General features: G+C 55.1%; 46 protein-coding genes (2 of these 46 cut by a window edge). 26 read left to right on the top strand and 20 right to left on the bottom strand.

Annotated features, from left to right (window positions below; genetic code table 11):
• Together VQ830_RS12995 and VQ830_RS12990 are read right to left on the bottom strand one after the other, a co-directional pair.
• Positions 1–1,362 carry the 5' portion of a methyl-accepting chemotaxis protein gene (locus tag VQ830_RS12995; protein ID WP_337268540.1) on the bottom strand. The gene continues 366 nt to the left of window position 1, outside the view, so only the first 1,362 of its 1,728 coding nucleotides appear in the window; the start codon lies at positions 1,360–1,362; the stop codon falls past the left edge of the window.
• Positions 1,363–1,860: 498 nt separating this feature from the next.
• On the bottom strand, positions 1,861–2,172 hold the full coding sequence (locus tag VQ830_RS12990) for a hypothetical protein (RefSeq protein WP_337268539.1): 312 nt from the start codon (positions 2,170–2,172) through the stop codon (positions 1,861–1,863).
• A 417-nt stretch (positions 2,173–2,589) separates the two neighbouring features.
• Between VQ830_RS12990 and VQ830_RS12985 the strand changes: the two genes are divergently transcribed.
• From VQ830_RS12985 to VQ830_RS12935, 11 genes are all read left to right on the top strand, one after another.
• Positions 2,590–3,909, top strand: a complete 1,320-nt coding sequence (locus tag VQ830_RS12985; protein ID WP_337268538.1) for an LLM class flavin-dependent oxidoreductase — start codon at positions 2,590–2,592, stop codon at positions 3,907–3,909.
• Positions 3,910–4,064: 155 nt separating this feature from the next.
• Entirely contained in the window at positions 4,065–5,075 is a 1,011-nt protein-coding gene (gene curA / locus VQ830_RS12980) for an NADPH-dependent curcumin/dihydrocurcumin reductase (RefSeq protein ID WP_337268537.1), read from the top strand.
• Between the two features lie 485 nt (positions 5,076–5,560).
• Positions 5,561–6,118 (top strand): TetR/AcrR family transcriptional regulator, encoded by a 558-nt coding sequence (locus VQ830_RS12975; protein WP_337268536.1) that lies wholly within the window; start codon positions 5,561–5,563, stop codon positions 6,116–6,118.
• A gap of 35 nt (positions 6,119–6,153) precedes the next feature.
• Positions 6,154–7,356 (top strand): efflux RND transporter periplasmic adaptor subunit, encoded by a 1,203-nt coding sequence (locus tag VQ830_RS12970; protein ID WP_337268535.1) that lies wholly within the window; start codon positions 6,154–6,156, stop codon positions 7,354–7,356.
• A 4-nt stretch (positions 7,357–7,360) separates the two neighbouring features.
• Positions 7,361–10,498, top strand: coding sequence for a multidrug efflux RND transporter permease subunit (locus VQ830_RS12965; protein ID WP_337268534.1), 3,138 nt, complete (start codon positions 7,361–7,363; stop codon positions 10,496–10,498).
• 247 nt (positions 10,499–10,745) lie between these two features.
• On the top strand, positions 10,746–11,771 hold the full coding sequence (locus VQ830_RS12960) for a LacI family DNA-binding transcriptional regulator (protein ID WP_337268533.1): 1,026 nt from the start codon (positions 10,746–10,748) through the stop codon (positions 11,769–11,771).
• A gap of 36 nt (positions 11,772–11,807) precedes the next feature.
• Entirely contained in the window at positions 11,808–12,755 is a 948-nt protein-coding gene (locus tag VQ830_RS12955; protein ID WP_337268532.1) for an ABC transporter substrate-binding protein, read from the top strand.
• A complete protein-coding gene (locus tag VQ830_RS12950) occupies positions 12,752–13,564 on the top strand; it encodes an ATP-binding cassette domain-containing protein (RefSeq protein ID WP_337268531.1) in 813 nt (270 codons plus the stop codon). Before VQ830_RS12955 ends, VQ830_RS12950 begins: the two co-directional genes overlap by 4 nt.
• Positions 13,561–14,565: an ABC transporter permease gene (locus tag VQ830_RS12945; RefSeq protein ID WP_337268530.1), complete on the top strand. Its 1,005-nt coding sequence runs from the start codon at positions 13,561–13,563 to the stop codon at positions 14,563–14,565. The genes VQ830_RS12950 and VQ830_RS12945 overlap by 4 nt, the downstream gene beginning before the upstream one ends.
• A 4-nt stretch (positions 14,566–14,569) precedes the next feature.
• Positions 14,570–15,637 carry a phosphotriesterase family protein gene (locus VQ830_RS12940; protein WP_337268529.1) on the top strand — a complete coding sequence of 356 codons (1,068 nt, stop codon included), beginning with the start codon at positions 14,570–14,572 and terminating at the stop codon, positions 15,635–15,637.
• A 26-nt stretch (positions 15,638–15,663) separates the two neighbouring features.
• Positions 15,664–16,437 (top strand): glutamine amidotransferase, encoded by a 774-nt coding sequence (locus VQ830_RS12935; protein ID WP_337268528.1) that lies wholly within the window; start codon positions 15,664–15,666, stop codon positions 16,435–16,437.
• Positions 16,438–16,445: 8 nt separating this feature from the next.
• Here the strand turns inward: VQ830_RS12935 and VQ830_RS12930 are convergent, their stop codons facing one another.
• Entirely contained in the window at positions 16,446–17,342 is an 897-nt protein-coding gene (locus VQ830_RS12930) for a ribokinase (protein WP_337268527.1), read from the bottom strand.
• 25 nt (positions 17,343–17,367) lie between these two features.
• Here VQ830_RS12930 and VQ830_RS12925 point away from each other — a divergent pair, with 25 nt between their 5' ends.
• From VQ830_RS12925 to VQ830_RS12900, 6 genes are all read left to right on the top strand, one after another.
• Positions 17,368–18,204 carry a BtpA/SgcQ family protein gene (locus tag VQ830_RS12925; RefSeq protein WP_337268526.1) on the top strand — a complete coding sequence of 279 codons (837 nt, stop codon included), beginning with the start codon at positions 17,368–17,370 and terminating at the stop codon, positions 18,202–18,204.
• A 99-nt stretch (positions 18,205–18,303) separates the two neighbouring features.
• Positions 18,304–19,545, top strand: a complete 1,242-nt coding sequence (locus VQ830_RS12920; protein WP_337268525.1) for a Zn-dependent hydrolase — start codon at positions 18,304–18,306, stop codon at positions 19,543–19,545.
• A 373-nt stretch (positions 19,546–19,918) separates the two neighbouring features.
• Entirely contained in the window at positions 19,919–20,557 is a 639-nt protein-coding gene (paoA, locus tag VQ830_RS12915) for an aldehyde dehydrogenase iron-sulfur subunit PaoA (protein WP_337268524.1), read from the top strand.
• Entirely contained in the window at positions 20,554–21,504 is a 951-nt protein-coding gene (locus VQ830_RS12910; RefSeq protein WP_337268523.1) for an FAD binding domain-containing protein, read from the top strand. Before paoA ends, VQ830_RS12910 begins: the two co-directional genes overlap by 4 nt.
• A gap of 2 nt (positions 21,505–21,506) precedes the next feature.
• Complete coding sequence (gene paoC / locus VQ830_RS12905; protein ID WP_337268522.1) at positions 21,507–23,705, top strand: aldehyde oxidoreductase molybdenum-binding subunit PaoC; 2,199 nt, start codon at positions 21,507–21,509, stop codon at positions 23,703–23,705.
• A gap of 127 nt (positions 23,706–23,832) precedes the next feature.
• A complete protein-coding gene (locus VQ830_RS12900; RefSeq protein WP_337268521.1) occupies positions 23,833–24,561 on the top strand; it encodes an SDR family oxidoreductase in 729 nt (242 codons plus the stop codon).
• A gap of 93 nt (positions 24,562–24,654) precedes the next feature.
• Here the strand turns inward: VQ830_RS12900 and VQ830_RS12895 are convergent, their stop codons facing one another.
• The 6 genes from VQ830_RS12895 to VQ830_RS12870 form a co-directional block, all read right to left on the bottom strand.
• Positions 24,655–26,172, bottom strand: a complete 1,518-nt coding sequence (locus tag VQ830_RS12895; protein WP_337268520.1) for a carboxypeptidase M32 — start codon at positions 26,170–26,172, stop codon at positions 24,655–24,657.
• Positions 26,172–27,200 (bottom strand): ABC transporter ATP-binding protein, encoded by a 1,029-nt coding sequence (locus tag VQ830_RS12890; RefSeq protein ID WP_337268519.1) that lies wholly within the window; start codon positions 27,198–27,200, stop codon positions 26,172–26,174. The genes VQ830_RS12895 and VQ830_RS12890 overlap by 1 nt, the downstream gene beginning before the upstream one ends.
• The gene (locus tag VQ830_RS12885; RefSeq protein ID WP_337268518.1) at positions 27,197–28,201 is read right to left on the bottom strand and encodes an ABC transporter ATP-binding protein; all 1,005 of its coding nucleotides are present in this window, start codon (positions 28,199–28,201) and stop codon (positions 27,197–27,199) included. The genes VQ830_RS12890 and VQ830_RS12885 overlap by 4 nt, the downstream gene beginning before the upstream one ends.
• Positions 28,198–29,046, bottom strand: a complete 849-nt coding sequence (locus VQ830_RS12880; RefSeq protein ID WP_337268517.1) for an ABC transporter permease — start codon at positions 29,044–29,046, stop codon at positions 28,198–28,200. Before VQ830_RS12880 ends, VQ830_RS12885 begins: the two co-directional genes overlap by 4 nt.
• Positions 29,043–29,981, bottom strand: coding sequence for an ABC transporter permease (locus VQ830_RS12875; protein ID WP_337268516.1), 939 nt, complete (start codon positions 29,979–29,981; stop codon positions 29,043–29,045). Before VQ830_RS12875 ends, VQ830_RS12880 begins: the two co-directional genes overlap by 4 nt.
• A gap of 72 nt (positions 29,982–30,053) precedes the next feature.
• Positions 30,054–31,631 carry an ABC transporter substrate-binding protein gene (locus VQ830_RS12870; protein WP_337268515.1) on the bottom strand — a complete coding sequence of 526 codons (1,578 nt, stop codon included), beginning with the start codon at positions 31,629–31,631 and terminating at the stop codon, positions 30,054–30,056.
• A 194-nt stretch (positions 31,632–31,825) separates the two neighbouring features.
• Between VQ830_RS12870 and VQ830_RS12865 the strand changes: the two genes are divergently transcribed.
• The 8 genes from VQ830_RS12865 (at position 31,826) to VQ830_RS12830 (ending at position 40,476) form a co-directional block, all read left to right on the top strand.
• A complete protein-coding gene (locus VQ830_RS12865; protein WP_337268514.1) occupies positions 31,826–32,800 on the top strand; it encodes a GntR family transcriptional regulator in 975 nt (324 codons plus the stop codon).
• On the top strand, positions 32,797–33,498 hold the full coding sequence (locus VQ830_RS12860) for a creatininase family protein (protein WP_337268513.1): 702 nt from the start codon (positions 32,797–32,799) through the stop codon (positions 33,496–33,498). The genes VQ830_RS12865 and VQ830_RS12860 overlap by 4 nt, the downstream gene beginning before the upstream one ends.
• Positions 33,495–34,514 (top strand): ketopantoate reductase family protein, encoded by a 1,020-nt coding sequence (locus tag VQ830_RS12855; protein ID WP_337268512.1) that lies wholly within the window; start codon positions 33,495–33,497, stop codon positions 34,512–34,514. The genes VQ830_RS12860 and VQ830_RS12855 overlap by 4 nt, the downstream gene beginning before the upstream one ends.
• The gene (locus tag VQ830_RS12850) at positions 34,511–35,269 is read left to right on the top strand and encodes an SDR family NAD(P)-dependent oxidoreductase (RefSeq protein WP_337268511.1); all 759 of its coding nucleotides are present in this window, start codon (positions 34,511–34,513) and stop codon (positions 35,267–35,269) included. Before VQ830_RS12855 ends, VQ830_RS12850 begins: the two co-directional genes overlap by 4 nt.
• The gene (locus VQ830_RS12845) at positions 35,266–36,642 is read left to right on the top strand and encodes a dipeptidase (protein WP_337268510.1); all 1,377 of its coding nucleotides are present in this window, start codon (positions 35,266–35,268) and stop codon (positions 36,640–36,642) included. Before VQ830_RS12850 ends, VQ830_RS12845 begins: the two co-directional genes overlap by 4 nt.
• 554 nt (positions 36,643–37,196) lie before the next feature.
• Entirely contained in the window at positions 37,197–38,732 is a 1,536-nt protein-coding gene (locus tag VQ830_RS12840; RefSeq protein ID WP_337268509.1) for a DUF4153 domain-containing protein, read from the top strand.
• An 11-nt stretch (positions 38,733–38,743) separates the two neighbouring features.
• A complete protein-coding gene (locus tag VQ830_RS12835) occupies positions 38,744–39,457 on the top strand; it encodes a response regulator transcription factor (RefSeq protein ID WP_337268508.1) in 714 nt (237 codons plus the stop codon).
• Complete coding sequence (locus tag VQ830_RS12830) at positions 39,454–40,476, top strand: sensor histidine kinase (protein ID WP_337268507.1); 1,023 nt, start codon at positions 39,454–39,456, stop codon at positions 40,474–40,476. Before VQ830_RS12835 ends, VQ830_RS12830 begins: the two co-directional genes overlap by 4 nt.
• A 46-nt stretch (positions 40,477–40,522) precedes the next feature.
• On the opposite strand, the gene VQ830_RS12825 is transcribed toward VQ830_RS12830, so the two are convergent.
• The 3 genes from VQ830_RS12825 to VQ830_RS12815 form a co-directional block, all read right to left on the bottom strand.
• Entirely contained in the window at positions 40,523–40,726 is a 204-nt protein-coding gene (locus tag VQ830_RS12825; protein WP_337268506.1) for a hypothetical protein, read from the bottom strand.
• A gap of 225 nt (positions 40,727–40,951) precedes the next feature.
• The gene (locus tag VQ830_RS12820; RefSeq protein WP_337268505.1) at positions 40,952–41,917 is read right to left on the bottom strand and encodes an HD-GYP domain-containing protein; all 966 of its coding nucleotides are present in this window, start codon (positions 41,915–41,917) and stop codon (positions 40,952–40,954) included.
• A gap of 413 nt (positions 41,918–42,330) precedes the next feature.
• On the bottom strand, positions 42,331–44,385 hold the full coding sequence (locus VQ830_RS12815; protein WP_337268504.1) for a HAMP domain-containing methyl-accepting chemotaxis protein: 2,055 nt from the start codon (positions 44,383–44,385) through the stop codon (positions 42,331–42,333).
• 477 nt (positions 44,386–44,862) lie between these two features.
• On the opposite strand from VQ830_RS12815, the gene VQ830_RS12810 reads away from it, so the two are divergent.
• Positions 44,863–45,732, top strand: a complete 870-nt coding sequence (locus VQ830_RS12810; protein ID WP_337268503.1) for a hypothetical protein — start codon at positions 44,863–44,865, stop codon at positions 45,730–45,732.
• A gap of 119 nt (positions 45,733–45,851) precedes the next feature.
• On the opposite strand, the gene ssuD is transcribed toward VQ830_RS12810, so the two are convergent.
• The 8 genes from ssuD to VQ830_RS12770 form a co-directional block, all read right to left on the bottom strand.
• Positions 45,852–47,021 (bottom strand): FMNH2-dependent alkanesulfonate monooxygenase, encoded by a 1,170-nt coding sequence (ssuD, locus tag VQ830_RS12805; protein WP_337268502.1) that lies wholly within the window; start codon positions 47,019–47,021, stop codon positions 45,852–45,854.
• Positions 47,022–47,031: 10 nt separating this feature from the next.
• The gene (locus tag VQ830_RS12800; RefSeq protein WP_337268501.1) at positions 47,032–48,510 is read right to left on the bottom strand and encodes an FAD/NAD(P)-binding protein; all 1,479 of its coding nucleotides are present in this window, start codon (positions 48,508–48,510) and stop codon (positions 47,032–47,034) included.
• Positions 48,511–49,233: 723 nt separating this feature from the next.
• Positions 49,234–51,645, bottom strand: coding sequence for a putative bifunctional diguanylate cyclase/phosphodiesterase (locus tag VQ830_RS12795; RefSeq protein WP_337268500.1), 2,412 nt, complete (start codon positions 51,643–51,645; stop codon positions 49,234–49,236).
• Positions 51,646–52,085: 440 nt separating this feature from the next.
• Positions 52,086–53,063, bottom strand: coding sequence for an ABC transporter permease (locus tag VQ830_RS12790; RefSeq protein WP_337268499.1), 978 nt, complete (start codon positions 53,061–53,063; stop codon positions 52,086–52,088).
• 2 nt (positions 53,064–53,065) lie between these two features.
• Entirely contained in the window at positions 53,066–54,091 is a 1,026-nt protein-coding gene (locus tag VQ830_RS12785; protein WP_337268498.1) for an ABC transporter permease, read from the bottom strand.
• The gene (locus VQ830_RS12780; RefSeq protein ID WP_337268497.1) at positions 54,081–55,619 is read right to left on the bottom strand and encodes a sugar ABC transporter ATP-binding protein; all 1,539 of its coding nucleotides are present in this window, start codon (positions 55,617–55,619) and stop codon (positions 54,081–54,083) included. Before VQ830_RS12780 ends, VQ830_RS12785 begins: the two co-directional genes overlap by 11 nt.
• A gap of 53 nt (positions 55,620–55,672) precedes the next feature.
• Positions 55,673–56,680 (bottom strand): sugar ABC transporter substrate-binding protein, encoded by a 1,008-nt coding sequence (locus VQ830_RS12775; protein WP_337268496.1) that lies wholly within the window; start codon positions 56,678–56,680, stop codon positions 55,673–55,675.
• A 32-nt stretch (positions 56,681–56,712) separates the two neighbouring features.
• Positions 56,713–57,671, bottom strand: partial view of an SfnB family sulfur acquisition oxidoreductase gene (locus VQ830_RS12770; RefSeq protein WP_337268495.1) — the 3' portion only. 256 nt of this gene lie beyond the right edge of the window; 959 of the gene's 1,215 nt are visible here — the last part of the coding sequence; the start codon falls outside the window, past its right edge; the stop codon is at positions 56,713–56,715.

Genomic DNA, 57,671 nt, shown 5'->3' with positions numbered 1-57,671 from the left:
GCTGGAGTTGTTGATCAAGGACTTGATCTCTTTTGCTGCCTTTGCGGATCGCTGAGCAAGTTCGCGAACCTCCTGAGCCACAACAGCAAAGCCTTTACCTGCCTCGCCAGCACGTGCCGCCTCTACACCGGCATTCAGCGCCAGCAAATTGGTCTGGAAGGCGATTTCGTCGATCACGCCGATAATCTGGTTGATCTCGGCCGATGCCGCTTCGATCTGCCGCATCGCATCGACCGTTTCTGCAACGACCTCGGTCGAGGTGGTCGTGGAGGCACGAGCGGTCTGCACAAGTTTGCGCGTCTGTTGCGTGTTTTCAGTCGACGATCGCACAGTGGCGGTAATTTGATCGAGTGCCGCAGAGGTTTCCTCCAACGCGGCCGCCTGCTGTTGCGATCGATTGGAGAGCTGAAGCGAAGCTTCACGCATGTCTTCGCTGCTGCGCGTCAAATCGCTCGTTTGGCCGAGAACGCTCACGAGTGTTTTCTGAAACTCTGCAATCGCCAGGTTATAATCACTACGAAGACGCTCGAATTCACCAACGAAAGGATGATCAAGAGTAATGCGGATGTTGCACTGTGAGAGCCTGTTCAACGCGGCGCCTAGTTCCTCGACCGCAAACATTCGGTCCGTCACATCAAGCGCGAATTTCACGACTTTAAAGACCCGGCCCTTATCATCAAAGATAGGGTTGTATGAGGCTTGTATATAAATGCGCTTATTGTTTTTGCCGATGCGTAGAAACTGATCGGTAAAAAACTGACCAGCCTTCAGCTTTTGCCAGAAGCCAGCATATTCTGCTGATTTCGCGTAGGCCGGTTCACAAAACATGGAATGATGCTTGCCGATGATCTCTTCTGCGGAATACCCAAGCACAGACAGGAAATTCTCGTTCGCGTTGAGGATCTGCCCCTCGGGCGTAAACTCAATGACAGCCTGGGCGCGCGAGAGAGCTAGCAATTTACCGTCATCTTCAGCGCTCTTTTGCTTGGCGGCTGTGATGTTGGTTGCGATCTTGATGACCTTGTAAGGCTTTCCGCGCCGCAGGACGGGATTGTAAGAGGCTTCGATCCAAATCTCCTGACCGCTTTTCGTCAGTCGTCTGAACTGACCCTGGTTGGGATGGCCCTCTCCAAGCTTTGCCCAGAACGTTTTGTACTCGCTGGATGACACATAATCCGCTTCGCAGAAAATTCGGTGATGTTTGCCGATGATTTCTTTTTCTTCATAGCCAACTGCTTGGCAGAAATTTTTATTTGCGCTCAGGATATTGCCGTGCAGATCGAACTCAATGATGGCTTGCGAACGGCCAATTGCCTCAAGGACTGCCTTGGAATCTGATCCGAATGCGGAAAAACGTGACATTTGATAATCCACTTTGTCAGGAAGTCGTCATGCAGTGGACTAAGCCCTGAGCGAAAACGCGCCCACGTCACTTTGGATCGAAAGAAAGTTGATTGGATCGGGTTCGGTCAAACGCTAAAAACGTGAAACTTGTCTAGGCTTTATCAAAAAATCTTAAAGCCTGCTTCTTCTGATGCGAGTTTAAAAGCAGCGACCATCCATTCCCTGGATGTCAATGATGAAACCAGCTCAGTATGCGCCGAACAATGCCCTATCTTGAAAACTTACTCCGAGTAAAGCCCACATTTTATTTATGGAATGGAGCAATTAAATTCCGATTAATAGGCCGTTTATCATGAGAGATTTCAACGTGACGGGTACATATTTTGTGGATCCACATGAAGCTTAACATGATCATCGCATCTTGCTGTGGAGCGGGCACCTAAGAAACACCAAATGTGGGAATTGCGCGTCAGCTCTGGAGAAACGTCTGCCGACCTTCAGCCTGGTCCTATGGATTTACCGAGGAGAGATGCACTTGAAGGACTTGCCGCGTTCGTTCGTGTAAACATCCAGGACAGGGTCATAAGAGAACGTGTAGCGGGCTGCACACCATTGAATGTGTTTGACTTCATTTGCCGACAGCATAGAGCCGTCTTGCGAGCCACCCTGTTGCTGGTCTCCTGAAAAGGCAGAGACAGCGCGCTGTTGCAGCCCATCCTGGCTCTCTTCAACAGGAGGCATCCGGAACGCGTAAACTGGCGCAAAAGAGCTTCCGAAAAAAATCCCGCTAAGGGCTATGAGGAGCACGTATTTGAAGCTTTCAGCCATTGTCTCACCTGACGGTCATTCGCTAAAACAACGACCGTTTCAGGCTTTAAGTTCCGTCCTGCGCTTTTTTCCCAGACGAGCGTCATGCGTCAAACAAGTCAGTTTGCGTTGAGAACAACCAAAAGAACTGCCGATGAGATCTGAGAACCCCGGCTACGAGCACATGTGATCACTGCGATCTTCAGAAAAGACAAACGTGCCGCGCTTGAAGCTTTCTTGAGGACAAACCTCTGCCGTCGGTTCTTTGTCTAGAACGAGATTGCTTACCTTCACTCAAACCGAAGTCTACGTTTGCCTACATTCGTCCATGGGACATAACCGTAGCGTTCACCGCTTGGACCGAACCATCAGGCTTTCCGAACATTGATCGGCGCGGATCCGACGGTTGGGACTGTCCGCTCTTCAGGAGACAAATCAATGCCACAGACCATGCATCTAACAGCATTTATGCGCCCTGTAAGTCTCCACACCGGCGCTTGGCGCTATCCCAGCGCCTATGCGGATGCCAACTTCAACTTCAATCACATCAAGTCTTTTATCCGCAAACTTGAGGCAGCAAAATTTGATGCCTTCTTCATGGCTGATCATCTTGCCGTCTTGAACATGCCGCTCGATGCTCTTGCGCGCAGCCACACGGTTACGTCCTTTGAACCCTTCACACTTCTGTCTGCACTTGCGTCTGTCACGGAAAAGATTGGGCTCGTGGCAACGGCCTCGACCACCTTCGAGGAACCCTATCATGTGGCGCGCCGCTTTGCCTCTCTCGACCACATTAGCGCCGGACGTGCGGGCTGGAACATCGTGACGACCTCCAATCCGGACTCGGCTCGCAATTTTGGTCTGGATGAGCATGTGGAGCACGGCGAACGCTATGCGAGGGCGCGCGAGTTCTATGATGCCGTTACGGGCCTCTGGGATAGTTTTGCCGATGATGCGTTCATCCGTAATCAGGAGAGCGGCATCTATTTCGATGTCAGCAAGATGCACGTTCTTGACCATAAGGGAAACGAGTTGAGCGTCCGCGGTCCCCTCAATATTGCGCGCCCCGTTCAGGGCTGGCCCGTCATTGTGCAAGCCGGTCAGTCTGAAGCCGGGCGGCAACTTGCGGCTGAGACTGCAGAACTGGTCTTTTGTTCACCGAGAGATATTGCGCTCGCTCGCGAACTTTATGCCGACATCAAAAGACGCATGGCGGATTTTGGCCGCGACCGCAATGATTTGAAGATCTTACCGGCCGCAATGGTTGTCATTGGTGAAAGTGTCGAGCAGGCTAGAGCCAAGCGTGCGAAACTTGACAGTCTCGTTCATTACGACAGCGCCATTGCCTCCCTTTCCATTGCGCTCGGTCACGACGCATCGACATTCGATCCTGATGGGCCTTTACCCGATATTCCGGATACCAACGCCAGCAAAACAGGAAGAGCCCAGGCCATCCGGCTGGCGCAGAGCGAAAACTTAACCGTTCGTCAGCTTGCGCAACGCTACGGAGGATATGCGGGACTTGCCTTTGTGGGAACGGCGCAAACAATCGCCGATGAGATGGAGGCCTGGATTGCAGAAAGCGCTTCTGATGGCTTCACGGTCGTGTTTCCCTATTTGCCGCAAGGTCTTGATGACGTTACGCAACAGCTCATCCCCGAACTGCAGAGGCGCGGTCTATTCCGTCTGGATTATGAGGGGACAACGCTCCGCGAACATCTTAGTCTGAAGCGGCCAAAGAACCGGTTTTTTCCATGAACTGGCTGTATTAAGTGCTTTTGAGCATGCACACGCAGGTGATTGTATCGCAGCAATCATGGCTTTTGGCGCAAAGTGTTTGGCGCGGGTTGTCGGTAAGCCGTGAAAGCCCATTCATCATCTTGGATGAGACCTCAACCAAAGGGAGACGATAGATGACCAAGGCAAGACGCATCTTACTCGCAAGCCGTCCGTTAGGGGAGCCTTCGGCGGCCAATTTCTCAATGGACGAGATCGATTTGCCAGAAGCAGCGGAAGGCGAGGTGACGGTTCGCGTTCGCTACCTGTCGCTCGATCCTTACATGCGCGGACGAATGAGCGATGCCAAATCCTATGCAGCGCCGGTACCTGTGGGAGGTATCATGGAAGGCGAGACGGTGTGCGAGGTGATGAAGTCCCGGCACAATGATTTCTCTCCCGGCGACATTGTAAAGGGACGTACCGGCTGGGTCTCCCATGCTGTCATAAAGGGAGATCTACTGCGCCTTGTTGATACCCATGGTGCGCCCGTATCCACGGCACTCGGCGTTCTTGGGATGCCAGGCTTCACCGCTTGGAGCGGCCTGAAATTCATAGGACATCCGAAATCGGGCGAAACCGTCGCCGTTGCGGCGGCGTCGGGGCCGGTTGGATCCATGGTCGGGCAGCTAGCGCGATTGCAGGGAGCAAGAGCCGTTGGGATTGCAGGCGGACCGGATAAATGCGCCTTCGTGAAGGACGAGCTCGGGTTCGACGCCGTCATCGATCATCGCTCCAAAGAACTTGCGCATGACCTTCAAAATGCCTGTCTAGATGGGATCGACGTCTATTTCGAGAATGTCGGCGGTCATGTCTGGGATGCCGTCTTGCCGCTCTTAAACCAATTCGGACGTGTCCCGGTTTGTGGACTAGTCGCGCACTACAACGGCGGCGGGCTTGGCGAGACAGACCGGCTTCCGGCAACCATGTCAGCGATCTTGCGACGCAGCCTTACTGTCCGCGGCTTCATTCAGACCGAATTTGCGCAGCACTTCGATGAATTTCTGCAAGACGTTGGTCCCCTGGTTGCTGATGGAAAGATCAAATATAAAGAGGATATCGTCGACGGTCTCGAACAGGCACCGGAAGCACTCATCGGCATGTTGGCCGGTAAGAACTTCGGCAAGCTTGTCGTTAAGGTCTCCTAAGGGCTAGGCTATGCTGGCATCGGCCTGCATCCTGGACCCCGCCTATGGTGATAGGTCTGCCGGTTAAAGCCACATCGTGATCCCGGCCGCCTTAGGTTCACCATCCAACGGAAGTGGCTCACGTTCGTTCGTTTGCAAGGGTCCTGTGCAGGGGGTGGGATTCCGTTCAGACCCTTTCAAAACGATGGCCACGTCTCCCAATAAGCATTTTTAATTTAAGCCGAGTCGAGTCATCGATTGCCTGTGTTCACGCCATCATAGCCGCTCAGGCAACATTAAGATCAGTCGGAGCATGCGGCTGTGGCCTCGCAACATTTCTTCGCAATTTCAGCATACTGGCACTTTTCCGGCGGGCCGATGCTACAACTCGCCGCGCTCACGCCAATATTGCTGGAACCAAACTAGTAATTTTTAAATCCGAACGTTCGGTTTTCTATTGTATTAATTTCCGAACGATCGTATTTTAATGGCGAATGGAGATAGGCATGGGCAGAACGCGGACGATTGATAGGGACGAGATACTGGATGCAGCAGTACGGATCGTAATGCGCGAAGGCGCAAGCGGCCTGTCGATCGACGCTGTTGCCAAGGAGGCCGGCGTCAGCAAGTCAACAGTCTTGTATGACCACAAGACCAAAAGCGCTCTTCTTGAGGCTTTGGTCGACCGTCAGGTGAAAAGCGACATGAAGCACATCGAAGGGTGTATTTCGGCCAGCCAAGACACGCCTCATCCAGAACTCTTTGGCCGTATTGCAGCTTGCGAGGCGCAAATCGAGGATGCCGACAGAGCCGTCGCAACAGCTATCACTGCTTCTGTTTCGAACGACGAAAACCTGCAAAAACTCATGCGGGACTGGACCAATAGGGATCTCGATGCCATGGCAGCCGGGCCTCGATACGAGGCTGCGAGAATGGCCTATTTTGCGCTCATGGGCTTTTATGCCACCGAGCTGTTCGGCTTCCAATCCTGGCCGCAGGGGGAGCGCAAGCAACTCTTAGACGACATTCGCTCGATCTATTTTTCATTCGAGAGAAGCTCGTAACAAGACCTTCTTTTTTCAATATCAGGGATATCATAATGCCGAGCAGCAAGCTTTTGCCGCGTTTGACAATATGTGCTGTGAGTGCAGCTTTATTGATGGCCGCTCACTCTCCTTCTTTCGGCCTGGAAGATCAGGGAGCGCTTCCTGCGCCTCCCGTTGGTGTGCTGGTGATGAAGGCGCATAACGTGCCCGTCGTAAACGAACTTCCTGGCCGTATCGCCGCGACACGCGTATCCGAGGTCAGAGCGCGCGTCTCCGGAATTCTTCAGGAGCGGGTTTTTGAGCAAGGCGCAGTCGTAAAGGCAGGCGATGTTCTTTACAGGATCGATCCGCAATTGTTTCGTGTCCGCGTCGCGAGTGCGGAGGCCACCCTCGAGCGCGCCAAGGCCGTGCAGGCAAACGCCCGCCAGCAACTGGAGCGGCAGCGCGCGCTGAGAGACCGAAACGTCGGAACGGGCGTTGAGCTCGATACAGCCGCCGTCAACGTCGCCCTGGCCGACGCGGACGTCGCCGCGGCACAAGCCGGGCTTGATGAGGCGAAGATCAATCTGAACTATACAGACGTCCGCGCGCCCATTTCCGGTATCATCGGTGGTGCACTCGTTACCGAAGGGGCCTTGGTAACAGCGGAAGGATCATCCAGCCTTGCGCTCATTCAGCAAGTGGATCCCGTCTATGCCGACTTTACCCAGTCCGCCCAAGCGTTGCTGGATTTGAAGAGAGCCGTGGCGGAGGGCAAGCTCGCAAGCTCATCCCCAGGACAAGCGAGCGTCAAGCTCGTTCTAGATAACGGATCCACCTACGCCCAGCCGGGAAAGCTTCTTTTTGCGAATGCGAGTGTCGATTCCAATACCGGGCAGGTGACGCTGCGTGCCGAATTTCCAAACCCAGGGGGAGATCTGCTCCCGGGGATGTATGTGCGGGTGCGCATAGAGCAGGCGGTAAGGCAAAACGCCTTTACCGTCCCCCAGCGCGCCATCACACGCGATGAGACCGGCAACGCCCTGGTTTATGTGCTTGATGCAGAAAACAAAGCTCAACCACGGCCGTTGAAACTTGGTCAATCTCTAGGCGCCGAATGGGTTGTCGAAGATGGATTGAAGGAGGGCGAAAGCGTTGTTGTTGATGGCGTACAGAAGGTTGAGCCGGGCAAAGCCGTCGCGCCGCAGCCTTGGCAACCTGCGAGCAACTTGAACGAAGCGGCTCACACGCAACCACCAGCGCAGGCAAAGGAGTAAAGCGATGGCTCTTTTGTTCATCAAGAGGCCCATTCTCGCATGGGTCTTCGCTCTCTTCATCTGCATTGCGGGCGTGCTGGCCATCCCCTTCCTGCCGATCGCTCAGTATCCCCAGGTTGCGCCGCCACAGCTTAGTATCTCGACCTCTTATCCCGGCGCATCTCCTCAGGAAATCTATCAGGGCGTGACCCGTCAGATCGAAGAGGAACTGAACGGGGTCGAAGGTTTGATGTACTTCGAATCGACCTCGGATAATTCAGGGTCTGTGAGCATCAACGCGACTTTTGCGGCCGGGACCAACATTAAACAGGCTTCGGTCGACGTGCAAAATGCCATTCGCCGCGTAGAGGCGCGCCTTCCTGCAGCAGTGCGCACACAGGGTGTCACGGTGGAAGAAGCAAGTTCCGGCTTCTTGATGATCGTTTCCCTGACGTCAAGCGATGGAAGCCGCGACGATGTTGCTCTTGGCGACTATATCAATCGCAATATCATCGGTGAGTTGCGGCGTCTCGACGGCGTCGGACGGGTGCAGCTATTTGCAGCGCAGCGCGCCTTGCGTGTGTGGATCGACCCCGAGAAGATGGTCGGTCTGAATATCACCGCCGACGATATCAATGCGGCCATCACTGCACAAAATGCACAGGTGGCTGCCGGGCAGATCGGTGCTCAGCCAAACCCTGTGACGCAAGACCTGACGGCAACCGTGCTTGTCCAAGGGCAACTTGCAACGCCTGAACAATTCGGGGACATCATCTTGAGGGCAAATCCGGATGGCTCAACCGTCCGGCTCAGGGACGTTGCGCGCATAGAACTTGGCGCTGAATCATACAATTTCACCAGTCGCTTGAATGGCAAACCTTCTGCGGCGCTTGCAGTACAGCTCTCTTCTAGCGGCAATGCCGTTGCCGTGTCTGGCGAAGTCAAAAACAAGATGGAAGAACTCAGCAAACTCTTCCCGAAGGGCATCGAATATTCCGTGCCCTACGACACGAGTCCGTTCGTGTCCGCCTCAATCGAAAAGGTCATTCACACGCTCATTGAGGCTGTCGTTCTCGTGTTTATCGTGATGTTCGTCTTCCTTCAGAACATCCGGTACACCCTTATCCCGACGATTGTTGTCCCAGTCGCGCTTCTCGGTACCTGCGCCGTCATGTACGCCACTGGCTTTTCCATCAACGTTCTGACCATGTTCGCGATGGTTCTGGCCATTGGCATTCTCGTGGACGACGCTATTGTCGTTGTCGAAAACGTCGAGCGGATCATGGCCGAAGAAGGCCTTTCGCCCAAGGCAGCAACTCGTAAGGCGATGGGGCAGATTACCGGCGCTATTCTTGGGATCACATTGGTTCTCGCCTGTGTCTTTATCCCGATGGCCTTCTTCCCGGGTTCAACTGGTATCATCTACCGTCAGTTTTCTCTGACAATGGTCGTCTCGATTTTGTTTTCGGCTTTCCTGGCGCTGTCGCTGACGCCGGCGTTGTGCGCCACATTCTTGAAGCCTATCAAACAGGGACATCATGAAAAGAAGGGTATCGGCGGCTGGTTCAACCGCAAATTTGATGGCTTGACATCAGTTTATTCGAGAACCGCTGGTATCGTTGCGCGACGCGCTGGTCGTATGATGGTCGTCTATCTCTCGTTGGTGATCGGTCTCGGCTATCTCTTCATGAGCTTGCCGACCTCTTTTGTTCCCGATGAAGATCAGGGCTATCTCATTGTCGATATTCAGGGTCCGCCGGAAGCAAGTGCGAACAGAACGGTTGCATCGATCAAGCAAATCGAGGCCATCTTCACAAAAGAGCCAGCCGTCGCCAACGTCGTTGCTCTTCAAGGCTTCAGCTTTTCCGGCAACGGGGCAAATGCGGGCCTTGCATTCGTCACGCTCAAAGACTGGTCAGAGCGCGGCAAGGGAAATTCGGTCCAGGAGATCGCCCAGCGTGTCAACATGCAGCTCTTCGGGTTGAAGGATGCCACGTCTTTTGCACTTTCTCCCCCGCCAATCGACGGGTTTGGAACGACAGGCGGCTTCTCTTTCCGTCTGCAGGACAGAGGTGGCAATGGTCAGGCAGCTCTCAGTCAGGCCGCGAGCGAACTGATGGCCAAGGCCACCAAGAGTAAAATCGTGACCGGCGTTCGTATCGAGGGCCTGCCAGATGCCGCTCAGGTTGTTTTCGTGATTGATCGTGAAAAGGCGAATACCTTCGGCGTAAATTTCGCCGACATCAACAATGCAATCACTGCCAATCTCGGATCGTCCTATATCAACGATTATCCCAACATGGGACGGATGCAACGGGTGATCGTTCAAGCGGAAGGTCGATCGCGCATGCAGATAGAGGACGTCCTCAAGATCAACGTGCGCAACGCAAGTGGCGGCATGGTTCCGTTCTCGGCTTTTGCCATCGCGCAGTGGCAGAAGGGGCCGCCCCAGATCGTCGGTTATAACGGCTATCCGACCGTGCGCATCTCGGGCGCGCCTCTTCCTGGCGTATCCTCTGGAGAGGCCATCGCCGAGATGGAGCGTTTTGCGTCCGAGCTACCGAATGGCTTCGGCTTTGAATGGTCAGGCCAATCGCTCGAAGAAATCGCGTCCGGCAGTACAGCTCCAGTTCTGTTCGGTCTTAGCATTCTCTTCGTCTTCTTGCTTCTGGCCGGTCTTTATGAAAGCTGGTCGATCCCGCTGTCGGTGATGCTCGTCGTCCCTCTCGGCGTCATCGGTTCGGTGGCCGCGGTCCTGTTTGCCGGTATGTCGAACGACCTTTACTTCAAGGTGGGCCTGATCGCCATCATCGGCTTGTCGGCGAAAAATGCAATTTTGATTATCGAGTTTGCTAAGGATGGCTATGCAGAAGGCAAGTCGCTGTTCGAGGCGGCGCTCGATGCAGCACGGCTTAGGTTCCGTCCCATTATCATGACCTCGCTTGCCTTCACGCTTGGCGTTGTGCCGTTGGCAATTGCGACGGGCCCGAGCGCTGCCAGCCAGAACGCAATTGGCACTGGCGTTCTCGGCGGCATGATTTCGGCGACCATCCTTTCTGTGTTTTTCGTGCCTGCCTTCTTTGTCTTCGTTCTTGGGGTCTTGCGAACCAAACGACCGGCTGAGGACGATGAGCAGGCAATTTTCGTCCCGCACTCAGCCTGATGTCAGAGGAAACCGGCCGCAAAACCGGCCGGCTTCTTCCTCCCAACCTTGAAGATGGACAGGACGCGCTGCCAGCGCCAATTGATCGAAATATGGCCAGCTTACGAGGATGATCAAAAATTAAACAAATTCCCACTTGACTTCGCCTCTGATCTGAGGATTCTGTAAAGCGCTTTACTAAAGCGTTTTACTAATTGCGGACAGAGGCCTTAAGGCCCGCCGAAAGGGAACTTGGAACGGGGTTTCGATGGCGCACAATCGTGCTACCAGCCTTAAAGATGTTGCTCAGGCCGCAGGTGTGTCGATCGCTACCGTATCGCGCCTTCTGAATGGTTCGCTTGAGCTTCCTGTTGACACAAAGGCGCGGATTTATGCGGCAATACGCGATCTCAATTATATCCCTAACCCGCATGCAAGGCGCCTCAGCCGCGGCCGTTCCGATACGATCGGTCTCGTTGTCCCGGACATCGCCAATCCGTTCTTTGGAACTTTGGTCGCCGCTGTTGAGGAAGAGGCTGACCGGCGTGGGCTTGCTCTATCGCTCTTCGCCACGCTGAACCGTCCCGGCCGCGAGCTTTCATACCTGCGCCTTCTTGCGCGCAATCATGTTGACGGTCTGGTGTTCGTGACGAACCATCCCGATACGGATCAATTGGCGGAGTTGATCAACACTACGGGAAAAGTGGTCGTGGTTGACGAAGACGTGCCAGGCGCTTCTGTGCCCAAGCTTTTTTGCGATAACGAGCAGGGTGGACGACTGGCGGGCGAGCATCTGGCAGATTTTGGTCATCGCAAAGCCCTTTATATCGGTGGTCCTGATGACATGATCAGTACGCAACGACGCTTCACCGGTTTTCAGAAAGCCCTCCATCAACGGTTTGGCAGCGAGTTTTCGCTTCTCCGCTATTGCGGCGATTACACTGTCGAGTTTGGCCGCACTGCAGCTCGCCGCTTCCTGGCCGAAGGACGGCCTGCAACCGCAATTTTTGCAAGTTCAGACGAGATTGCGATCGGTCTCGTGGAAGTGTTGCAGGCCGAAGGTATCCGCATGCCTGAGGATGTATCGATCATCGGCTTCGACGATGTCGGTCCGCTGCATTTGTTCGCGCCGCCTTTGACGGCCATCCACCAGCCGGTTCGCACGATTGGCCGGCGCGCACTGTCACTGCTTCTTGAAACAGATTGGGCATCAGAGCCGCCATATCCCTCTGAGGAGCTGGTGCCCGTAGAAATCGTAGTGCGGAGCTCCGTTGCGCCGCCTTCGACGACATAAAAGCAACGGACCCAACCAACAGAGGAACAAAGAACAATGATGAAACGCAGATATTTTTCAGCAGCTCTCGCTGCAACCGTCTTCAGCAGCGCGGCGCTTTGTGCCGGCATCGCTAGCGCAGCGGAAAAGACGATCGCTCTCGTGCAGATCAACCAGCAGGCGCTCTTTTTCAATCAGATGAATTCCGGGGCTGAGAAGGCTGCCAAGGAAGCCGGCGTAAAGCTTGTTATCTTCAATGCAAATAACGACCCGGCCGCCCAGAACAGCGCCATCGAAACTTACATTCAGCAAAAGGTCGATGGGATTGCGGTTGTTGCTATCGACGTCAACGGGATCATGCCGGCCGTCAAGCAGGCTGCCGCTGCCAATATTCCCGTCGTTGCAATTGACGCCATCCTGCCAGACGGCCCACAGAAGGCGCAGATTGGCGTGGACAATGCCAAGGCTGGTGCAGACATGGGCAAGTTCTTCTTGGATTACGTCAAATCCGATATGAAAGGCTCTGCCAAATACGGGGTTGTCGGCGCACTGAACTCCTTTATCCAGAACGTTCGCCAGAAGGGATTTGAAGACACCGTCAAGGATAAGTCCGGCATCACGACTGCTGGTGTCGTTGATGGTCAAAATGTGCAAGACACGGCTCTTTCTGCGGCTGAAAACCTCATTACCGGCAATCCCGACATGACAGCAATCTACGCAACCGGCGAGCCGGCTTTGCTTGGCGCTGTGGCTGCTGTTGAGAGCCAAGGCAAGCAAAAAGATATCAAGGTTTTTGGTTGGGATCTGACGAAACAGGCTATCGCCGGCATCGATGCCGGGTACGTTGCAGGCGTCATTCAGCAAGATCCGGCTGCCATGGGCGCAGCTGCCGTCAAGGCGCTCAAGACTGTGTCGGATGGTGGGACCGTCGAAAAGAAGATCGCTGTGCCGGTCACAATCGTGACCAAAGCCAATGTTGAACCTTATCGGGCGATTTTCAAATGATGTCAGGCGGACAGCATTCATCTGCTGGTGCCGGCGCCGGGGGAGAGACACTCTCCCGGCCAACATCCGGCGCAGCGCGTCAACCGCGCATTTCGCTGCGCGATATTCGCAAGACGTTCGGCTCCCATCAGGCCTTGCGGGGCGTGGATCTCGATATTTTTCCGGGCGAATGTCTCGGTCTCGTGGGCGATAATGCCGCCGGCAAGTCAACGTTGACGAAGGTAATCTCGGGCACCTATCTTCCCGATGATGGTACCATCACCATGGATGGCGAGACCGTTCGCTTTTCGGGACCGGCCGATGCGCGGCAACGCAATATCGAGATGGTATTCCAGGATCTCAGCCTCTGCGATCATATTGATGTGGTCGGAAACCTCTTCCTGGGGCGCGAGATCACAAAGGGGCCATTTCTCGATCGGCAAACCATGCTGCAGGAAGCGCGAAAGATGCTGGATTCGCTTGAGATCCGCATTCCTAGGCTAACTGCGAAGGTCGAAAAGCTTTCCGGTGGTCAGCGTCAAGCGATCGCGATTGCGCGAGCAGCGTCGTTCAATCCCAAGGTGCTGATCATGGATGAGCCGACATCCGCGCTCGCTGTTGCTGAAGTCGAAGCCGTTCTTTCGCTGATCAATCGGGTTAAAGCCAAAGGCGTTTCCGTGATCCTCATCACGCACCGCTTGCAGGATCTGTTCAGGGTCTGCGACCGGATCGCTGTCATGTACGAGGGCACCAAAGTGGCCGAAAGGCAAATCAACGATACAAGCCTTGAAGATCTTGTGAAACTTATCGTTGGAGGGCAACGTCATTGACCGTTTACACTGAACGCGCCAAAGGATCGCCCTTGGCCGATTTCATTGCCGAAAACGCCCAGGTTCTGTCGATTGCCGTCTTCTTTATCCTTTGCATGGTGTTCTTCTCAGTCACCACGACCACCTTTCTGACGGCGGGCAATCTGCTGAATGTCGTGCGGCAAGCAGCACCCATTCTCATTGTCTCGATCGCCATGACGCTGGTGATCATTACGGGCGGCATCGATCTTTCTGTTGGATCAATGGTGGCATTGATCAATGCTGTTGGAGCAATTGCCCTGGCGGCTGGCTATCCATGGCCGCTTGTTACTGTTGCCATGCTCGCGCTTGGAGGCGTCCTCGGTTTGTTGCAAGGCTGGTTCATCGCCTATCAGGGGATCCCCGCCTTCATCGTCACGCTGGCAGGCTTGTCGATCCTGCGCGGCGTAGCGCTATACATCACGCAGGGTTACTCTGTTCCGATCCCGGACGCGCCGGGCTTCTTCTTCCTCGGGCGCGGCGATTGGTTGGGCATGCCGGTGCCGGCGCTGATCGGCATTCTGATCACGCTCCTGGGCTACTTCGTGATTTCCTCGACACGATATGGAAGAAGGATTGTTGCTGTAGGATCCAATCTCGAGGCGGCTCGCCGCGTTGGTATGCCGGCAAAGTGGATACTTGCCTCTGTCTACCTTGTTGCGGGCGTGGCATCCGCCATTGCTGGCCTATTGATCGCGGCGCGCCTTGGTTCGGGTTCATCAAATGCTGCCGTTGGGTTCGAACTGCAGGTCGTCGCAGCGGTGGTTCTCGGAGGCACGTCGCTGATGGGCGGTCGTGGTACGATCTTGGGGACGGTCCTTGGCACGATGACGATCGCCGTGATCGGCAACGGCCTCATCCTCATGCATATTTCGCCCTTCTTCACGCAAATCGTCACCGGTGCCATCATCCTCGCCGCCATCTGGCTCAACACAAGGATCTTCACCGCCAATTTCCGATTTGGCGCGCGAAGGAAGGGGTGAGATCATGGCAGACGAACTTTCCGAAGGTCACGTCCGCTCCGGTAAGGTCATGACCGTTCGCGGTCCGGTGCCGGTGGACCGGCTGGGCACGACACTGATGCACGAACACATCCTCAACGATTGTCGTTGCTGGTGGCACGCGCCGAAGACGCCAGAGCGGCAGTATCTTGCGGATGGCTTTGTATGCATGGAAATTCTTGGCGAGCTCCGTCAGGACCCATTCGTCAACAAGCACAATATCGCACTCGACGATGAGCCGCTGGCAATCACTGAGTTAAGCGATTTTGCCAAAGCTGGTGGCCAGAGCGTCGTTGAACCGACCTGCCAGGGGATCGGCCGCGACCCGCTGGCCTTGCGCCGGATCTCAGAAGCCACCGGTCTCAACATCGTGATGGGGGCCGGGTACTACCTTGCTTCCTCCCATCCGGACAAGGTTGCTGCAATGAGCGTCGATCAGATCGCTGATGAGATCGTGCGAGAGGCGAAAGACGGGGTCGATGGCACCGGGGTCAGGATCGGCTTGATCGGCGAAATCGGCGTCTCTTCCGACTTCACGTCCGAAGAGGAAAAGTCTCTTCGCGGCGCGGCGCGTGCGCAAGTCAGGACGGGCTTGCCCTTGATGGTGCATCTGCCAGGATGGTTCCGCTTGGGCCACAAGGTTTTGGAAATTGTCGCAGAAGAGGGCGCTGAATTGCGTCACACGATCCTTTGCCACATGAACCCCTCGCATGAGGATCTCGGCTATCAGGGAGAGCTTGCAAGTCGCGGTGCCTTTATCGAGTATGACATGATTGGCATGGACTTCTTTTACGCCGATCAGCAGGTACAATGCCCAAGTGACGAAGAGGCTGCGCGGGCCATAGTCCGTCTGATCGAGATGGGGCATCTCGACAGAATTCTCCTTTCGCATGACGTCTTTCTCAAAATGATGCTCACCCGCTACGGGGGCAATGGCTATGCCTATATTCTGCGGCATTTCTTGCCGCGGTTGAAGCGCCATGGCCTTGATGACGTCTCCCTTTCAACCTTGATGCGGAACAATCCGCGATCTGTCTTCGAAGCGAAGACCTGAATAACGTTTGGAACTGGATTATTGATATGACTAAAAAGGTACTTCTCGTCGGCGAAAGCTGGGTAAGCTCGGCAACGCATTATAAGGGCTTTGATCAGTTCGGCAGCGTCACCTTCCATCTGGGCGCCGAACCTTTGGTCAATGCGCTGAAGGGCAGCGAATACGAGCTGACCTACATGCCGGCGCACGAAGCGGTCGAAAAACTGCCATTCGATATGGCCGGGCTCGATGCCTACGACGCGATCATCCTCTCCGACATCGGCGCAAATTCCTTGCTTTTGCCGCCGGCGGTCTGGCTGCACTCTAAGACCGTCCCGAACCGCCTGAAGCTTTTGAAGGCATGGGTCGAAAAAGGCGGAGGCCTTTTGATGGTAGGTGGCTATTTCTCGTTCCAGGGGATCGACGGAAAGGCACGTTGGCGGCGCACGGCGGTTGAAGATACGCTTCCGGTAACCTGCCTTCCCTGGGACGACCGTGTCGAAATACCAGAAGGATCGACGGCCGAAATTCTGATGCCGGACCATGCGACCGTTTCAGGTCTCTCGGGCACATGGCCGCTTCTGCTCGGTGTCAATGAAGTTGAGGTCCGTGATCGAGACGATGTTGAGGTAGTGGCTCGCTTGCCGGAGGAGCATGGTGGTCATCCACTTCTTGTGACGGGAGAGTTCGGAAAGGGCAGAACCGCGGCTTGGACGTCGGATATCGGCCCGCACTGGCTGTCGCCGGCCTTCTGCGAATGGGATGGCTATGGCAAGCTTTGGAAAAACATCCTGGGCTGGCTGACTGAAAAGCAGGGATAATCCCCGCTTTACTCCGAAAGGATGGCGGCGAGTTGCTGTTCACTCGGAAAGGCTGCCTGCGTACCTTTCCGGCTGACGGTCATCGCCGCAGCCTGAGCGGCGTGGCAAAGGGCCCTGGCATCCAGCGAAACTTCCCTTCGAGCCGCCGAGGCGAGGGCAACGGCCATGAAGCAGTCTCCGGCGCCGGTCGTATCAATGGCCTCCGCGGGGGCGGCAGGGACAAGGATCGCGTCTTGCAGCGTGACGAGCTGCGATCCTTCTTTGCCGAGGGTTAGAACAATATGGCGCGGGCCCTTGGACAAGAGTTGGTGCGCCCCCGCCTCATTGCCTGATCCAGCGATGGACAGCAGTTCGCCGCGATTGAGAAACACGATATTCACGAGTGGCCAGAGTTCCGAGAACCAGGGCCGTAAAGGAGAGGGATTGAAGGCTGTCAGAAGGCCCTTGTCGCGGGCGGTCTGAAGCGCTGCAAGGCTTGCTTCGCGCGAAAGGTTGCCTTGCAGCACAAGAAGGTCGCCTGCTTGCGCTGCGTGAAGGGCTTGTTCGGCGTCTGCCGGCCGAAGCGCCTCTGCGCAGCTCGTTGTCGTGATGATGGCGTTTTCGCCATCCGGGGTCGTCAGGATGATGGACAGATCGCTTGATTTTTCCTGGATCTCGACGAGGTCCTTTCTGAGAGGCTCACGAGAAAGACGATCACGGATAGATGACGCACGATTGTCGGTTCCGATCGCTGCCGTCAGCGTAGTAAAGAGGCCTGTACGAGCCATGACCATCGCTTGATTGCATCCTTTTCCGCCAAGATCGCGTGAGCTCTCATGGCCGAAAATGGAGGCGCCGGGCGCTGGCAAATTCGATACTGAATATGTCTCGTCGAGTGCGATATTGCCAATGACGTAGGCGCGCATGAATAACTTTCGAAAGGATACTGACGTGCAGACCATATCCGACAACGGGGCGAATGCCATCCGCGAAATCTTCGGCCGCGACAAAGCCTTGATCGGCATGATCCACTGCCCGCCTTTTCCAGGTGCACCGCGTTATCGCGGCGAAAGCCTCGATTCGATCTACGATCGTTGCATGCGCGATGCGCAGGCGCTTCTGTCAAACGGCATTCATGGTCTCATTATCGAAAACCATGGGGACATTCCTTTTTCCAAGCCTGAGGACATCGGCCCAGAAACCTCTGCATTCATGAGCGTGGTAACCGACCGAATTCGCCGTAACATCGATGCACCTCTCGGCATCAATGTTCTTGCGAATGCCCCGATCCCCGCCTTCGCCATCGCCATGGCAGGTGGAGCGAGCTTTATCCGAGTGAACCAATGGGCAAACGCCTATGTCGCAAACGAGGGTTTTATGGAAGGGCGCGCCGCCGAGGCCATGCGTTATCGCTCGCTGCTGCGTGCAGAGCACATCAAGGTCTTTGCCGATAGCCACGTCAAACATGGCGCGCATGCGATCACGGCTGATCGAACGATCGAGGAATTGACGCGCGATCTTGCCTTCTTCGACGCGGACGGCGTTATTGCGACGGGTCAGCGAACCGGCAACAGTGCGACGATCGAGGAAATCGAGGAGATCGGCAAGGCAACCCATTTGCCGTTGCTCGTCGGTTCTGGCGTTAACGAAGCGAATATCTTCGAGATCTTAAAACGGACGAACGGCGTGATCGTCGCATCCTCTCTTAAAGAGGGCGGTGTCTGGTGGAACCCTGTCGATCCGAACCGGGTCCGTTCCTTTGTCGCCGCAGCACAGCCGGGTTTGTAATTGAAGGGGTTTGCCGCGCTCGGATCTGCCGAGCGGAGCGCTTTGTTTGGGTAGAGTGCCCCCAATTGCTTAAACCCATACCGGGGACAGGAGAACGTCGTGCCAAGCCAGGTATCTATTAATGGATCTCGTCTTCTCGGTCGGCTCGACGCCTTTGCTGCCATCGGCGCGACCGAGAAAGGTGGGGTTAACCGGCAAGCGCTCACGCTTCTTGACCGACAGGCAAGACAGACGCTGACGCAACTCGCCATGCAACGTGGATTTAAGGTTTTTCAGGATCCTGCGGCCAATCTTTTTATTCGCAGGGAGGGCCGCAAAGCCGATTTGCCCCCGGTTTTGGTCGGCAGTCACCTCGATAGCCAGCCTTCGGGTGGCCGCTTCGATGGCGCGCTCGGTACGCTCTGCGCCTTCGAAGTGCTGGAGACCCTGGAAGATCACGCCATCAAGACAGAACGCGCGGTCGAGGTCGTCGCCTTCATGAATGAGGAAGGCTGCCGTTTCGCGCCCGGCTGCATGGGCTCGATGGCATTTGCCGCAGGCGAAATACCGGCTGATTGGGCGAGTCTGACCGCTACCGATGGCGCGGCATTTCAAGAAGAGCTTCATGCGACCCTTGCAAGTTTGCCTGAAGCGGAGATGCGCTCGCTCGGTTTTCCGATGCATGCCTATCTCGAACTCCACATCGAGCAGGGGCCGTCTTTAGAGAAAGAAAACATCCCCATCGGCGTGGTGACCGGAATTCAGGGAACGCGCTGGCTGGATGTCTCCGTGAAAGGGCAGACGGCTCATGCCGGCACGACTGCACTTGAATATCGACGCGATCCGATGCGCGTCGTCGCGCAGATACTTGCTGAACTCTATGGCACCGTCATGCCGTCCGATCCAAGCGTGCGTTTCACAGTCGGCCGCATGTCGCTTGTACCCGGCGCGATCAATGCCATACCCGAAACTGTGCATCTTACGATCGATCTGCGTCATCCCGCTAGAGATGCCATCGACCGCTACGACGCGACAATCCGGGATGCTTTTTCACAAGGTGCGGCTCGGTACGGATGCATCTCAGAGATCAAGCAGATCTTCGATATGCCTGCTGCCAATTTCCGCTCCGACATCGTCAAGACGGTAGAAGCAGCGGCGATAAAAGCAGGTCTTGCCTCGAAGAGAATGCTTTCGGGTGCCTTTCACGACGCATTGTTTGTTAATCGTATCGCGCCAGCCGGAATGATTTTTGTCCCCTGTCGCGACGGGCTCAGCCACAACGAGGCTGAACATGTTGAGCCAAAGGACAGCGTTCAAGGATGCTATGCGTTGCTCCTGGCGACCATCGAACTGGCCAGCTAGAACAGTTACTTGGCGTTGTTTGATCCATGACTGCTTGGTTGCCGCCACGGTGAGCTTGGACAGGGCCCACTGCGGCTGATACGCCCATCGGTGATGATTATTCCGATGCATGTCACAAGAAGGTGATGTCGTTTCGATTTTCCCGCGGAACCAAACAACCTGGTTTTCATTTCTGCGCTTAAGGTTTGAAGTCGAATGCGGCAGTCTTCTCGGCCAAAATGTTCGTAGCGCGTGAACTGCCTGCTGTGCGGGCACGGTGCCTGTTGAGATCGTAGCTTCATTCGTACGAGGACCGCTTGCCGTCCTTGGCGAGGCCTATCTTCGAATTCCCATGAAAACTGGACATGCTATCGCCGTCATAACAGGAGCAGACATGCCGGATCAAAATTACCTCGAACTCTCCCGTCGGAGTCTTCTCATCTCGTCAGCGGCGACTGTAGCGGTCACGGGAGCTGCGGCACGCGGTGCGCTGGCTCAGTCTGCGGTCGGTATGAACGAGCTCTCAACCAGCATTACGCTTTCAGTGAACGGCGTGCAGCGGGAAATCGAGATCGACAATAGAACGACCCTCCTCGACACACTGCGGGAACATCTTCATCTGACTGGAACGAAGAAAGGCTGCGACCACGGGCAGTGCGGCGCTTGCACGGTGATGGTGAATGGCGAAAGGATCAATTCATGCCTGACACTCGCGGTCATGCATCAGGGTGACAAGATCACTACAATCGAGGGATTGGGCCAGCCCGGCAAGCTTCATCCGATGCAGGCAGCCTTCATCAAGCATGATGGCTTTCAATGTGGCTACTGTACGCCGGGACAGATCTGTTCCTCCGTTGCCGTCCTGGAGGAAATCAAGGCAAACATCCCAAGCCATGTCACAGAAGACCTGACGCAACCTGCAAAACTGACCCCTGCAGAAGTCCGCGAACGCATGAGCGGAAATATCTGTCGATGCGGCGCCTATTCCAACATTGTGGATGCAATTTCTGAGGTCGGAGGGATAAAGGCATGAAACCCTTCTCCTATGAGAAAGCATCGTCGGTTGAAGGCGCGGTCAAGGCGGCAGCCGCCACGTCGAATTCGAAATTCATCGCAGGCGGCACCAATCTTCTCGATTTGATGAAGCTCGAGATCGAGAGGCCGGGGCATCTCATAGATGTGAATGGCCTCGGTCTCGACACGATCGATCAAACCAAGGAGGGCGGCTTAAGGATCGGTGCTCTCGTGCGCAACACGGCACTTGCTTCCAATGACACGGTGCGGCGCAATTACGTGCTCTTGTCGCGGGCTCTCCTTGCAGGCGCATCAGGACAGCTTCGCAACAAGGCAACCACAGCCGGTAACCTCCTGCAGCGGACACGCTGTCCTTACTTTTATGATCCGAACCAACCCTGCAATAAGCGCGAACCTGGAAGCGGATGTTCGGCAATTGGCGGTTATACCCGCCAGCTCGCGGTCGTGGGAGCAAGCGAAGCTTGTATTGCGACGCATCCCAGTGACATGGCGATTGCCATGCGGGCGCTCGATGCGACTATAGAGACGGTCAAGCCAGACGGGACCAAACGAGCAATTCCGATCGCCGAGTTTTATAAGCTACCAGGCGACACACCGCACATCGAGACTGTCCTGCAACCGGGAGAGCTTATCACCTCGGTCGTGCTTCCTCCTCCCCTCGGTGGAAAACAGATCTACAAAAAAGTCAGGGATCGCGCCTCTTACGCCTTCGCTCTGATCTCAGTGGGCGCTGTTATACAGGCTGACGGGATAGGCCGGGTCGCCGTGGGAGGCGTTGCACCCAAACCTTGGCGCCTTGAAGAAGCGGACGCAGAACTGAAGAACGGGGCGAAAGCTGCGTCGGCTGTGCTGCTTGCCGATGCCCGCCCGACCGATGAAAACCGCTTCAAGGTCGATCTTGTTGAGCGCACGCTAGGCGCTGTTATTACAGAGGCGAGGGGTTAGCCATGCAGTTCGACAAGCCAGCAACAACCAACCCCATCGATCAATTGAAAGTCGTCGGCAAGCCAATTCACAGAATAGACGGTGAGCTGAAAACAACCGGTCAGGCAAAGTATGCCTACGAATGGCATGATGAAAAAGTGCCTTATCTCTATGGATACCCGGTTGTCTCGGCCATTGCCAAGGGGCGTGTCCGGTCGATAGATACCGCAGCGGCCAAGAAGGCTGAGGGTGTGATTGCCGTTGTGACGACCTTGGACGTCGGCGATCTTAAAAAAGGGAAATACAATACCGCCAAGCTGTTCGGTGGCGCTGACATCCAGCACTATCATCAAGCACTCGCCGTCGTTGTTGCAAAAACTTTCGAGCAGGCGCGCGCTGCTGCGGGACTGGTCAAGGTGGACTACCACGAGCAACCCGGCTCGTTCGATTTGCATGGAGCGATGACTTCGGCAAAGAAGCCCGGGAAGTCTGATAAATCAGACACATCTGTCGGAGATTTCGAAGCGGCGTTTAACGCTGCCCCTGTCAAAATTAGCCAGACCTATACGACGCCGGATCAATCTCACTCGATGATGGAGCCGCATGCTTCAATTGCAGTTTGGGATGGCGACGAGGTAACCGTTTGGACCTCCAGCCAGATGATCAACTGGTGGCGGACGGATTTAGCGACGACGATTGGGATCGAGAAAGAAAAGGTCCACCTGATGTCGCCCTTCATCGGAGGCGGTTTTGGCGGAAAGCTGTTTCTGCGCGCCGATACTGTTCTTGCCGTGTTCGGAGCGCGGGCCGCCAATGGGCCTGTAAAAGTCGCGCTGCCCCGTCCGGTGGTACCCAACAACACGACCCACCGTCCCGCCACCATCCAGAAGATCCGGATAGGCGTCGATCGGACCGGTAAAATCACAGCGATTGCGCATGAAAGTTGGTCGGGCGATCTTCCGGACGGGAAACCCGAAACGGCCGTCAACCAGACCCGGTTGCTCTATGCCGGGGCAAACAGGATGACGGCGATGCGTCTTGCAACGCTCGACTTGCCGGAAGGCAACTCGATGCGAGCCCCGGGAGAGGCGCCAGGCTTGATGGCATTGGAGATAGCCATCGATGAAATTGCCGAAAAGGTGGGAATAGATCCAGTTAAGTTCCGCATTCTCAATGACACGCAGGTGGATCCGGAACAGCCTGACCGACCCTTTTCGCAGAGAAATCTCGCCGGTTGCCTGACGCTTGGGGCCGAGCGGTTTGGTTGGAACGAGAGACCAAAGACGGCATCTCGTCGCGACGGCAATTGGCTGATAGGCATGGGGGTTGCGGCAGCTTTTCGCAACAACTTGGTTCTGCCATCTGGCGCCCGCGTCAAGCTTGATCGCGACGGCGTCGTGACGGTCGAAACCGATATGACTGACATTGGCACTGGCAGCTATACGATCATCGCGCAAACCGCTGCAGAAATGCTTGGCGTTGGAATGGATAAAATAGCCGTTCAACTCGGCGATTCCCGCTTTCCGGTTTCGTCAGGATCTGGCGGGCAGTTTGGTGCGAACTCGTCTACCTCTGGCGTTTATGCAGCGTGCGTCAAACTGCGTGAAGCGATCGCAAGCAAGCTTGGCTTTAATTCCAACGACGTTGTTTTTGAAGACGGACAGGTACGATCTGGAAACCGCTCGGTTCCTTTGTCCGAGGCCGCCGGAACAGATGGTCTTACCGGCGAGGATACCATCGAATGGGGGAACCTGACCAAGACGCATCAACTGTCAACGTTTGGTGCGCACTTTGTTGAAGTCGGAGTGGACGTCGCGACGGGTGAAACGAGAATTCGCCGAATGCTTGCCGTTTGTGCCGCGGGTCGGATCCTTAATCCGATCACTGCGCGAAGCCAGGTCATCGGTGCAATGACGATGGGCGCTGGCGGCGCTTTGTCGGAAGAACTGGCAGTCGACACCCGCAAGGGATATTTCGTCAATCACGATCTAGCCGGCTACGAAGTGCCGGTTCATGCCGATATCCCCCATCAGGACGTTATCTTCATGGATGAAGCGGATCCCATGTCATCGCCGATGAAGGCGAAGGGCGTCGGTGAACTTGGCTTGTGCGGCGTCTCTGCAGCCATTGCCAATGCCGTTTATAATGCCACCGGCATTCGCGTGCGAGACTACCCGGTCACCCTCGACAAGCTTATCGGTCGTCTTCCCGATGTCGTTTAGCAAAACAAGATGCTCTTCCTAAGGGAGAGCATCGTCGAATTCTGCTCCAACGAAAAGCATCGCCATTTCTGCGACACCCGTCTCTCGATAGGATAGGTCGGCAAAATGAGTCTCGGAGGAAGCAAGAATGACGAAAAAACTCGAAAACAAGATTGCTGTGGTCACCGGTTCTGCCTCCGGCATAGGTTTAGCGAGTGCCGAAGCGATGATCGCCGAGGGTGCGCGCGTCGTGATGGTAGATCGCGATCGTAGTGCGCTGGAGCGATTGCGATCTCAGCATGGAGATGCGATCCTGCCTCTCGTCATCGATCTCCTTGACCCGGCAGACTGTGCTTCCTTAGTGCCGAAAGCCTTAGATCTGGCTGGCAGGATCGATATTTTCCATTCGAACGCCGGGACCTATGTCGGCGGCGAACTTGTGGACAATGACACTGCCAGCATCGATCGCATGCTGAACCTCAACGTCAACGTTGTAATGAAGAACGTTCATGACGTGCTTCCGCATATGATCGAGAATGGCAGCGGCGACATCATCGTCACAAGCTCACTTGCCGGACATTATCCAACGCCCTGGGAGCCGGTCTATGCGTCTTCGAAATGGGCAATCAATTGTTTCGTTCAGACCACCCGGCGACAAGTGTTCAAGCATGGGGTCCGCGTCGGCGCGATTTCTCCAGGGCCCGTCAGCACGGCTCTCTTGTCCGACTGGCCGCAGGAAAAGCTTCAGGAGGCGAAGGCGTCGGGCAGTCTGCTCGATCCATCGGAAGTCGCCGAAGTGATCATCTTCATGCTGACGCGCAAGCGGGGCATGACCATTCGTGACGTTGTCATGATGCCTACCAACTTCGATCTTTAAAACGTGACGCGCAACGGGCCCGAGTTGGCGCTCGCGCCCCAGCCCCTTTCCTCGCTACCCTCTTCGTAGCCGAATGACCTTCGGCTATCAGACCTAAGAGCCGGTCAGTTCACTCACCTTGGCGGCAAGGTCCGCGATATAGCGTTCAGCGGATAGCTCGGCGCCGGTAGCGGCATGCAGTAATTCACCAGGGCTCTTTGTTCGGCCGAATTGATGGATTTTTTGGTTCAACCATATCTTCAGTGGCATGTAATCGCCGGTGGAAAGGCCTTTTTCAACCTCTGGATCCTTTCGAGCCGCCGCGAAAAACTGTGATGAGGCAATGTTGCCGATGGTGTAGGTTGGAAACGACCCGACCATCCCTGAAGACCAATGCACGTCTTGCAGAACGCCGCGCGTATCATCCGGCACCTCAAGGTCAAGATACTGCTTCATCTTTGAACGCCAGATATCCGGCAAATCACGAACCTGGATCGTCTGGTTCATCAGTCCGGCCTCGATTTCGGATCGAAGCATGATATGGAAATCATAGGTCAATTCATCTGCTTCGACACGAATAAGACTGGGCCTTGCGGCATTGATCGCCCGCCAGAAATCTTGAGCCGATACATCAGCGAGTTGTTCGGGAAAGGTAGCTTTAAGTTCAGGAAAATGTAGCTCCCAGAACCGTTTGGACCGGCCAACCCGGTTTTCAATCAACCGGGATTGCGATTCATGCATGCCGAAGCTGGCGCCGCCCACTGCGTAGAGGTTAACGAGATCCGTTGCAAAAATGGACCGGGAAAGATCTTTAGAGATACCCTGCTCGTAGAGGCCATGGCCTACTTCGTGCCAAACGGCAAAAAGTCCTCCTGGAAGCCAAGTATCGCGAAAACGTCCCGTGATGCGTACATCGGAACGGGTGAATGAAATCTCGAATGGGTGGGCAGTATCGTCAAGGCGACCGCGGTCGAAGTCATAACCCAACCGCTTTGCCATGGAGACTGAGAATGCCTTCTGCTTTTCTATGGGATAGGGGCGTTCTAAAATCTCATGGCGAACATGTGCGTGTCGAGCTTGTGCAAGCAGCGGGATCAAGGCGCGTTGCAGGTCGCCATAGATGGTTTGGAGCTGAGACCAGCGCATACCCGGCTCGTAGGTGTCGACAAGCGCGTCATACGGGTGTTCTTCGTAACCGATCGCGTCGGCGATCTCTCGCTGGATCTCTATTGTGCGCTCCAACATCGGCGCGAAACTGTCGAAATCGTTGGAAGCTCGCGCCTTTGTCCAAGCGCTCTGCGCCCGGGTTTTCAGCGCGGCGGCTTCGGTTACGAGACGGCGCGGAATTCGCGAAAGGATGGAAATTGACGTTGAAGCCTTCTCGATCGCCTGGAGACGGACATCGGTCGGGGAAGCGTCGTTTAGCTCAGCTCGCGCGTCCTCGATGGCTTTCTGCATAGGATCGCTTGTCGCGAGATCGCGGGCAAGGCCGACAAGCGTTGCAATCTGCAATCCGCGCGCCTCAACCCCACCCGGCGGCATCATCGTGCGTGCGTCCCACGTCATGAGATTGACTGCACACAGGATATCGTTGACCTTGGCGAACTCAGCCTCGAAGACTGCAAAACTCATTATAAAGGCCTTTCATGCGTGACCGGCTGATCTTCAGCGCCAAAGCTCGTAAGATGACATGCGGCAAACTGCGCATTGCCGCGCGGCGTCAGCAGTGGCCGCTCGGTCCGACAGCGGTCGAAAACATAGGGACAGCGACCAGCGAATGGACAACCTGGCGGAAGGTCCACGGGACTTGGAAGCTCACCTCGAGTTGCGACATTTCTGTTGCGATACGCGGGATCGAGCTCTGGCGCTGCGTCAAGCAGTGCTTTAGAATAGGGATGTCGCGGTGAGGTGAACAAGGCCTCAGACGGACTGATTTCCATCACTTGGCCAAGATACATCACAGCGACACGATGAGAGATATGCCGAACAAGTCTGAGGTCATGGGCGACGAAAACAACCGTGAGCCTGAGCTGTTCCTGCAATTGAAGCAGCAGGTTGACGACCTGAGCTTGAACCGAAACGTCAAGTGCTGAAACCAGTTCGTCGGCCACGATGACGTCTGGCTCGACGGCAAGCGCACGAGCGATGCCGATGCGCTGTCGCTGTCCTCCGGAAAACTCGTGTGGATACCGTGCAGCTGCGTCTCCAGGCAATCGCACCAGCTCTAGCAGCTCTGTAATCCGCGCGGCGATCTGTTCCTTGGGACGCATCTTGTGCACGGAAAGTGCTTCACCAATGATTTGACTGACCGTCATGCGTGGATTGAGCGAGCTGTAGGGGTCTTGGAAAATCATCTGGACGCGACGATTGAAACCACGACGTTCAGATGACTTAAGCTCTGCAATATCACGCCCCTCAAAGCGAACTGCACCTCCATCGGGATCGAGAAGCCGAACCATGCACCTTGCAAGGGTCGATTTTCCGCAGCCCGATTCACCCACGATACCGAGTGTTTCACCGCGATAGACTTGCAGATTGACGTCGTTCAGGGCGTGAACCGCGAGAGGTGGCTTGCCTGACAGCCGTCGGGCGAGTGAATGCGGAAATGCAAACCGCTTTGTTACGCCGTCGACCGAAATGATGGGGATCTGCGGGCTCATAACACCGTCTCCAAGGCGGCCACCTGTTCGTGATGGAAGCAGGCTGCTCGTCGACCACGAGCGACTTCTTCCAGAGGTGGTCGTCTGCTTCGGCAAATGTCGGTCGCGTAGCTGCAGCGTGGATGAAATGCACAACCCTCCGGCAACGCGGTAAGGCTTGGCGGCGTGCCGTCGATCGAGGCAAGCATCGTACGCACAGCGCGGCCATGCGGAACCGACCCAAGAAGTCCGCGGGTATAGGGGTGATGCGGCTTGCCAAAAACGTCGATGACCCCGCCTGTCTCCACGATACGGCCAGCATACATCACGGCCATTCGGTCGCATGTTCCCGCCACGACGCCGAGGTCGTGCGTAACCAGGATCATGCTCATGGCGAGGCGATCGCGCAGCTCAAGCAATAGTTTGAGGATCTGGTCCTGAATCGTCACATCGAGGGCAGTGGTTGGCTCGTCGGCCAGTAAGAGCTTCGGGGAGCAAGCAAGCGCGATGGCGATCATTGCGCGTTGCCGCATTCCCCCCGAAAATTGGTGTGGATACTCATGAAGCCGCCGCTTTGCATCGGGAATACCGACAAGCGTCAAAAGTTCGAGTGCGCGTTCGCGGCGCTCGCGTCGGGTCATGGTTGTATGAGATACGAGGCTCTCTTCGATCTGCAAGCCGATCGGCAGGACAGGATTAAGTGCTGTCATCGGCTCTTGAAAAATCATGGCAATCTCGTTGCCGCGCAAAGATCGAAGTTCTTCGTCCCCCATCGCCACGAGGTTCCTGCCGCCCCATTCAACACGGCCGGTCACTTTACCTGGTTCGCGGATCAGTCGCATGATCGAGCGCAGCGTTACGCTCTTTCCCGAGCCCGATTCACCAACGAGGCCGACGACCTCGCCGGGCGCCACATCTATGTCAACATCTGCTGCAGCGACCGCTACGCCGCGGCCTGTATCGAATGTGGTGGTCAGGCCCCGCACAGTCAGGTCCGCGGAGTTCAATGGTGCTAGCGTCATCGGCGCACCCTCAAGAGTTCGGCTATTCCGTCGCCAGCTAAGCTGAAGCCCAATCCTGTCAGTACGATTGAGATGCCGGGAAATACGGAAATCCACCAAGCGGTCGTCATATAATTTTTGCCGTCCGCGATCTGGACCCCCCATTCGGCAGCGGGCGGCTGAGCACCCAGACCGAGATAGCCGAGACTGGATCCAAGCAAGATCGCGAGCGCCATATCAGTCATCCAGTAGATGATAGCTGGGGTGATTGCATTCGGCAGAAGGTGCCTAAAGATGATACGCAAGGGCGTGTAGCCCATGACGCGGCCCGCATCGGCATAGTCGAGGCGCTTTTGTACTTTGACCTCGGCAGCAACGAGCCGCGCATAGAATACCCAGCCGACCACGCCGATGGCGACATACATATTGCCGAGGCCGGGACCGAGAACCGAGACAACGGCAATGACAAGCACCAGAAACGGAAAGGTCAGCACCGCATCGACCAATCGACCAAAAATTGTTTCGGTCACGCCGCCGACATAGCCAACGAAGGCCCCGACCAAGGACCCAAAGATGAAGGGTCCGGTCGTTGCAAAGACTGCAATCTGCATGTCGATCGTATACGCATGGATGACCCGTGAAAGGACATCTCGGCCGAAGCTGTCGGTTCCGAAGAGATGCTGCCAACTTGGCCCTTTCAGGAGGGCGTTATAGTCGAAGGCAATTGGATCGTAAGGCGCGAAGAAAGAGGGGAAGAAGGCAAGTAGCAAGCTTGCGATAAGGATCAAACCGCCAGCCACGAGCGTTTTCGGCAATTTGCGCTTGAACAGTGATGTCCTGTTTGATGTCTGTATCGCCAAGCTCATCGCGCGATCCTTGGATCGAGCCAGGCCTGAACAATGTCGGTTATCAAAAAGGTCAGTGACACCAAAATAGCAAGGGCGATGGTCAGACCCTGCAACACGGGATAGTCACGGCCGTAAATGCTGTCGATCATGAGCCGGCCGGCGCCCGGAACAGCAAAGACGGTTTCGGTGATGACGCCGCCACCAAGAAGCGAGCCGATCTGGAGACCAAATAGCGTTATGGTCGAGATCAGTGCGTTGCGAAGCACATGTCTGATGAGGATCAATCTGGCGCGCAGACCTTTCGATCGTGCAAAATCCACGTATTCTGCATTGATCACGCCAATGATCGCGGCGCGCAGATTGCGCATAAGGACCGCAGCAAAGCTGAGCGCGAGGGTGAAGGCTGGGAGGAGAAGATGGTAGAATTTACTCCCCAGCGTGTCTCCGTAGCCGCCAACCGGAAACCATTTCAAATTCGCTGCAAAGAGTGTGAGCAGCAAAATGCCGATGTAGAAGACAGGCATCGACAGTCCCACCTGAAAGGTTCCGCGGATCACGGTGTCGATTGCCTTCTCACGCCGAAGGGCTGCGAGAAAAGCGAGGGGAACGGCCAAAAGAAGTGCAATGACGGCCGCCATGCCGATCAGTGTTAAAGTGACAGGCAACCTTTGAAAGATGAGCGTGATGACCGGGGTCTTGAGGCTGATGGAATTGCCGAAATCGCCTGTAAAAACCCGTTCCACGAAATAGAAGAATTGTACGATAAGGGGCTGATCGATGCCAAGGCTGGCATTGATGCGGGCCACATCGGCATCGCGCGCCCGGTCGCCCAACATGGCGCTGGCCGGGTCACCAGGAAGCAGGCGTATCAGTACGAAAGTCACGATCAAGATGAAGACCAAGGTCGGTATCATCTGAAGAAGGCGACGGGCAATAAAGCTGTAAAGAGGCAAGACGCCACTCCCGAGATCCCGCGAAGATGATGGTGGGACGCAAGCGATAGGATGCTTGCGTCCCCGCTTGCGTTACTTGTCGAGCCAGGTCTTCGTGAAGATGTTGTTTCCAAGCGGGATCTGGAGGAAGCCATGGACCTTCTTGCTCAGAGCCACCGGATACGGCGTTTCGTAGAGCGGAACGATCGGGCCGCTTGCATTGTAGATCTCTTGGATGCGGGCATATTGGCTGGCTCGCTTCGCTGTATCGATCTCTTTCTGAGAGGCTTCGAAAAGCTTGTCAGCCTCCTCGTTCTTCCAGCCAGTGTGGAGCGCGTCAATGTTGGGAGAATAGACGAAGTAAGAAGTAATTTCGTTGGGATCGGCAATGTCGTCCGTCCATGCGGCAAGGCGCATCGCGAAGGTGCCAGCGCGATACTGGGCCGTGCGGCTTGGATTGTCGACCTGCTGAAGATCAACCTTAATGCCAATCTGGCTCCACATTTGCTGCAGGGCGGTTGCGATGCCGATTTCGTCCTGATTGCCCGCAAGGACAAGAAGACTCGTGGAGAACCCATTTGCGAAACCGGCCTCCTTCATGAGGCTCTTGGCCTTCTCAAGATCATAGGGAAAGAGCGGCTTGTCGCCCGTATGCAGAGGGGTCGCAGAAGACATGTAAGATGTCATGGGCTTGCCGACACCGTGCGTCACGATCTGAATGATGGCATCTTTGTTGACTGCATCATTCATGGCTTCGCGCACTTTGGCGTTTGACAGCGGGTTGTCTTTCCCGTCCAGCTGAGGCCGCACATTGAGCGTGACATACTCGACGCGCGTCGAGGGATAGAGCTCCATGTTTAGATTGCCGGCGGACTTCAACTCGTCGACACGCGAATAGGGAATGAATTCGGCGCCATCCAATTCGCCCGAATTGAGTTTCAAGATACGAGTCGCGTCGTCAGGGATGACCTCAAAATTGATCCCATCCAAGTACGGCAAAGGTTTGCCGTCCTCGCCTTTGGCCCAGTAATAAGGATTGCGCACAAGCTTCATGGTAGACCCACGATCCCAAGACTGCAGCATGAAGGGGCCGGATCCGATGGGATGCTCGGCAAAAGTCTTGGCCTTGTCCGCTTCCGTCGCGCCCCCTGAGGCTTCGAATGCCTTTTGGGGCATGACCCCGGTATTAAAGACGGTCAATGCTGTCAGGATTGCCGGATCTGGATGCTTCAGTTTGACAATGACGGTTTTGTCGCCGTCAGTTGTCACGTCGCCAATGGAGGCGACAATAAATGTCCACTCGCCATTATTGGGTGTTGCCGCCCGCTTCAGCGACCAGGCAACATCCGCCGGTGTGATTGGCGTGCCGTCAGAAAATTTAATGCCATCCCGCAGCGTTAATGTGACGCTCAAGCCGTCATCGGCAAGTTTCCATGCGGTAGCCAAGCCTGGTTGAACGCCCTTGCCATCATCCGTTGGAAGGAGCAGTGTGTCGTAAAGGTTCGAAAGAACCCAGATGTCGACATTGGCGTCGTTGAGGACCGGTTCAAGAAAAAGGCTGTCCGCATACCGACCGTAGTTTAAAGTTCCTCCCCGTTCGACAGCGAAGGCCGCTGTATGTGTTCCGGCGAGAAGCGCGGCAACGAGGGCCGCCCTAGTGATGATTTTCATCGCGTTCCCCTTGTGATCAACATCCAAGTGTTCTTGTTGAATATAACGATTTCACGCGATTACTGCTGAGTCAATGGGCTATTTCCGGCTTGTATTGACAGCGCACTATCGAGCGGGCAGGATAATTGTTATAGTCGGTTATTACAGATAGATTGTTCCTTGACATGGAGTTCTTCATTGATCGGGAGCTGCCAGTGCCGCTCCGCACCCAGCTCCATGGCCTGATAGAATATGGAATTGCCTGTGGGGAACTTGCCCCCGGCGAGGCCCTTCCGTCTGTGCGAGACCTCGCCGAGAAGATCGGCGTGGCGCCTATGACGGTGAGTCAGGTCTATGCTGACCTTAAGTCAGCCGGACTGATCGACACCCGCCCTGGAGCAGGGACGTTCGTCAGCGAGAGCTGGCAGGCAAGGCAGGTCGGACGTAACGATGCAACGAAGCTTCATCGTCTGATCGACGGCTTGATCGATGAAAGCCAAGCACTCGGCATTCGCGCTACCGAGCTCGTTTCGATGGTGAGTTCGCGTATCTTCTATCGCGATAGTGTGGGATCTCGGACGCGCATCGTCATGGTCGGGCTGTTTCCCGAGCCCACCGCAAGCTACGCACGGTTCATTGCCGCGAGATTGGGTCGCGGTGTTACGGTCGAGCCGGTGACGATTTCCGCTATAGAACGGGACGGAAACGCCAGATCGCGCGCAAATTCTGCGGACTTGGCTGTCACTTTTGCCAATAGGCACCGTGAAGTCGCTGGCTTGCTGGCGAACACGCGCGTCGTATCAATCAGCTTCACGCCGGCGGAAGAGACGCGCATGGCCCTTGCATCTTTGGATTCGCTGGTTTCTGTGCTCGCAGTCACCCGGTTTCCCGACTTCCTGCCAATCATGAAAAGCGGCTTACAGCGCTTTGCCCCGCATGTACGCGAGATCGCAGCCGCAACACTGGAGACAGAGGACCTCGATCACTTGCTGTCGGCCGCCGACGTAGTGGTTTACGCATCCGGTGCCGAAAGCATCATTGAGCGCATCTCCGCCGGTGTCCCGACCATCGAATATCGGCATGCACCCGACACGGCCGACATAGAGCGTATCGTGGTGCCCTTCATTGCCAAGGGTGAAAGCCCACCCGTTTTCAAGGAATTGACCAAGCTCAGCGAGGAAAGCTCATGAAAGTCTGCGATAGGAACTGGCAGCAGGTTGAAGCATATCTCAAGACGGACGATCGGGCGATCCTTCCTCTCGGCAGCACGGAGCAGCATGCACAGCTTTCGCTCTCGGTGGATACGATTCTCTCAGAAAAGATCTCCGTCGATGCTGCCGAGCCTCTGGGCATCCCGGTCTTTCCGGCGGTACCCTATGGGATCACACCTTATTTTCTTTCCTATCCTGGGACCATCAGTCTTCGACAAGAGACCTATATTCGCCTTGTCAGGGACATTCTCGACGGGCTTCGCCATCAAGGCTTCCGACGTATTTTGATCGTGAACGGCCATGGCGGTAATCAGCCCGCAGGCAGCCTGGCGATCGAATGGATGGCCGACAATCCCGATACCTCCGTCAAGTTCCACAATTGGTGGAATGCCCCATTGACCTTGGCGAAGGTTCAGGAAATCGATCCAGTCGCTTCGCACGCGTCCTGGATGGAAAACTTCCCCTGGACCCGGCTCGCCGATGTGGTTTTGCCAACGCAGCAAAAGCCAATGGTTGATCTTGCCTATATGCGTGCCTTGAGCCCGGATAAGGTCAAGGCATTGCTCGGCGATGGTAATTTTGGTGGCTATTACCAGCGGTCGGACGAGGAGATGCAGGCGATCTGGGATGTCGCTGTCGAAGAAACTCGGGCGCTTCTCGAAGGAGGATGGGCATGAGCGGACCGATCGTCATCTGGGGTGCCGGGGCGATAGGGGGCACGCTCGGTGCTTCTTTCATCCGCGCCGGTGAAGAGGTCATCTTCGTCGACAATGCCGAGGATCATGTCGCTGCCATTAACGAGAAGGGCCTGACGATTGAAGGGCCGATTTTTCAAGATACTGTCCATGCCAAGGCGTATCGTCCCGAAGATCTCGACGGGACTTTCGAGCGGATCTATCTTTGCGTCAAGGCACACCATACCGCAGCCGCGAGCCACGCGCTGGTCGCTCATCTTGCATCCGATGGATATGTGGTTTCGGCACAAAATGGTCTCAACGAAATGACCATTGCACAGATCGTAGGGCAGGACCGAGTGATCGGTTGCTTCGTCAATTTTGGTGCAGATTACCTCTCGCCTGGCGTGGTCCATTACAGCGGCAAGGGCGCTGTGGTCATCGGTGAGCTTGATGGCCGCGAAACCGAGCGAGTCTTGGCAATCTATAGGCTGCTGCAGGGCTTTGAGCCAAGAGCGATCCTGACCGACAATATATGGGGCTATCTCTGGGGCAAGCTCATCTACGGCACGCTTCTTTTCGCTACTGCACTGACAGATGACAGCATTGCCGATGTTCTTGCCAATCAGAAATACCGGCCTGTTTTGACACGTTTGGCGCTTGAAGTCGGTCAGGTTGCGAGCGCCAACAAGATCCAACCACAGGCATTCGACGGTTTCGACCCTACCGCTTTTTCTCCACACGCCAGCGCAGAAGAAACGACGCGCTCCTTCGATGACATGGTCGCCCATAATCGCAGGTCGCTGAAATCGCATTCGGGCATCTGGCGCGATCTGGCAATCCGTAAAAGGAAAACCGAGGTCGACGCGCAGGTCCTTCCCGTCGTGGAGATCGGCCGGTCGCTTGGAGTTGCGACCCCGCTGGCCGCGCGCGTCGTCGCGATGATCCATGAAATTGAGGATGGCAACCGCGCGCTTGATATCACCAACCTCGATGCGCTCGAAGAGGCTGCAGCATGAACATCGATTTTGCCGGGAAGACCGTGATCGTCACGGGTGCGGCTCATGGCTTTGGCAGGTCGATCGCCAGCGGATTTGCCCAAAGAGGCGCTGCGGTACACCTATGCGACGTCAACGAGGCAGGGCTCAAGGAAACGGCGGTTTTGTGCGGTTCAAGGGCATATAGTCATGTCCTCGATGTCGGGAATCGTGCCGCAGTGCGAGCTGCTGTTTCCGCGATCGAGGCTGAGGGATTTGCGATCGACATCCTGGTCAATAACGCAGGTGGCGTTCGAGGCCAGGTAGGTCGCCCTATCGAGGAGATCAGCGAAGAGGATTGGCAAACCATCTTTGACGTCAACCTCTCCGGTGCCTTCTTCATGGCGCAGGCTGTAGCACCTGGGATGAAACTGCGGAAATACGGCCGTATCATCAATATTTCGAGCGGAGCAGGACTCGGCATCTCGCTGACCGGTATTCAGGCCTATGCCAGCGCCAAGGCAGGCCAGATCGGCCTGACGCGACAACTGGCACACGAACTTGGCGCCTTCAATATCACCGTCAACAATGTCGCGCCCGGATTCGTAAGGTCCAACCCCACCACGGAGCGCCAATGGGAGGCGATGGGCGAGGAGGGGCAAGCGAGGTTATTACAAAACATTGCCTTGAAACACCTCGGTACACCGGATGACATTGCTGCGATGGTCATGTTCTTTGCTTCCGACTACGCAGCATGGATTTCCGGACAGGTCATCAGCGTGGATGGCGGCAAATGAGCAGCGTCGAGACTTACCTCAATGATCATTACTCTGATGCGCTGGACGATCTGAAGGCCTTCTGCCGCATACCAAGTGTCAGCACCGACCCAGCCTATGCACACGGTATTGTCGCGGCTGCCTCTTTCGTCGCAGCGCGACTGAAAAAGGCAGGTTTCCTGGAGGTACAACTTCTGGAAACAGGCGGCCATCCGGCCGTCTACGGAGAGTTGGTTGCCAATCCAAACCTGCCCACCTACTTGGTCTATGGGCACTATGATGTGCAACCACCGGATCCGTTGGAGAAATGGAAAACGCCGCCATTCGAACCTGATGAACGCGATGGGCGTCTTTATGCACGCGGCGTTTCAGACGACAAGGGACCACTTCTCATTCCCATACTGGTCGCGGAAGCATTCCTGCGTGTCGAAGGTCGGCTTCCAATCAATCTCAAGATCTTGATCGAGGGTGAGGAGGAATCTGGTAGTCTGCATTTCGAAGCGACGCTGGCAAAGTATCGTGATCGACTTGCATGTGACTTGGTTATCTCTGCCGATGGCGCCATGTGGCGGCCTGACTTGCCGTCCATGACCGTTGCAAGTCGTGGAATGCTTGCCTTGGAGCTTGAAATCGTTGGGGCATCAAAGGATTTACACTCGGGTCGTCACGGCGGCAGCGCTCCAAATCCCATCCAGGCGCTCATGCGCCTGCTGGCCTCTGTTCACGACAAAAATGGACGCGTGGTTATCGAAGGCTTCGGGGATGGGATAAGCGTACCTGATCCTGCAATCCTGATTGCTATAAAGTCAGCGCAATTCGATGCCGCTGCCTATTACCAGGAAATCGGGGTCGAAGGAGAGCCACCGATCGCTGATGGGGTTGAGCTCCTTACGCGACAATGGATGGAGCCAACCTTCGAGATCAATGGGATATCAGGAGGCTACCAGGGGAAAGGGACAAAGACAGTTATCCCGTCGTCAGCCAGCGCGAAAATCACTTGCCGACTGGTCGCCGGGCAAAAACCGGATCAGGTTGCTATGGCGATCGAGCGCCATCTGCGCAAGGAGCTTCCGAAAGGCTATTCGCTTCAAGTTCACCGGCATGGACCTGGTAGCGAAGCATTTTTTGTTGACCCGCAACTGCCTGCATTGGCTGCTGCGGAGACTGTCCTATCGGAACTGCTTGGACGACCGCCACTTCGCGTTGCCATGGGGGCGACGATCCCGATTGGTGCGGCGTTCAAAAAGCATCTGGGGTGTGAGGCCTTCTTCTTTTCCTTCTCTACCTCGGATGAGGACTATCACGCACCAAACGAATTTTTCCGGCTTTCTAATTTCAAGATCGGAATGATCGCCTGGTCACGACTTTTGACTGCATTAGGCCAGTCTGACTGATCCCGGTATTTAGGAGCCTGCACTTCGGTCGGCGTCAACCTGTCCGCCTTCTCTCAGGTCTTGCACAAACGGCCCGTCGAGGAAGCGTTTGGTCGGATGATGCGGGGAAGCTCTTGAGCCTCTCGAGAACGAACCTTACCCGTATGATTGAACACTTGTTTGCGGTTGACGCATGTCGCGCTCGGATGGATTCATGAGCGCGCGATATGCATCAGAACTATAATTTACAGCGACGTTAGCGCGTTTAATAGAACGCGTCGCGCTATAGACCTCTCTTGAACCTTGGTTGATCCCAGCTCTCATCGCATTTTCGTAGACGGCAATTTCCTGAATTTCTCCTTGCGGCCTGCACAGTTTTTGCAAACGCAAACCTGATGTTTGCCTCATGAGCAAACCTAATTCAGCGCCCAACATCGCCGCACCCAAGCTTCCATCGCGCCTTCTCAAAGAAGGCTGGTGGTTGGACGAGCCTGCTGCCTCATCATCAGGGGTATGTCAGCAGGATCTTTGCACTGCGCTCGATGATCGGCCCAAGTGGAGATCCCGAATTGCAAGTGACGCAACTATCTAACGCAAGCACCACAGGATTGGTGTCAAAGTCCCGCCTTATCTTTCTATGCCTTCTTATCGCTCTATCGGATTTCTTGATCTTCAAAGAAACGCTTGGGCTCAATCTGTTTCTTTTTGCGGCCGCACTGACGCTCGCTGTAATCATGCTGTCGAAAAGGAAGTGGAGTATCACGGCAAAATGCCTGCTCATCGGTGTTTCGGCTTTCGGCAATCTACCTCTTCTGGAGGCAGTCTCGCCGATGAGCGTATCTATTGGCCTTTCTTCGGTGATGTGCGTTGCCTTAGCCTGCGCAGGCTTGATGCCGCGTCGGTTGATGCACCTACACGTTGTGTTGCTGCGTTTTGCGCTTGTGCTACCGGTTCCTTTCGCCAAAGCGATCCATCGTCATGCTTTATCGCCGCGAGATGGCTCGTTCTTACGGCTGATGACGCAGAGCCTCGTGCTCTGGCTCCTGCCACTTGCGCTCGCATCGGTTTTCCTGCTCCTCTTTGCAATGGCCAATCCGTTGATCGAGCACGTTATCCGCGAGATCGATTTAGCGCTTGTATGGGAGTTCTTCGATCTGTGGCGTGTCGGCTTATGGCTGGTTGTGGCAGTCTTGGGTTGGGCGATGTTTCGGCCATGCCTCCTGCGTCGTGCTCACCTAAGGCGGTTTGCAAATGAAAAGACGCATGAAGCTGGAAAGCCGCTGCTGACATATGCACTGCTTCTCCGCTCTCTCCTCGTGTTCAACGCTCTATTCGCCGTGCAATCCATCCTTGATGTGGTCTATCTATGGGGTGGAGCGGCGCTGCCCGATGATCTCAGTTATGCGGAATACGCGCATCGAGGAGCCTATCCCCTTATTGTCACAGCGCTGTTAGCGGCAGCTTTTGTGTTGTTGACGATGCGTCAAGACGGTCCAGGGAACCAGAGCCGGCTTCTGCGGGGACTGGTCTTTGCATGGATCGCGCAGAACATCCTTTTATGTCTTTCGTCCCTGTTGCGTCTGGAACTCTATGTTGAGACCTATTCATTGACCGAGATGCGCGTTGCCGCTGCCGTTTGGATGGTGCTTATCGCCCTCGGTTTGGCGCTTATCCTGCTGCGCATTATTTTTCGCTACAGCAACGAGTGGCTCGTTGCGGTCAATATCGCAGCCCTGGCGAGCGTGCTTTATCTTTGCACTGTCGCCGATATCCCGGCTTTTATCGCGCGTTTCAATGTCATTCACTGCCGTGAGATCGATTCAAATGGAACCAGTCTTGATTTTGATTACCTCGCGTCCTTGGGACCATCCTCCATTCCGGCGATCGATCTATTTATTGAGAAGGTAACGTCCACAAATCCGCCGTCTGAACATCTCGGCGGCTTTGCCGCGAAAGCGGAGAGGAATTTGCTCATCAAGAGACTAAACACACGATCCAGAGACTGGCGCGGCTGGACATACCGTATATCTAGGCTCGAGAGCTATCTCCAAGCAGCTGAACCCATTGCAATGCCGCAAGAAAAGGGCAAAAGCGGGAATGGTCCATTTTAACAAGGCAGATGATGGCGTACAAAATTTTGGTCGTCGATGACGAGCCACACATTCGCGATGTGATCTGCTTTGCACTGGAGCGCGAGGGCATGGCGACATCAACTGCAAGCAATGGGGCTGCGGCCGTCATGAATTTCCGCCCCGGAAATGTTGATCTCATCATACTCGATATCGGGATGCCTGAGATGGACGGCCTGGAGGTCTGCCGTCGAATCCGAAAAATTTCGCCTTGCCCGATCCTCTTCTTGTCAGCCAGGGATGAAGAGATCGACCGGATCGTCGGATTTGAGTTGGGCGGTGACGATTATGTCACCAAACCATTCAGTCCACGCGAACTTGTTGCGCGCGTGAAGGCGATTTTAAAACGCAGCACAAAAAGCACTTCGGACAGTTTCGAAACATCTTCGAGCCGCGATGTTTCGATTGGGCCAATCACGCTCAGTCGCTCGAGCAGGAGTGTGATGTTTGAAGATAACCCGGTTAATCTCACCGCATTGGAATTTTCCATTCTGGAGGCGCTCCTGTCTCGACCAGATATGGTCTTTGAACGCGGACAATTGATGCAAGCAGCCTATGGGCATAATGTCTACGTGGCTGATCGCACGATCGACAGCCATATCCGCAATATCAGAGCCAAGTTTGCCGAGGTAGGAGGACAGGCTGTCATTGCGACCGTCCATGGCGTCGGCTTCAAACTTGCGCGATCGGATGGGCGCTCACCATGACGCCCCCGCCGCGCGTGATTTCAAAGTGGCGTCCGCCACTTGCACTTATCATTTACACCGTCTTGCTAATTGTCATGCTCCTGCCGGTGATCATCATTGCTCTGTTTCGAGCCTATCGCGCAACCGCCAACAGTATGGCTTTTGCGGATTTGACAGCCTTATTAATCGCTTTGGCTTTGACGGTGATCGTGGCGTATGTCCTAACACGCACCATTACTTCCCCGATTAATTCGCTTGTTTCGCGGACGGATGCGATCGGCCGTTGCGGGAAATCTGAAATTCAGCCGCTGGACAGTTATGGAACACGGGAGATTGCAACGCTTTCGCAGAGTTTTCTTGACCTTGCGACAAAGCTTGTCGATCGAACGGAGTACGTTCACTCATTTGCCATGCATGTCTCGCACGAGCTCAAATCGCCGTTGACGGCGATACAAGGAGCGGCTGAGTTGCTCCGTGACGATGCTGTCGACGAGCCAATGTCTCAAGTCCAAAGGCAACGCTTTCTCGACAACATCATAGCCGACACGCGGCGCCTCGATCTGCTGTTATCGCGCTTGCGCGAGCTCTCAAGCGCGGATCTACTTGTTGTCGGTGGGCAAACAACCGTCGATGTCGTGCTATCCCAAATGCGTCAGCAGTTTCCAGCACTCGACATAACGAGTTGTGGCGCGACGTCGTCAAGCTGGGCCATTCCGATCGAAGCAATGACAATCATCATGTCCAATTTGGCTGAAAATGCTGTCCAGCATGGTGCCAATGCGTTGAGTGTTACCGTTTCCAGCAACGAGCAGATGATCAAGATGATCGTGCAGGACAATGGGCGAGGGATTGCACAATCCAATAAAGCCAACATCTTCCAACCCTTTTTCTCGACGCGCAAAGCAGAGGGCGGTACGGGGATGGGCCTCGCCATCGTTCGCTCGATGCTGCGAACTTTCAATGGCACGATTGAGCTTGCCGATACCATGAACGGTGCCGCTTTTGAAATCTCCGCTCCACTCGGGTCCCGGCTCTCTTAGAGAATGATGGGGTTGCTTTGCGCAGGTCGATCCGTGCCGACAGCAATCAGCGCGATCGGCAGATAAAGGGGAGGAAGGAGCTTGCTGTTCCAAAGTTCATCATCTCGATCGTCAGGTAGTTCGCGAGATTGATTTCCTGGCTGGTTTGCGGGCAGACGTCAGCGCCATTCGAGCACCCCGCAGCAATAAAGGCGCGGTTTCCTGCAATGAATGTCTCTGAGATGCCTTTGTGACCGACCTTATCCAGCATACTGCTAAACGTTCTGGCGTAATGGGCACATTTGGCTCTTGGCCAATCAATATGCTGACCTTTTGTGGCCGCATGCGCTTCCGTTATGTTCGCGAGCGTCAAGAGGGCAGAAGATAAAACAAAGCAAGCGAGCCTAGGACTGCTCATCAATGTCGACACTCCGTTCTAAGTCTATGTTAGCAATGGCAATGCGCGGCTTATCCTGATCCGTCTGCTCGCGATCCCTCAGATGCGCGCGGCGATGACCATGCGAGAGATGAACTGCTTGAGGATCTTAGGATCAAAATGGCCGGCCGACCTTTCCATAAGGTTGACGGCTTCGGCCTGCGACCAAGGAAGTTTATAAGAACGGGCGCTTGTCAAAGCCTCGTAAACGTCACAAACGGCGGCCATGCGCGCGTAGTAGGGTATCGCTTCACCACGAAGCCTTTCAGGGTAGCCAGTGCCATCGAATTTCTCATGATGATACAGACAGATGTCGAGAACGGTCTGATTGACGCCTTCGACTGTCGAAAGAAGCTTATAACCCTCTTGAGGATGCTTCCTCATGATCATGATTTCCTCGGGTGATAAGCGGCCCTTCTTGTTAAGGATGGTTAATGTGATAACCGTCTTGCCAATATCGTGCACAAGCCCAGCAAGGCCAAGCTCGCGAATTGTCTCTTCAGGAAGCTCAAGCGTTCTACCGAATGTCACCATTAATGCGCTCACACCAAGCGAGTGCAGGAAGGTTCCCTGATCATGCTGCTTCAGCTTAAGGAGATTGGTCAGTGCTCCGGCATTGTCTTTGGCAGCCACCATGATCGTGTCGACCGCATCTTGAGCATTCGCTAGTGGAAAAGCGCCGCTAAGAGAACTTGCCGCGAAAACTTCGCGGATCTGCGGGAGGGTCTTATCGACTGTCCTTTGTGCCTCCTCCAACTCCTCTCGTGAGAACTTCGCGATTAAGGAGGAGCGCAGGAGATTTAGAGACTGAGCAGCCTCTGAGCGTGACGTCGGTTCGACGTCAATGCCTTTTCGCAAGTTGATGACGGCGCTGATCACCTTACTGTTCAACAACCTTTCGAGATCGGCCTGTGATGAAACCAAAACTGACGTGAAGCCTGGCTTGCCGTTGGATTTCCCGCAATCTTCCAGCTCCTCCACATACATCCCAACACGCAGCTGGTTCAGGCGGATCCTCTTTCGCATCGGCTCCTCCATGCCGTTAAGAGAAGATTATGATTTCCTTGCAGGACAACGACGTCCCCTGTTTTCCTGCGTAGTATTGTCCTCCTCGCACCGCTCCACCGAGCGTCTTCCCTATTCAGCTGTAGTCATCGGTTTGGGCAATCTAGGGACCTGAAGATGGCATGGATTAGAGGTTGCGGGAAGAGGCGATAGCTTCTGTGGATCTCTCAGTAATCGGATGGCCGCATCGTGGTATATCCCAGCCTGATGCCGCTCCTGAAAACAATCACCTCATGCGCCCATATCCTGTACCTTGTTTTCAAAGTCTAACGCGGATCAGCATATGACCGCGTAAAGTTTTTTCCTATCTGCCAGGCTCCTGATCATTTCGACCAGAGCCTGGCGGAAAGGTGTCTTTGTCGAGTGGGAAAGTCTTAGAACTCTTCCCAGTTCTGGTCGCCTGCCGGGGCGGCCGGTGCTGCTGCAGCAGAGGCTGCTCCACCGCCACCGAAGGCGCCGGCAAGCTTGGAGCGCAGCGAGCGGGCCGGTGACGAGACCGGACGAGCCGTGGCCGGGGCCGCCTTGACGGGTGCCGCAGCGGCAGGACGGGAGGCCATGGGACGCGATGCCGTGGACGGGGCCGCACGCGGGGCTGACGGTGCCGAATAGGAGCTGCCGGAGGACATCGTGCGTGCTTCGTAGCCGCCGCTGCCAAGGTTGAACTGTGCAATCAGGTCGTTGAGCGAAGCAGCTTCCTTGGCAAGGCTGTGGCTGGCAGCCGTCGACTGCTCCACCATCGCCGCATTCTGCTGCGTGCCCTGGTCGATCGTGTTGACCGCCGTGTTGATCTCGGCAAGTCCCGTCGACTGTTCGCGCGCCGATTCAACGATCGCCCGAACGTTCTGGTCGATCTCCTCGACCTCCTTGACGATCTGCTGCAGAGACTGGCCGGTGCGGGCCACGATCTCGACGCCGCTCTTGACCTGTTCGCCAGAGGTCGAAATCAGCGCCTTGATTTCCTTGGCGGCCTGGGCAGAACGCTGCGCCAGTTCGCGCACTTCCTGCGCAACCACCGCAAAGCCCTTGCCGGCTTCCCCTGCACGGGCGGCCTCGACACCGGCATTCAGTGCCAGAAGGTTCGTCTGGAAGGCGATCTCGTCGATCACCCCGATGATGTTGGAGATCTCACTCGACGACTTCTCGATGCCTTCCATCGCAGCCACCGCTTCGCGCATCACCTCGCCGGACTTCTGCGCCCCCACCTTGGCACGGGCCACGAGCTGGCCGGCATCTTCGGCACGGCGTGTGGCATCCTTGACGGTCGTGGTGATCTCTTCCAGCGCGGCAGCGGTCTCTTCGACGGAGGCTGCCTGCTGTTCGGTGCGCTTGGACAGATCGTCGGCGGCAGCGCGGATCTCGTTGGCGCCGGAATCGATGCCGCGTGCATTCTCGCCCACGGCCCGCAGGGCCTGGTGCAGCTTGTCCATCGAGCTGTTGAAGTTCTGGCGCAGCGTATCGAGATGGGCAACGAAGGGCGTGTCGATCCGGTAGGTGACATTGCCGTTGGACAGCTCCGTCAGGCCCTTGGCAAGGCCATCGACGGCAAAGCGTGTTTCTTCCGCTTCGCGCGCCTTCTGCGCCTCGCGCTCCATGCGCTCTTTTTCCGACAGGCTGCGATTGGCTTCCGTCTCGCGCTCGAGGCGAACCCGCTCCACCGCATTGTCGCGGAAGACAGACAATGCCCTCGCAAGTTTGCCGATTTCGTTGTGACGGTCAATAAAGGGAATGTCCTTCGACACCTGACCCTCAGCAACTTCACCCATCGCATGGGTGATCGCGCTCAGTGGGCGCGAAATCGAACGTGTGCTGTAGAAGATACCAAGCATCACAACACAAGCTGAGAACAGCAGAACAAGTAATCCCTGATACCAAGCGAACGAGTATGTCGATTCGGCAGTGCTGACTGAACGATCGCTCCCATCGATGTTTATCTTCATGAGCTCGCTGATGAGAGGGTAGACCTTCTGCTTAGCCGTATTCGGCATGTCGCCAAGCATAATTTTCGCGGCGTCAGCGGCCTTATCGGCATCGATCAAGGCAACCATGCGTGTGCCGATCTGATCATAAGCTTCGACGGCCTGACGGATAAGGGTGATGAGCTCGGTCTCTCGCTCGGATGAACTGAGTGGGAGATAAGCTGTCAGGGCATCAGCGAGCTGCTGGTCAGCCGTCTTCAATGCACCTTTAAAAGCAGTGATCTGTTCAGGCGTCTTGGCCACGTTCAGCTGCAGGTAGGCCATTCGCTTGGCGTCCATGGCATTGCGAATGTCTGCAACGACCTTCACGCTGGGAAGCCAGTTTGTCCCAATGTCCATGCTTGCATCATGCAAGCGGCTAAGACTGTATAAACCGACTGAGGAATTGATCAGAAACAGAGATGAAAGAGTTAGAAGAAGTACGAGAAGGCCAGACCTAATTGAAATATTCATCAAATACACCCCAAAATTCCAGGGTATTCATCCCGTAAAATGATTAATTAATTTGAAAAACGAGGTAGCCTTCGCTGCAGAAGTTAAATAAATTGGCCGTCAAACTCCGTAAGGCAAGTAACTTATAAATCTGGCGCGTGAAAAGTGAACGCGTTATATCCGCTCATATGGCGAAATCATTCAACTATACATTGATAAAATTTCTGTATCTTGCACAATAAGCTGGAATATTATGATCGATATAGCTTTCGATCAGGTCCAGACCAACGATTGGGCCTGCTTGCGTTGCCTGTGTGAGAGAGTGGGAAGTTCAACCTAGAGAAGCCAATAATAATTGAATTGCTTGCGCCTGTTCTTACAGTCGGCGGGCCGTCCGACGCTTACCATCTGAAACTGCAGCGTAGCGGGCGATGGTTGTCATCGTCCTGGTAGCATGGAATATGACGGCATCAGTTTGCAACGAGATGGTGACTTGGAATGAAGGCAGCGCAGATTTCGGTGCTCGAGGCAATTTCCGATCCTGGAAACGCGGCCAAAGCGAATGAAGACTGTTTTGGATACAACGATGCCTGTGCTTTTGTCATAGACGGTGCAACTGGACTTGGCGATCGTCAGTACATCGATCCCGACGGCAGCGATGCGGCTTGGATTGCTTCTCGATTTGCAGAGGGTTTCCGACGTGAGATTTCCCGTGATAGCTCGATAGCTGACGTAGCACGTCGCATTTCTGAAGAAGCGCGCGCTGTCTTCATGGGCGCTCATCCGGATGTTCCTCGTTACGCATGGCCACTGTCTGCTTTTGCAATGGTCCACGCAACGCGTGATGGCATTAGTTTCTACGGCCTTGGTGATTCCTGCCTTTTCCTACTCCAGGACGACGGATCGTCCAGCTTGCACACTGCGTTGCCCTATGCCTTTGCCCGTGAGCAGGCTCAGGCCCAAAGCCATATCACGCGTACCGGCGGAATAACGAAAGGTGGTGGAGCGCTTGCCGATGAAGAGACATTGGCTGGGCTTAGGAAACATCGGGAGAGCCAGAATAAACCGGGCGGGGTTTGGTCCCTCGGTCTTGTGCCCGATGCCGCCGACCATCTCTTTCACGAGACGTTGCCGGTGACCCGTCAAGCGCACGCCATCGTTTGCAGCGATGGTTTGGCAGATCTCGTTGTCTTATATCATGCGTTTGATCCGGCAGGTTTAGTGCGCGCGGCTCGTGAGTGGGGTTTGCAACGCCTGATCGACCAACTTCGTCGCTTGGAGCGTGAAATCGATCCGGAAGGATTGCGCTATCCTCGATTCAAGCAAAGTGACGATACCACCGCAATCCTCTTGGAGCTTAACATTTAGGCGGAGGAAGGCGCTGCACGGGTGCATTTTCTATTTGCAGTCAGGGCCCTCATGATCTCAGAACATCATCTCTCTCTCCAGAGAAATGATACTCCGGATGCCCTCCAGACCATGTCGCCTCACGAGCCCGATGCCACGCGAACATTCCCACCATGACCTCCGCCACCGAAGAGCTGCTTCTTGCCGTAGGAGCTGCGGAGTTGATTGCGTGGCCCAGGAAGACCGATTTCAGGGAAAAGCAGTTCTGAAACGCGGTATGCTTCCTCAAGATGCGGATAGCCTGACGCAATCACCGTATCTATCCCTAGGTCCTGATATTCACGCAGCCGCTTGGCAATTGTTTGTGGAGAGCCGACAAGCGCTGTGCCGGCGCCGGACCGGACGAGACCGATACCAGCCCACAGGTTTGGCGATACCTCAAGCTTGTCGCGCCGGCCGCCGTGCAAAGCGACCATTCGCGCTTGACCTACTGAATCGGAGTTCTTGGCGAAGACCTGCTGAGCCGAGGCAATCGTCTCGTCCGACAACTTCGAGATCAATCGGTCCGCAGCCCCCCAAGCCTCGTCGTCCGTTTCGCGAACAATAAAATGCAGGCGAATTCCGAACGAGATGTCCCGACCATGCGCTGCGCCGGCCTTACGGACCTTCTCGATTTTCTCCGCGACTTGCGCAGGCGGTTCACCCCAGGTGAGATATTTGTCGATGATGCCGCCGCAGAAGTCGATAGCAGCATCGGAAGAGCCTCCAAAATAGATGGGTGGACGCGGGTCCTGGACGGGCGGCAACACCATTTCCGCGCCGTGAGCTTTAATGTATTTGCCGTCTAGATGCGCGCTCCCGGTTTCGATCAATTGGTTGAACACCTGGAAGAATTCATCGGCATGGGTATAGCGCTCGTCATGGGGTAGAAATATCCCATCTCCCGCCAGTTCCTGGGCGCTTCCGCCCACCACGATATTGAGCAACAGGCGACCGTTCGAAACACGATCCAGTGTCGAGGCCAAACGTGCATAGTAGGCCGGCGAGGCAACGCCAGGCCGGATGGCTACAAGGAACTTCAGCTGTTCTGTACGGGCAGCAAGGTCCGCTGCAAGAATGAAGGATTCTTCGCAAGCAGCTCCCGTGGGTATCAAGACACCCGAATAGCCAAGGCGGTCAACAGTCTGCGCGATCTCGCGAAAATAGCCGGGATCAGACGGACGGCTTAGATCGTCTGATCCAAGATAGGAGCCGTCGCCGGAGGAGGGGATGAACCATAAGAAATCGAGTGGCTTTTTCGTCTGCGTCATCTTTCGTTCCTTACTTGGCAACTGCACCGAGCCGAGAAGAGCTCGGTTCATGAATGGTCTGAAATGTTGCGTGTTGGTTTGCGATCTCGGGTAGCTCTGCAAGAGCGAGGTGCTGGGCCACTTTGCGCGCTACGAACAAAGCGTGCTCCGTCACCTGCGGAAGGCCCATGAGTTCTCCGAACGTTCCGCGGGCAAGCGGACCGAGAACGAACAGATTGTCGACCGGGTGGCCAGCTGCGTCCAATGCATTCGAGTTTTGATCGCAGGCGATGCCAAGACCGGTCTCGCAGGCTTGAAGAATGCCAGTATCAGCCAATTCCTTAAAGAAAGGCTGCGATTGCAGGACCCTGCCGTGATCAGGCCCCGTCGTGACGACGATGGCGTTAACGTCCAGAACAACGTCTCCATAATGACGCTGATCCAGGGCGACGCGAAAACCTTGCGCGCGTGGTTGGACCGTCTTGAGCGACGCCGCCATGGTTGTCATGCGGCCATCCGAAACAGCTTGGTCCAGGATCTTTTCTACCTGCGGAGCAATGCGGAAACGATGCGCGTCCCAGAACGGACGGGCGTGACGGACGACGCGTCGGCGTGCCGGCGGATCAAGGGCCTGCCAGGTTGCGAATGCCTGGCTGCGAACGGCATCAATCACGGCATGCCAGCTTTGGCCGCCCTCTTGTGCCGCATGGACCGCCGCGCGAATACGGGCAATGAGATCTGACGCCTTGCTGGAGGGCGACGTCGTAAAGTCGCCAAAAGGCTCCTGCGCCGTCTGTGGATGGCCCCGCGAGCGCAGCCCGCGGCGAGATATGCTTACGATTGTGCCCCTGTGTCCACGCGCTGAGAGGCTAGCGACAACGTCGGCGCTGGTCAGTCCATTGCCGATGATGAGCACGCGATCGTCACTATCGATAGCGGAAAGCGAAGCCGAAGATGTAACCTCAGTTACAAGTTTGGGATGGCCCTTAACGGGCAGAAGCGGTGCGGGAAGTCCTGCGGAAGGATGCGTCGCTGCAATGACGACAACATCTGCCAAAAGGCGCTTATCCATCGTATCGAAGATCTGCCAGCGATCCATGAGACGGTTGATGGCAATAACGCTCGCACGACGATGCTGAACAGCCCCAGATGCGAGCAAGGGTCCAATCTCGCTTGCGACATAATCGCCAAAGAGGCGTCGGCGCGGATAAGGGCTTCCGTCCGGCGCGTAAAGGTCACTGTCGAACGCATGCTCTTGCTTTGATAAGACAAAGGTCAAGAAGCTATCCGGCTGATCAGGATAAAGGGACATACGTTCAGCCGGCACATTGATCCGGTGCGCGTTATCTGGCGTGCTGTAAGCGAGCCCAGTGCCAAGTCTTTCCCGTGGTTCGAAAACGACGATCTCGGCAGTGGTCCTATAATGACGGACTAAATGTAACGCAAAGGCCGCGCCGCTGAAGCCACCGCCGACAACTGCTATGACAGGCTTTCTTGACGCTAGTGACATAATGAAATCTTTAAAACCTGCTTATGACCGACGAACTTGACGTCGCGTTGCGAAGGTTGTGCCAAAGCTGAGCCATTGTGGAAGCGTTCAAATATGATCCGACAAAAGGTCAGCTGAAAATGCAACGCGGATAAATCGAGATTTGCTCAGATCGAGCTTATGCTAGAGACATCTCGTCATTTCTCCCTAGAAAAGAGGGAAATGTGCGAGACGAGCAAAAAGCATATCAGCTTCCAGCTCCCTGTCGCGTTCACCGATAAATCGTGGCGGTTGTGGTGTGGAGAGATTTATATCGTAACGTTTCTCATCTCCCGCAGACATGAAAGATCTTCGCAATGCCTGCCAATGCTTTTCTAAGCTCAAGAGCATCGAGAACCTCCCGTACCAAGTGAAGCCTGAGTGTCTCCTGCTCCGCTTGTGTCGTCAACATAGTCTACAAAATTACTATTCTAATTGCGCGGTCGATCGGAGAATGGACGTTCTGGCCATGGCGCTTTCTGGCGAAAAGCACTTTCAAGGACCTTACGCGACGTACCGAGATCGCTTTTCAGGGTCGTGACGACGGCAACTTTACGGCCTCGCGGGGTAGAGCTAACGCGCATTTCCGAACTGGGTACGGACGAAAACAACGAGGTTTGCCTTCTCTGCACAGTCTTGCAGCACGGTAGACGGTAACGACTACGTACAGGGTTCGTCATCCAAAGACATCCGCCTAATGCGGTATCAAGAAGCCCGCTGCAATCGCTCGACAAAATCGCTCTTCGCGAGGGCGCCTGCAAAATAGAAGCCCTGAACCATATCGCATCCTTCAGCGGTGACAAAATCCAGCTGCGCCTTCGTCTCAACGCCTTCCACCACGACCTTGAAGGACATGATGGTTGCGAGCTTTACGATCGCGGACGTAAGGTCTGCTTGTTTGATATCATTTGGAATTCGACTGACGAAACTCCTGTCGATCTTGATCGACGTACATGGGATTTCCACGAGATAGGACAGCGATGAGTATTTGGTGCCGAAGTCATCGATAGCTATTCCAAGCCCGAGGTTTCTCAGTTCTGAGAGGAGTGGAATAACCTCATTCTCTCGTTCGAGATATGTCGATTCGGTGATTTCGATGCATAGGCTTTCAGCGGGAAAACCGGTCTTCTTTAACATCTGATCCAAAGTCGAAATAAATCGCCCGGATCGAAGTTGGCTCGCCGAGACATTCACCGACAGCGTAATGCCGCGGTATCCGGCGCGGAGCCATTCCCGTCCGTCAGAACATGTCCGCTCAAGAACGAAAGCTCCGATCGCTTCGATCAGGCCGGTTTCCTCTGCAATCGGGATGAAATCGGCAGGAGATACGATGCCGATTTCTGGATCTGTCCATCGCACAAGGGCTTCTGCACCGCACAGTTCATGGGTTGTGGCATCAAACTGCGGCTGATAGTGGACTTCAAGCCGGTCGTTCGCTATCGCGTCTTTCAGTCTCACCGCAAGTCTTGTTCTCTGTTGGCTCTCTAACGTCAGCCGCTCCTCGTATGTCGAGACGGATCCTCGTCTGAACCGCTTTGCTTCATAAAGAGCAGCATCTGCCTGCCGGAAGATGTCTTGCGGTCTCGATTGGAGGCTTGAACTTACCCCAATCGTCGCTGTCACAAGAACGTGTAGACTATCATTGATTTCTATTGTGCTGTCGAGCGAAGCCCGAATGTCGGCAAGTGCTCTCTCCAGTAGAGATTTGTCCGTAGTGTGAAGAAGAAAAGCGAACTCATCCCCGCCGATCCGGCACAGTTGGTCTTGTGGCTGTAACTGCGAAACGCGGATTTGGTCGAGTCGCGTCGCGATCGCTTGCAACACGTGGTCCCCAACATCATGGCCATAGCTGTCATTGACGTCGCCGAACCGATCAAGATCGATCATGATCAAAGAATGGGGCGACGACTGCAGACCAGCAAGCGTTTTGTCGAGGGCCCGACGGTTTGGAAGACCCGTGAGATGGTCATGAGAAGCAAGGTATTCCAATTGTACTTGGGTCGATTTCTGTTCTGCGATGTCGATCAGGGAATAGACATAGGTTTCGTCGCCCTTGAAATCCTTTCCTGCCGGCGTGATCGAGAGGATGCCTGGCCGTTTCATCCGTCCGCCGACGGTCACTTCATGACGCCAATGCTCGCTGGGAGTTCGCGGGAAAAAGGCCGTGCTATCGCCAAGCGCTATGAAGTCGCGGACATCAAGCTTTTCTTCATTCACGAGTTCCTTATCGAGCTCAAGCATGTCGCGAAAGGCCTTATTGGCCTTCAGCGGAAAACCTGACTTATCGACAATCGCAAGGCCTTCAGTCGAGTTTCTAAAAACGATATCGCCGCGGTAAAGGTCTTGATCCTTGATGGTCATTTCGCGGATCAGGTCTGTGCTGCTGGAGGCAAGAAGGCGCCATCTGACGGTCTCGGCCTCAAGATAATCGACAAACGCTTGGCGTCGCCAAAGGATGAACACTGCAAGCGGAACGCTGAAAGCAAGCGCCATGACAATCTTGCCACCGAGGCCCCCGAAGACAAGCGTAACGATCTGCGAATTGATGCCAAAGGCGATGAGCGGAAATGCGATCCCGTCGAGGACGAGCACGAACGCGAAGGATGTGATGTAAAGCGCTGCAGCCCAAACTGGGACGACATTCTTTCGCTTTATGATCTCGAATATAAAAAGAAGAAGCAAGAGCTCCAGGATGATGAGCACGCCGCCGAGGGCGATGAGCGGTGTCGAGATCTCGAAGAGAGCGGAGGGGACGCCATGGGTGTTGATGGCCTTGTCTGACTTCAGGATCGTCTGCGTCAAATAGGAAAAGGAGATATTGAACAGATCCACCAGAACCACGAGACGCACAAGATGACGAAGAATGAAAGCGTCTCTCTCTGCCCACACGAACATGACCGCGGTCATCATAAATGCGCCGTAACAGAGGTTGCCGCCTGAAATGACGATTCCCTCGGCAAGCGGCAGCGAATAGACGTTGCCCATGAAGCCGCCAATCAGAAGAAGGATAGCAATGTAAACGTAGAAATGCGTCCTCCGGCTCGGGCCGTGCAGCATTGTGAAGTAAAGTGGGAAGAGTGAGAAAGAAATGATTTGCAGTATCAATAGAAGAAGCATCAAATCCGTCCGGCGTGAGTGCCTAATATACGCGGGAGCGTCCAATGATGAAATCGCGTTTAGGTAACGAAGTGTTACAACCTTGTCCTTGAGAGAGGCTTACGTATATCAACGGTTCACGCTGTTAGGCTGACAGGCAAAAGACGTCGGAGGCATATCAAATTCAAAGGCCCGCAGTTTACGCGGACGAAGATTTTATAGGCTATTGCCGCAGACAGGATAAAGCCATGGTCAGTTGACCTGAGACAGCGCCCATGCGCAACCATAACGCCGTCGCCAGCCAAGCAGACTGACAGTCAATGGGCGAACGCTTCTTCGAACGACCGTCCCAAAAAAAGAAATGAAACAAGTTCAATTCTGGCCGAGATCAACTGGCATCGAAGACAGACATCCCTTTTATGGAAAGCGACCGATAGATCGCAAATCTGAAGAAACGTTGCTTAAGCGTGCTGCGGCCTGCGGGTCGCAAAGCTGATCGCGAGTACCAAAAAGATCAGAATCCCGGTGGCGACCTGTTGCCAATAGAAATTGAGGCCGCTGAGCAGCAAGCCGTTCGAAACCATCGCAAGAAGCAGAACGCCGAGAACCGTGCCCAAGATATTTGGCCTGGCACGCGCATCTATCGTCGTTCCGATGAATGTCGCCCCGATTGCATTCAAGAGAAACGCGTTTCCGGAATTTGGAATATAGACGGTCACGGTCGAGGTTAGGATTAGGCCGGCACTCGCTGCCACAATTCCGCTCACAACATAGGTCGCAGCCAGATATCGCGAGAGCGCAAGACCCGAATAGCGCACCACATCTGCTTGAACGCCAGCAGCTGTAATGACCCGGCCAAACCTCGTTCTTCCGAGCATGACAGACGCGCCGCAAACAACAACGAACGCGACAAGAAGCGAGATCGGCAGGCCAATTAGGCGTCCCTTGCCAAGCAAATGGAAGCTTTCGGGGATCCCCGTCTGAGGAAGATAGATGGGGTTTCCGCCGTTCGTCAGTAATTGTTGCACGCTTCGGCCGACAAACAGCGTGCCGAGCGTTGCGAGGAAGGGTGACACCCCGATTTTCGCAATGAGAAATGCATTGAACAGCCCAACGAGACCACCTGCAAAAAGACCAGCAAAGAGAGCGACCGGGACGGGTACTCCGAGGAGAATGAGAGAGACGAAAGCATAGCTTGAAAAGTCGATTGCGGCGCCCAGGGAAAGGTCGATGCCACCTGATGCGACAGTAAAGGTCATTGCGACGGATACAATCGCGAGCAAGGTGAAATTATTGACCAATAGGCTCTCGAGATTGCCAGTGGTCAGAAAGCCTGGAGACAACGAAGAAAAAAGAAGGAAGACGATAAGGAGCGCGGCAAAAAGTGCGGCGCGCGCGGCGCGGGCGAGGAAATTTTGGGGTCCGGCTTGCAGCGACATGATCAAGACTGCCTGCGAATGAGCGTGGTTGCAGAAACGGTGAGCAGTATCAAGCCACCTTGTAAGCCGCTGACCAGAGTGCTCGAAAGATTAAGAAGCTGGAACCCATTTAAAATGATGCCAATAAACAGTGCCGAAAGCAAAGTGCCGCCGATTGTTGGAACAAGTCGCCGTGAAAAGACCGAGCCCAGGAGCGCTATCACCACAACGGGCAGAAGCATTTCACCTGACCCTGTGCTCGAACCACTAAGATAGGCAGTGTTGAGAATGCCGGCGAGCCCGCCGCATAACCCGCTGATCAGAAACGCCAGCGCAACATAGAGCTTGATGTTAAGGCCGGCCGCGCGGGCCGCCTCGGGAAATTCGCCAGTTGCGTAGAGCCTCAAGCCAAACCGCGTTCTCTGGACAAGAAGACCGATGAAGAACGCAACGACAAGAAAGACGGTGCCGAGAGCAGGAACCCCAAAAAAGCTCGATGTCGATAACATCGACAGGATGTCGCTCGAGGCCGGAATAACCGTGTTTTCAGTCAGAACAAGTTCGAGACCCGAAACGACGTTCATGACTGCCAGGGTCGCCAAAAGCGGAATGATGCCAATGAGCGCGACCGCGGCTGCATTGACCGCGCCAATAGCAAGCCCAACCCCGAGTGCGCCAACAATGGCAAGTCCGTCGCTGTAGCCGGCGCGAAGCATAGCGGCATAAACCGCGGCGCTAAGGCCCATGTTGGCAGCAAGCGACATATCAATGCCGCCTGTTACGACATTCGGACCACCTGCAATCACCACGACCGTAAGCCCAATCGCCAAGATGCCGGTGATGGCACTTTGTCCTAAGATATTGCCGATATTAAATGGCGTTAAAAAAAAGGGTGCAGTGAGCGAAAAGACGACCACGACCGCGGCGAAAGTCGCAAGCGCGCCATACCGCAACGAGGCAGTCGCCAAACGCGCTTTCGACCCACGGCTAACGACGGAGCGCTTCGCCGATGCAAATCCAGGTCCCAAACCTTCTACATCAACCGACATGAGTTAAACCTTCTCTGGCGCCTGTCGCTTCAGCCAGAATTTCGTCAGTCGTTGTATTGCTCGAAACCAACTCACGCGTTATTCGCCCTCTAAACATGACAAGTACACGATCACTCACCCCGATCAGCTCGTCGAGATCCGACGACAAGATGATGACGCTGGCACCTCGGGCTGTGAGATCGCCGATCAGTCCGTAAATCTCCGCCTTGGCGCCGATGTCGACCCCAACGGTCGGTTCATCAAGAAGATAAAGCTGAGTATCGCGGCCAAGCCACTTCGCAAGGGCTACTTTCTGTTGATTTCCGCCGGAGAGAGAACGTAACAAAGACCCGGCCCCTTTCGTTTTGATTTGCAGCCTGTCGATCAGCGCATTCGTGGATTCCAGCTCTGCTTGCGTGTCGAGCAAACCAAACCGCAAAAATCGACCAAGGCTTGCCAGCGTCGTGTTCTCGCGAACGCTCATATCGAGCGCTATGCCGTGCCTGCGGCGGTCCTCCGGCACCAAGGCGAGGCGGGCCCGAGCAGCCTCTCGCGGAGTATTGAAGGATAGGGTTCTTTGCCCCAAAACAACATCGCCGGATGTCGCCTTTTCCAACCCAAAGAGAACGCGCATCAGATCTTTGGCGCCCGAGCCCAAAAGCCCGGTTAGTCCAAGAACCTCTCCTCGACGTACTGTCGCTGACACTGCATGAAATTTTCCCGAAACCGATAAGCCGCGCAATGTGAGAAGTGGCTCGCCGAGCTTGGCGATGCGGGCAGGGTAAAGGTTTTCGGTTTCGCGTGCGATCATCAGCCGGCTGATTTCATCGGCGTTCGTTTCAGCGAGGTCAAGCGTTGCGACATCGCGGCCATTACGCAAAATCGTTACGCGATCACAGATCTCTTCAATCTCTTTAAGGTAATGAGAGATATAAAGGATAGTAACGCCTTCCTGAGCTAGCCGACGGATAAGTCGGAAGAGAAATTCGGCCTCGCGCCGCACCAGAGCAGCCGTAGGCTCATCGAAAACAAGTATCCTCGGTTTACGAAGAAGGGCTCTGGTTATTTGAATGATTTGCTTTTCTGCTGTTGTGAGCTCGCAGATCAAGGCACCGACTGGCAACTCAAGGTCAAAGTAGCTCTTTAAAAGTCGCGTTGCCTCCTCTCGCATCTTAGCGCGGTTCAGGAGGGGAGATCCTGCGACCACCGGCTCATGACCAAGGAATAGGGCCTCCCCCACCGTAAAGCTCGGTGGCAATAGGCGATCTTGATAAATGAAATGAATGCCGAGCGTTTCTGCTCGGCTAGGCGTTAGGCGCGGCTCGATCACCCCGTCTATGCTGATTTCGGCACTATCAGCGTGATGCAGACCCGCAAGGATCTTGATCAGTGTTGACTTACCCGCTCCGTTTTGGCCCACCAATCCATGAATTGTGCCGCGTTCAACCGTGAGATTGGCCCTGTCCAGGGCCAATGCGCCGCCAAAGGCCTTCACGACATTCTTCATCCGCAGAGTGTGCCGACCAGTTGCTTCTGTGATGTCTGACATGCTGCTCTCAAGAAAAGGACCAATACTGCGTCGAAGTCAGCCCGTGGAGGGAACTAGCCAATGCCCAATTTTTTCGTGATTTCCTCAACATTCGTCTTGTTGGCGAGAAGAGCAGGGACGTAGGTTTCTCGCGGAACCGGCTGGCCAGCAAGAATCCGAGCCACGTTGCGGATGGCAGTTCGACCAAGCTCAGCGGGCTGCTGGGCGACATCCGCTGCCGCGGGCGATTTGGGATCTGCAACCAGCTGAAGGACTTCAGGACTGCCATCGACACCGTATGTCTTGATCTCGGTTCGGCCGGCAGCCGCAAGTGCTTGTGTGGCACCAAGCTGTGGAATATCCCATGCGGACCAAATCGCCTTGATCGAGCCTTTTTCCGGATAGCGGTTCAAAATCGCCGTGATCTGAGTGAAGGCATCTTGAACTGTGTTTGGGATCACATCCCTTAGTTCAGGCTTAACAAGTTCCACCTTCGGGAAATATTTCACGACATTGACAAGCTGATCGTAGCGGATGGCGCAGGGGGTCACGCCATAAAACCCATTGAATACGACAACCTTACCCTCACCCCCAATATCTGAAACAAGCTGTAGGGCAAGATCTTTGCCAATACCCCAGTTGTCAGATGTCGAATTGTTCAGCGAGTTAACGGAGCCTACATCGATAGTCAGCACAGGGATGCCGGCATCGCGTGCCTTCTTCAGCCACGGATCGATGACAGTCAGGGTACCGAGGAGTTGAACAATTGCATCCGGCTTCTGTGCAATCAGGGTTTGGAGTTGAGAAACGAGCTTTCCGTCGTTTCTGCCGGCATCGACGGCTATGGGCTCTCCGCCAAGCTTCTTAACCTCATCGATTTGCGCATTATAAGCCTGCAGATCAAAAAAATGATCAGTCCCAGCAGCGCTGATGCCGATGCGCTTTCCTTTTAGAGAAAGTTCATCCGCTGCAAGACCCGGTTGCGCGCTGATCGCTGAGACGCCGGCAGCGGTCGCTCCAGCCAAAGCGGCTATCTTCAAAAGGTCGCGTCTTTGAAGTCCGTAGTTACTATTGTTAGACATGAGATCCCCTCTCTATGAAACTGTGAATTTAGTTACAAAGCCCCGTTGCGGGGCGGTTGAATGCCGTTCAGCAAGTAATTGCCTATTGCATGGAACTTCCACCTCACCGGATCATGCAGCGTATGAGTGCGGGCGTTCCGCCAGTGTCGATCGAGGTTGTGGCTCTCACGCGCCGACTGCGTTCCGGCCAGCTCGAAAAGAACATTCGAGGCTTCAAGTGCAGCCTCCGTCGTCAGGACTTTGGCACTCGCGACAGCCAACGTCGCCTCAAGCGCAGCAGCCTCGTTCAGTGTATCGCGGGCAACGTCGACCTTTTGCCCAGCCGTTGTGATCAGGCTCGATGCGGCATCGATCCGTACGGCAACTTGTCCCACTTTGAAGATCGTGAGTGGATCCTCGGAGGCCTTGTCGACACCGGCATCCATCCATGGGCGGGAGCGTTCATTGACGAAGGCGATTGTGTCGCGAAGAGCTGCACGCGCAATTCCAAGATCTATTGCAGCTTGAATTAGCTGGCCAACTGATCCGATTGTCTGCGGCCGTTCAAAACTCTGATGGTGGCGGATAACGGCGTCTGGCGGCACAGCCACATTTTTAAGTATGGTTGTACCAGAACCTGTCGTACGTTGACCAATACCGTCCCAGTCATCGATGATCTCGATCCCCGCCGTGCCCTGCGGAAGAAAAGACATCGTCAGCTTCTCGTCCTCATCATTGGCGAAGACAACGATCCAATCTGCGAAGAGCACACCGGTCGAATAGAATTTCTTGCCGTTTATGACGAAGCCTGTACCGCTGGGCCGAATGGTCGTGTTGTAATGTCCAACGGTCTTAGAGCCGATTTCCGATAAAGCGTTACCGAACTTGTCGCCCTCAAGAGCACGGCCAAAATAGAAAGCCTTTTGCGCTTCGGATCCTTCCATCCGCAAGGCTTCGAGGATGTAGAAGTGATTTTGCGGAATTTGGCCTATCGACCCATCGGCCTCAGCCA

Origin of the sequence: Oryzifoliimicrobium ureilyticum (genome assembly GCF_037199735.1) — a bacterium.
GTDB lineage: Bacteria > Pseudomonadota > Alphaproteobacteria > Rhizobiales > Rhizobiaceae > Rhizobium > Rhizobium ureilyticus.
The sequence above is the reverse complement of the archived record's forward strand: the minus strand, read 5'-3'. Positions and strand labels throughout refer to the sequence as shown.

Excerpts from the sequence above, each read along its gene's own strand:
- VQ830_RS12990 (WP_337268539.1), bottom strand. The coding sequence starts at position 2,172 with ATGGCTGAAAGCTTCAAATACGTGCTCCTCATAGCCCTTAGCGGGATT.
- VQ830_RS12985 (WP_337268538.1), top strand. The coding sequence starts at position 2,590 with ATGCCACAGACCATGCATCTAACAGCATTTATGCGCCCTGTAAGTCTC.
- curA (WP_337268537.1), top strand. The coding sequence starts at position 4,065 with ATGACCAAGGCAAGACGCATCTTACTCGCAAGCCGTCCGTTAGGGGAG.
- VQ830_RS12975 (WP_337268536.1), top strand. The coding sequence starts at position 5,561 with ATGGGCAGAACGCGGACGATTGATAGGGACGAGATACTGGATGCAGCA.
- VQ830_RS12970 (WP_337268535.1), top strand. The coding sequence starts at position 6,154 with ATGCCGAGCAGCAAGCTTTTGCCGCGTTTGACAATATGTGCTGTGAGT.
- VQ830_RS12965 (WP_337268534.1), top strand. The coding sequence starts at position 7,361 with ATGGCTCTTTTGTTCATCAAGAGGCCCATTCTCGCATGGGTCTTCGCT.
- VQ830_RS12960 (WP_337268533.1), top strand. The coding sequence starts at position 10,746 with ATGGCGCACAATCGTGCTACCAGCCTTAAAGATGTTGCTCAGGCCGCA.
- VQ830_RS12955 (WP_337268532.1), top strand. The coding sequence starts at position 11,808 with ATGATGAAACGCAGATATTTTTCAGCAGCTCTCGCTGCAACCGTCTTC.
- VQ830_RS12950 (WP_337268531.1), top strand. The coding sequence starts at position 12,752 with ATGATGTCAGGCGGACAGCATTCATCTGCTGGTGCCGGCGCCGGGGGA.
- VQ830_RS12940 (WP_337268529.1), top strand. The coding sequence starts at position 14,570 with ATGGCAGACGAACTTTCCGAAGGTCACGTCCGCTCCGGTAAGGTCATG.
- VQ830_RS12935 (WP_337268528.1), top strand. The coding sequence starts at position 15,664 with ATGACTAAAAAGGTACTTCTCGTCGGCGAAAGCTGGGTAAGCTCGGCA.
- VQ830_RS12930 (WP_337268527.1), bottom strand. The coding sequence starts at position 17,342 with ATGCGCGCCTACGTCATTGGCAATATCGCACTCGACGAGACATATTCA.
- paoA (WP_337268524.1), top strand. The coding sequence starts at position 19,919 with ATGCCGGATCAAAATTACCTCGAACTCTCCCGTCGGAGTCTTCTCATC.
- VQ830_RS12910 (WP_337268523.1), top strand. The coding sequence starts at position 20,554 with ATGAAACCCTTCTCCTATGAGAAAGCATCGTCGGTTGAAGGCGCGGTC.
- paoC (WP_337268522.1), top strand. The coding sequence starts at position 21,507 with ATGCAGTTCGACAAGCCAGCAACAACCAACCCCATCGATCAATTGAAA.
- VQ830_RS12900 (WP_337268521.1), top strand. The coding sequence starts at position 23,833 with ATGACGAAAAAACTCGAAAACAAGATTGCTGTGGTCACCGGTTCTGCC.
- VQ830_RS12895 (WP_337268520.1), bottom strand. The coding sequence starts at position 26,172 with ATGAGTTTTGCAGTCTTCGAGGCTGAGTTCGCCAAGGTCAACGATATC.
- VQ830_RS12890 (WP_337268519.1), bottom strand. The coding sequence starts at position 27,200 with ATGAGCCCGCAGATCCCCATCATTTCGGTCGACGGCGTAACAAAGCGG.
- VQ830_RS12885 (WP_337268518.1), bottom strand. The coding sequence starts at position 28,201 with ATGACGCTAGCACCATTGAACTCCGCGGACCTGACTGTGCGGGGCCTG.
- VQ830_RS12880 (WP_337268517.1), bottom strand. The coding sequence starts at position 29,046 with ATGAGCTTGGCGATACAGACATCAAACAGGACATCACTGTTCAAGCGC.
- VQ830_RS12870 (WP_337268515.1), bottom strand. The coding sequence starts at position 31,631 with ATGAAAATCATCACTAGGGCGGCCCTCGTTGCCGCGCTTCTCGCCGGA.
- VQ830_RS12860 (WP_337268513.1), top strand. The coding sequence starts at position 32,797 with ATGAAAGTCTGCGATAGGAACTGGCAGCAGGTTGAAGCATATCTCAAG.
- VQ830_RS12855 (WP_337268512.1), top strand. The coding sequence starts at position 33,495 with ATGAGCGGACCGATCGTCATCTGGGGTGCCGGGGCGATAGGGGGCACG.
- VQ830_RS12850 (WP_337268511.1), top strand. The coding sequence starts at position 34,511 with ATGAACATCGATTTTGCCGGGAAGACCGTGATCGTCACGGGTGCGGCT.
- VQ830_RS12845 (WP_337268510.1), top strand. The coding sequence starts at position 35,266 with ATGAGCAGCGTCGAGACTTACCTCAATGATCATTACTCTGATGCGCTG.
- VQ830_RS12835 (WP_337268508.1), top strand. The coding sequence starts at position 38,744 with ATGGCGTACAAAATTTTGGTCGTCGATGACGAGCCACACATTCGCGAT.
- VQ830_RS12830 (WP_337268507.1), top strand. The coding sequence starts at position 39,454 with ATGACGCCCCCGCCGCGCGTGATTTCAAAGTGGCGTCCGCCACTTGCA.
- VQ830_RS12825 (WP_337268506.1), bottom strand. The coding sequence starts at position 40,726 with ATGCTGGATAAGGTCGGTCACAAAGGCATCTCAGAGACATTCATTGCA.
- VQ830_RS12820 (WP_337268505.1), bottom strand. The coding sequence starts at position 41,917 with ATGCGAAAGAGGATCCGCCTGAACCAGCTGCGTGTTGGGATGTATGTG.
- VQ830_RS12815 (WP_337268504.1), bottom strand. The coding sequence starts at position 44,385 with ATGAATATTTCAATTAGGTCTGGCCTTCTCGTACTTCTTCTAACTCTT.
- VQ830_RS12810 (WP_337268503.1), top strand. The coding sequence starts at position 44,863 with ATGAAGGCAGCGCAGATTTCGGTGCTCGAGGCAATTTCCGATCCTGGA.
- ssuD (WP_337268502.1), bottom strand. The coding sequence starts at position 47,021 with ATGACGCAGACGAAAAAGCCACTCGATTTCTTATGGTTCATCCCCTCC.
- VQ830_RS12800 (WP_337268501.1), bottom strand. The coding sequence starts at position 48,510 with ATGTCACTAGCGTCAAGAAAGCCTGTCATAGCAGTTGTCGGCGGTGGC.
- VQ830_RS12795 (WP_337268500.1), bottom strand. The coding sequence starts at position 51,645 with ATGCTTCTTCTATTGATACTGCAAATCATTTCTTTCTCACTCTTCCCA.
- VQ830_RS12790 (WP_337268499.1), bottom strand. The coding sequence starts at position 53,063 with ATGTCGCTGCAAGCCGGACCCCAAAATTTCCTCGCCCGCGCCGCGCGC.
- VQ830_RS12785 (WP_337268498.1), bottom strand. The coding sequence starts at position 54,091 with ATGTCGGTTGATGTAGAAGGTTTGGGACCTGGATTTGCATCGGCGAAG.
- VQ830_RS12780 (WP_337268497.1), bottom strand. The coding sequence starts at position 55,619 with ATGTCAGACATCACAGAAGCAACTGGTCGGCACACTCTGCGGATGAAG.
- VQ830_RS12775 (WP_337268496.1), bottom strand. The coding sequence starts at position 56,680 with ATGTCTAACAATAGTAACTACGGACTTCAAAGACGCGACCTTTTGAAG.